The sequence below is a fragment of the Clostridiales bacterium FE2011 genome, assembly GCA_017569305.1.
In the GTDB taxonomy this organism is placed as follows: Bacteria; Bacillota; Clostridia; order Christensenellales; family Aristaeellaceae; genus Aristaeella.
Genome location: CP069418.1, coordinates 2,362,179 through 2,419,849, shown reverse-complemented (window position 1 = coordinate 2,419,849; position 57,671 = coordinate 2,362,179). Strand labels below are relative to the sequence as shown.

42 protein-coding genes, 1 pseudogene and 1 riboswitch (2 of these 44 cut by a window edge) are annotated in these 57,671 nt (G+C 47.5%); of the genes and pseudogenes, 15 read left to right on the top strand and 28 right to left on the bottom strand.

Annotated elements, in window-relative coordinates:
* From JRC49_10935 to JRC49_10895, 9 genes are all read right to left on the bottom strand, one after another.
* Nucleotides 1-1,491, bottom strand: the 5' portion of a protein-coding gene (locus JRC49_10935; GenBank protein ID QTE70313.1) for an ATP-dependent DNA helicase RecQ. Its footprint begins 1,020 nt before the window's first position; the window shows 1,491 of its 2,511 coding nt (coding positions 1-1,491); it begins with the start codon at nt 1,489-1,491; its stop codon lies off the left edge, out of view.
* Nucleotides 1,491-4,751, bottom strand: coding sequence for a DEAD/DEAH box helicase family protein (locus JRC49_10930; protein ID QTE70312.1), 3,261 nt, complete (start codon nt 4,749-4,751; stop codon nt 1,491-1,493). The genes JRC49_10935 and JRC49_10930 overlap by 1 nt, the downstream gene beginning before the upstream one ends.
* A 28-nt stretch (nt 4,752-4,779) precedes the next feature.
* Nucleotides 4,780-7,722, bottom strand: coding sequence for a hypothetical protein (locus JRC49_10925; GenBank protein QTE70311.1), 2,943 nt, complete (start codon nt 7,720-7,722; stop codon nt 4,780-4,782).
* A complete protein-coding gene (locus JRC49_10920; protein QTE70310.1) occupies nt 7,719-10,970 on the bottom strand; it encodes a UvrD-helicase domain-containing protein in 3,252 nt (1,083 codons plus the stop codon). Before JRC49_10920 ends, JRC49_10925 begins: the two co-directional genes overlap by 4 nt.
* Before the next feature lie 162 nt (nt 10,971-11,132).
* Nucleotides 11,133-12,269 carry an aminotransferase class V-fold PLP-dependent enzyme gene (locus tag JRC49_10915; protein ID QTE70309.1) on the bottom strand — a complete coding sequence of 379 codons (1,137 nt, stop codon included), beginning with the start codon at nt 12,267-12,269 and terminating at the stop codon, nt 11,133-11,135.
* A 4-nt stretch (nt 12,270-12,273) separates the two neighbouring features.
* Nucleotides 12,274-12,657 (bottom strand): DNA sulfur modification protein DndE, encoded by a 384-nt coding sequence (dndE, locus tag JRC49_10910; GenBank protein ID QTE70308.1) that lies wholly within the window; start codon nt 12,655-12,657, stop codon nt 12,274-12,276.
* Nucleotides 12,654-14,636 (bottom strand): DNA sulfur modification protein DndD, encoded by a 1,983-nt coding sequence (gene dndD / locus JRC49_10905; GenBank protein ID QTE70307.1) that lies wholly within the window; start codon nt 14,634-14,636, stop codon nt 12,654-12,656. Before dndD ends, dndE begins: the two co-directional genes overlap by 4 nt.
* Complete coding sequence (dndC, locus tag JRC49_10900) at nt 14,633-16,111, bottom strand: DNA phosphorothioation system sulfurtransferase DndC (protein QTE70306.1); 1,479 nt, start codon at nt 16,109-16,111, stop codon at nt 14,633-14,635. Before dndC ends, dndD begins: the two co-directional genes overlap by 4 nt.
* 16 nt (nt 16,112-16,127) lie before the next feature.
* The gene (locus tag JRC49_10895; GenBank protein QTE70305.1) at nt 16,128-17,141 is read right to left on the bottom strand and encodes a DNA sulfur modification protein DndB; all 1,014 of its coding nucleotides are present in this window, start codon (nt 17,139-17,141) and stop codon (nt 16,128-16,130) included.
* Nucleotides 17,142-17,276: 135 nt separating this feature from the next.
* Here JRC49_10895 and JRC49_10890 point away from each other — a divergent pair, with 135 nt between their 5' ends.
* The 3 genes from JRC49_10890 (at nt 17,277) to JRC49_10880 (ending at nt 19,721) form a co-directional block, all read left to right on the top strand.
* A complete protein-coding gene (locus tag JRC49_10890; GenBank protein ID QTE70304.1) occupies nt 17,277-17,615 on the top strand; it encodes a helix-turn-helix transcriptional regulator in 339 nt (112 codons plus the stop codon).
* Between the two features lie 151 nt (nt 17,616-17,766).
* Complete coding sequence (locus JRC49_10885) at nt 17,767-18,924, top strand: DUF262 domain-containing protein (protein QTE70303.1); 1,158 nt, start codon at nt 17,767-17,769, stop codon at nt 18,922-18,924.
* Nucleotides 18,924-19,721, top strand: coding sequence for a hypothetical protein (locus JRC49_10880; GenBank protein QTE70302.1), 798 nt, complete (start codon nt 18,924-18,926; stop codon nt 19,719-19,721). Before JRC49_10885 ends, JRC49_10880 begins: the two co-directional genes overlap by 1 nt.
* 113 nt (nt 19,722-19,834) lie before the next feature.
* Here JRC49_10880 and JRC49_10875 read toward each other — a convergent pair whose 3' ends face one another.
* From JRC49_10875 to JRC49_10855, 5 genes are all read right to left on the bottom strand, one after another.
* Nucleotides 19,835-21,382, bottom strand: a complete 1,548-nt coding sequence (locus JRC49_10875; GenBank protein ID QTE72865.1) for an HD domain-containing protein — start codon at nt 21,380-21,382, stop codon at nt 19,835-19,837.
* Between the two features lie 272 nt (nt 21,383-21,654).
* Nucleotides 21,655-21,743: riboswitch (SAM riboswitch) on the bottom strand.
* 181 nt (nt 21,744-21,924) lie between these two features.
* A complete protein-coding gene (locus tag JRC49_10870) occupies nt 21,925-23,646 on the bottom strand; it encodes a hypothetical protein (GenBank protein ID QTE70301.1) in 1,722 nt (573 codons plus the stop codon).
* A gap of 222 nt (nt 23,647-23,868) precedes the next feature.
* Entirely contained in the window at nt 23,869-24,240 is a 372-nt protein-coding gene (locus tag JRC49_10865; protein ID QTE70300.1) for a hypothetical protein, read from the bottom strand.
* Entirely contained in the window at nt 24,237-25,421 is a 1,185-nt protein-coding gene (locus JRC49_10860) for a hypothetical protein (protein ID QTE70299.1), read from the bottom strand. The genes JRC49_10865 and JRC49_10860 overlap by 4 nt, the downstream gene beginning before the upstream one ends.
* Nucleotides 25,421-26,317: a hypothetical protein gene (locus JRC49_10855; GenBank protein ID QTE70298.1), complete on the bottom strand. Its 897-nt coding sequence runs from the start codon at nt 26,315-26,317 to the stop codon at nt 25,421-25,423. The genes JRC49_10860 and JRC49_10855 overlap by 1 nt, the downstream gene beginning before the upstream one ends.
* Before the next feature lie 360 nt (nt 26,318-26,677).
* On the opposite strand from JRC49_10855, the gene JRC49_10850 reads away from it, so the two are divergent.
* From JRC49_10850 to JRC49_10835, 4 genes are all read left to right on the top strand, one after another.
* Nucleotides 26,678-27,166: a hypothetical protein gene (locus JRC49_10850; GenBank protein ID QTE70297.1), complete on the top strand. Its 489-nt coding sequence runs from the start codon at nt 26,678-26,680 to the stop codon at nt 27,164-27,166.
* A gap of 452 nt (nt 27,167-27,618) precedes the next feature.
* The gene (locus tag JRC49_10845; protein QTE70296.1) at nt 27,619-27,906 is read left to right on the top strand and encodes a hypothetical protein; all 288 of its coding nucleotides are present in this window, start codon (nt 27,619-27,621) and stop codon (nt 27,904-27,906) included.
* A gap of 518 nt (nt 27,907-28,424) precedes the next feature.
* Nucleotides 28,425-29,219, top strand: coding sequence for a hypothetical protein (locus JRC49_10840; GenBank protein ID QTE70295.1), 795 nt, complete (start codon nt 28,425-28,427; stop codon nt 29,217-29,219).
* An 8-nt stretch (nt 29,220-29,227) separates the two neighbouring features.
* Nucleotides 29,228-29,530: a hypothetical protein gene (locus JRC49_10835; GenBank protein QTE70294.1), complete on the top strand. Its 303-nt coding sequence runs from the start codon at nt 29,228-29,230 to the stop codon at nt 29,528-29,530.
* A gap of 73 nt (nt 29,531-29,603) precedes the next feature.
* Here JRC49_10835 and JRC49_10830 read toward each other — a convergent pair whose 3' ends face one another.
* Nucleotides 29,604-29,762: a hypothetical protein gene (locus JRC49_10830; protein QTE70293.1), complete on the bottom strand. Its 159-nt coding sequence runs from the start codon at nt 29,760-29,762 to the stop codon at nt 29,604-29,606.
* 85 nt (nt 29,763-29,847) lie between these two features.
* On the opposite strand from JRC49_10830, the gene JRC49_10825 reads away from it, so the two are divergent.
* From JRC49_10825 to JRC49_10805, 5 genes are all read left to right on the top strand, one after another.
* Nucleotides 29,848-31,920, top strand: a complete 2,073-nt coding sequence (locus JRC49_10825; protein ID QTE70292.1) for a PepSY domain-containing protein — start codon at nt 29,848-29,850, stop codon at nt 31,918-31,920.
* 138 nt (nt 31,921-32,058) lie between these two features.
* Nucleotides 32,059-32,535: a hypothetical protein gene (locus JRC49_10820; GenBank protein QTE70291.1), complete on the top strand. Its 477-nt coding sequence runs from the start codon at nt 32,059-32,061 to the stop codon at nt 32,533-32,535.
* A 242-nt stretch (nt 32,536-32,777) separates the two neighbouring features.
* Nucleotides 32,778-34,505, top strand: a complete 1,728-nt coding sequence (locus JRC49_10815; protein QTE70290.1) for a leucine-rich repeat domain-containing protein — start codon at nt 32,778-32,780, stop codon at nt 34,503-34,505.
* A 110-nt stretch (nt 34,506-34,615) separates the two neighbouring features.
* Entirely contained in the window at nt 34,616-35,101 is a 486-nt protein-coding gene (locus JRC49_10810) for a sigma-70 family RNA polymerase sigma factor (GenBank protein QTE70289.1), read from the top strand.
* A gap of 2 nt (nt 35,102-35,103) precedes the next feature.
* Nucleotides 35,104-36,036, top strand: coding sequence for a zf-HC2 domain-containing protein (locus JRC49_10805; GenBank protein QTE70288.1), 933 nt, complete (start codon nt 35,104-35,106; stop codon nt 36,034-36,036).
* A 151-nt stretch (nt 36,037-36,187) separates the two neighbouring features.
* Here JRC49_10805 and JRC49_10800 read toward each other — a convergent pair whose 3' ends face one another.
* The 7 genes from JRC49_10800 to JRC49_10770 form a co-directional block, all read right to left on the bottom strand.
* Nucleotides 36,188-36,442: a hypothetical protein gene (locus JRC49_10800; protein QTE70287.1), complete on the bottom strand. Its 255-nt coding sequence runs from the start codon at nt 36,440-36,442 to the stop codon at nt 36,188-36,190.
* A 226-nt stretch (nt 36,443-36,668) separates the two neighbouring features.
* The gene (locus JRC49_10795; GenBank protein ID QTE70286.1) at nt 36,669-38,591 is read right to left on the bottom strand and encodes an EAL domain-containing protein; all 1,923 of its coding nucleotides are present in this window, start codon (nt 38,589-38,591) and stop codon (nt 36,669-36,671) included.
* Between the two features lie 105 nt (nt 38,592-38,696).
* The gene (locus JRC49_10790; protein ID QTE70285.1) at nt 38,697-39,830 is read right to left on the bottom strand and encodes a hypothetical protein; all 1,134 of its coding nucleotides are present in this window, start codon (nt 39,828-39,830) and stop codon (nt 38,697-38,699) included.
* Nucleotides 39,831-40,108: 278 nt separating this feature from the next.
* A complete protein-coding gene (locus tag JRC49_10785) occupies nt 40,109-40,357 on the bottom strand; it encodes a hypothetical protein (GenBank protein ID QTE70284.1) in 249 nt (82 codons plus the stop codon).
* Between the two features lie 159 nt (nt 40,358-40,516).
* Nucleotides 40,517-41,539 (bottom strand): TlpA family protein disulfide reductase, encoded by a 1,023-nt coding sequence (locus JRC49_10780; protein QTE70283.1) that lies wholly within the window; start codon nt 41,537-41,539, stop codon nt 40,517-40,519.
* Between the two features lie 521 nt (nt 41,540-42,060).
* On the bottom strand, nt 42,061-43,383 hold the full coding sequence (locus JRC49_10775; GenBank protein ID QTE70282.1) for a redoxin family protein: 1,323 nt from the start codon (nt 43,381-43,383) through the stop codon (nt 42,061-42,063).
* A 178-nt stretch (nt 43,384-43,561) separates the two neighbouring features.
* Nucleotides 43,562-44,221 (bottom strand): zinc dependent phospholipase C family protein, encoded by a 660-nt coding sequence (locus JRC49_10770; protein QTE70281.1) that lies wholly within the window; start codon nt 44,219-44,221, stop codon nt 43,562-43,564.
* A gap of 124 nt (nt 44,222-44,345) precedes the next feature.
* Here JRC49_10770 and JRC49_10765 point away from each other — a divergent pair, with 124 nt between their 5' ends.
* Together JRC49_10765 and JRC49_10760 are read left to right on the top strand one after the other, a co-directional pair.
* Entirely contained in the window at nt 44,346-44,918 is a 573-nt protein-coding gene (locus JRC49_10765) for a helix-turn-helix domain-containing protein (GenBank protein ID QTE70280.1), read from the top strand.
* Nucleotides 44,822-45,730, top strand: a pseudogene (locus JRC49_10760) (IS3 family transposase). Before JRC49_10765 ends, JRC49_10760 begins: the two are co-directional and overlap by 97 nt.
* A gap of 610 nt (nt 45,731-46,340) precedes the next feature.
* Here JRC49_10760 and JRC49_10755 read toward each other — a convergent pair.
* The 5 genes from JRC49_10755 to JRC49_10735 form a co-directional block, all read right to left on the bottom strand.
* Nucleotides 46,341-47,711, bottom strand: a complete 1,371-nt coding sequence (locus tag JRC49_10755) for a TrpB-like pyridoxal phosphate-dependent enzyme (protein ID QTE70279.1) — start codon at nt 47,709-47,711, stop codon at nt 46,341-46,343.
* 682 nt (nt 47,712-48,393) lie between these two features.
* Nucleotides 48,394-50,499, bottom strand: a complete 2,106-nt coding sequence (locus JRC49_10750; GenBank protein ID QTE70278.1) for an extracellular solute-binding protein — start codon at nt 50,497-50,499, stop codon at nt 48,394-48,396.
* 35 nt (nt 50,500-50,534) lie between these two features.
* Complete coding sequence (locus JRC49_10745) at nt 50,535-51,422, bottom strand: NYN domain-containing protein (GenBank protein ID QTE70277.1); 888 nt, start codon at nt 51,420-51,422, stop codon at nt 50,535-50,537.
* Nucleotides 51,423-51,522: 100 nt separating this feature from the next.
* Entirely contained in the window at nt 51,523-51,888 is a 366-nt protein-coding gene (locus JRC49_10740; GenBank protein ID QTE70276.1) for a peptidoglycan-binding protein, read from the bottom strand.
* A gap of 650 nt (nt 51,889-52,538) precedes the next feature.
* Entirely contained in the window at nt 52,539-53,531 is a 993-nt protein-coding gene (locus JRC49_10735) for a Fic family protein (protein QTE70275.1), read from the bottom strand.
* Nucleotides 53,532-53,786: 255 nt separating this feature from the next.
* On the opposite strand from JRC49_10735, the gene JRC49_10730 reads away from it, so the two are divergent.
* On the top strand, nt 53,787-55,784 hold the full coding sequence (locus JRC49_10730) for a hypothetical protein (protein ID QTE70274.1): 1,998 nt from the start codon (nt 53,787-53,789) through the stop codon (nt 55,782-55,784).
* 535 nt (nt 55,785-56,319) lie between these two features.
* On the opposite strand, the gene JRC49_10725 is transcribed toward JRC49_10730, so the two are convergent.
* Nucleotides 56,320-57,671, bottom strand: the 3' portion of a protein-coding gene (locus JRC49_10725) for a GGDEF domain-containing protein (GenBank protein ID QTE70273.1). 28 nt of this gene lie beyond the right edge of the window; only the last 1,352 of its 1,380 coding nucleotides appear in the window; its start codon lies beyond the right edge, outside the window; it ends in the stop codon at nt 56,320-56,322.

Here is a 57,671-nt window from a genome sequence, read left to right as displayed (position 1 = left end):
AAGACTGATTGACGGCAAACCATCACGTCCACCACGTCCCACTTCCTGATAAAAACGGTTAATAGATTCCGGCATAGTTACATGTATAACAGTACGAACATCCGGCTTATCAATTCCCATACCAAAGGCAGACGTGGCAATTACAATATCCAAATCATCTTCATTCCAGCGCTTGATTATTTCCGTCCGCTCATCGTCATCTGTAAGGCCGGAAAAAACCACAGTATTGCATATTCCATTTTCTCTTAAATACTTCTGCCATTCCTTCGCAACCTTAGGCTGAATTGTATAAATCAGCATCGGCTTTGGCAACGTCCGAACATACCGAAGAACTTTTTTTCGCTGAGTCTCCTGAATATCTTTACCCCGGCTTATCGGATCCACCATATATCTGATCTCCGTCCGCAAGGAGTCACAACGAATAGGAATCCAGTTTTTTCTTCCTTTATCAACTTCTGAAAACAGAATTCTTAATTCATCTACAGCCTGATTAGAAAGAGTCGCGCTGAGCAGAATCGTTTTTAATTTTCCTTCACTTTTCTTCAGCAATTCACGCCTAATCATACTCAAGAACTGAAAATCCGGGCGGAAAGTTGCACCCCAATCCTGAACAATATGAGCCTCATCGATCACTAGATGTGTGAGATATGCATTTTCAGCGGCCCATGTCAACTGTTCTCTGAGCTGCGTATTCTTAACAATCGCTTCCGGTGAAGTAATCAGCAATTTAATCTCGCGCTGATCCAGTTTTTTCTTCAGATCCTGATAATGCTCTGTTTGTCCACCGCAAAAGTCATATATCTTTTCAGCCGGAACCACTTTCGCCAAATTATGAACTGCCGCACGGTACTGATCCTTCCCCAATGCAGTCGTCGGAACCACGAGCACTGTCAGACCACGATCACAAGCTACAGTCATCTGAGTTATAGTGCTTTTCCCCTCACCTGTCGATAACGTTACAAGCAACGTAAATCCTTCCGGTAGATTAACTGCCGTATGGATTGCAACCTTTTGCTCAAACGACTTATAATTTTTAAAACCTGTTGACTGATACAGTAGGCGATCTCCTGGCGTATCTGGTCTTCTCATTGTCATTATGTCATCCAGCCCATAGCACTGCCTTACATAATGATCGTTCACATACCACCCTGGTTCAGAAACGATGGCTGCAATATCTCCTGATGTTTCTACATATAGTCCGAAATCATTGCCTTTCTTCTCTACCAGATTACGAAGCAAAACCGGAGCTGGTAATTTCCCCAACCATAAAACCGTATCCCGAAGTGCCATCAACAAATCTTCATCTGAAATCTTATTTTGCCCATATAAATAATCACGCCAACGCGAAAGAAACCTCCGTCCCTGACGCCCCATTTGGAGCAAGCGATGATCAACCAATCCCTCATCAATTAATTCCTGCAAATCTTTCAAAGCGATTCCCAAACTCATTTGTTCAGACATAACCGAACGAACAACATCAACAACTTTCATTATTTCTCCGCCCTCAGATATATCATCGCATCCAGTCTTAACTGAAAACCTTCCAGTGCCTTCATGACACAATCATATTTCTTCTGCAAATCCCGTTCCCTATCTGTTTTTTGCCCATAGAAATGCTCCACAGCTTCCTGGGCATAGATAATCCGAGATGCTTCCGCACGTGCTGTCTCGATATCCATGTTGTTCCGAACTTCTTCTCTGGCTTTAGCTTCACATCCCTTATAAGCTTCTTTAAGCCAGTTCTTCCATATAATCGGCGGATAATCATCCATGAATTTTTCCAAGCGTGAGAACCCTAGTTTTGAATCAAATTTGCGTTTGCCTAAGTGCTTACAATCATCATTATCCCTGAACAGCCATTTTTGTCTAAATAATTCATCCAACATAGTTGTCGTCACATCTTCATAACCTTCATATTCGGGCCATATCGTCATAATCTGCTCAAGAGGTAAATATGCTCTGAACTTAGCCATGAGAATCGGATCAATTCCATGCTTATATAAATAATACATATTAGGTTCAACATTCCAGATCAACACCAATCCCCTATAATTGAACGGTGCAGATATTAGTTCTACCGCGCATGTTCTTCCGCGCGGGCATGTCAATGCATTCGAAACTATATGATCAAAGACCTGATCACCAGGAGCAAAAAAGAGCAGATGTTCCTGGCGTATTGCCATGCTTCGGTTAAACGTTCCTGTAATAGCATCCTGTTTAATCCTGTAAAAATCCCATTTAGGAGGTATGAAAAATGCATTTGTATTAGCCTTAGGACTAAACTTGCCCGATGTAAACTCTACTATTTCATTACTGACGCCTTCGATATCTTTCTCTCTTCTGCCTACAAAACCCGCCTGAGAAGCCCATGACATCATGGCTTCTGCAAAAATAGTATCTTCTTTATTTTGATATACATTCAGCATATTCTGAATAGTAACTTGCAACGGGTGAAACTGAATGCTTGCCATATCAAAATACTGTTCACGCATCAGTTCCATATCCAGTTCATCTTTTTCAGAGCGAATATCTTCCATTGCATCCCGCAATCCATAATGCATATCTGCTCTGATCGCTTTCATAACCATATCCAGAATTGAATCCAGAATGATTTCCAAGCCACAGAGTGAATGCGTATAAACTCCTATGGCATCATTCCAGAGTGTAAACAATTGTTCTTCAATAGTATTCTCCGAATGCACCACAATAGACAGCACATCTCGATCTGCTTTACGCCCAATACGATCCAGACGCCCTATTCGCTGTTCTATCTGCCCGATATCCCACGGAGTATCCAAATGCAACAACAAATCAGCAGATTGCAGATTTCGACCCTCTATACCTATTGGATCACAGATAATCAAACGACAAGCACTTTCCGTCTGGAATCGCGTAGCCTGCTCTTCCAACTCATCGTGCCTCATACCATTGGCTAGAACAGCTACCGCATCATTTCCTAGCCTTTTGCGGCATATCTCTGCAAATTTCGTCATGGTTTGCGAATAACTAGTAAACACCACGGCTTTGAAATCCTTAGTTGTATTAGCAAGATCCGTTTCCTGATCCAGATAATCAAAAGCCAGAACAAGTCGTCCCCGGATTTTATCTGGATCATCCAACACAACATCCAAAGAATCGATTTCAGCCTCAGCAGCCACCATCCAGCCATCTATCGCTTCATACAAATCAACCGGTAGATCTCTATATTGTTCAAGCACCCTCTTCAAAGCCCATGGCGAAGAATACGCAGCTCCTAAAAGATCCCTGAATTCAACATCAGTCAACGTATCCCTGTTATTTTCCATCCAATTTATAAGTTCATACACTGTGTTATATTCAGGATATGAAACCTGATCACCAGCCATTTCGTAGGACACAACTCTCAACTTACGCTCGGCTAACGTCAATACTCCCCTACGATTGCGGATAATATTTTTTTCCATCCTGTATTCTTCACAGATATAAGCCAAAATCCTTTGTACAGCAGCCTTACCTTTATCAAAGGTTGCAGTATTAATCGGATCCAGCATTTTTGTCAGTTCATCATCAGCTAGCAATTCATTCAGGTTTTTCAGTTCCTGAATCATTGCCTCCGCGTTTTCATCATAATCGCCCAACCAGTTATACAGATCATACAACCTGTCTCCCAGTTCCTGCTGTTTGTCAACCAGTGTTTCAAACTGATCATCAGGCATATTCAAATACCGGTTCGGATCCAGCAGACTCAATAGACGCTTATATTCTTCTCTTCTTCCAGTCACAGGAGTCGCAGAAAGCAATAGAATATTCTCATGTGAAGCCGACAACATCTGTACCCTGTTATACTGATCATTATCTCGAAGAATCTTATGTGTTTCATCGACAATGATCATATCATAATGATCACAGTCAAATAGATTCATGTTCTCCCTAAGCTCAGATAGAGGTATGATAACATCTCTGCACTTAGCCGAAATCTCATCGCCAGTAACATCTGCCTCTATTGCAAATTTACTCGATAATTCAAACCGCCATTGTCCTACCAACTGATCAGGTATGATATAAGCAGTCCGGTATTTTCTGTTCTTTTCCTTCTGGATCTTGATTATAGAACAGGCTTCTATCGTTTTGCCCATACCAACTTCATCAGCAAGCATATAACGAATATGATCTGACTGTAGACAACGTAAAACCGTAGTCACCTGATGTGTCATCAAAAAAGTACGGCAGCCAGCCAAAGCTCTGAATCCATATATAGCATTATTCAACACATGCATCGTTGAAGAAACAGTATACCTTGAAACGAACCATGTTGGGTTCTGGAACTCATAGTTCCCCATAGCTCTCAAAGGACTAAAATCAACACCTGTAAAATCAAGTAAAACCTGATTTTCCGTATAACGTTTTAGTTCCCCACCATCCAACTCAACCACATAATAACAATAATCTTCCTTATCGCTTCCGAATAGTGACATCAGGACTTTTCCTCTAACCAAATTCTCTCCAGCCCTGACCCTGCACGGAAAACCAGCGGGCGACATAGCTCTGTTGACATCCTTCAGATCAAATGTATCCCTCGCTAAAGCCCATCCATAAATGTATTTACTGTCGAACAGATCAAAAAACTTCACACGAACAGAGGCAGCCATGTCATCAACTTCTCTAACCATACCCAGCACGAACATACGAGGATACGTTTTTTCCATTTCATCCTCACCTACAGGTGCGTGAGCTGGAACGCGAACATACATGCCCGGTTTCACTTTAGCCATGATTCATACTCCCCTGTTCTTTATTCGTTTATTCTTCTAACACCCGGGTATAAGGTTTTTTACATAATTCTTTATATCGACAGATCCCACACCATTTGCCCTCATGCTCTTTATGCTCTGCATCCGTCTGCAGGTAACTAGCCATCCAGGCATTCGCAAAAGAAGGATCATCCGAATTTTCCTTATTAATTCTCATAAGTGAATAAATATGCTTCTTTTCCTCCTGAGATACGGCCTTTTTTGTACCTATATTCTGAAAATGATCATAATCAAAATCTACATATTTCCTCATTTCCTCAAACGGATGGGGCTTGTGCTCATCAACAGTTTCTGTAAATAATGCATTGATGAATCGTTCACGGACGCCAGCATAAACTGTCTGATAATCCGAGATGCGACCTGTTTTTTTATCGACTACCTTCTCTTTAATAAATGAAACAGCCGTTTCACACATATCAGGCTTATCGTTAATATTCTGGAGGAAAGGAAAGTACTTGTCCATTTCCTGCTGGACTGTTTTCACAGCACTGCGTATATTCTCATCTGACAATGCCTCTTTCTGATGACGTTTCCGCACCAGATTTGAAATCAGAGAAACATAGAACCGACGAATCATAAAAGCGCTGCTGTGAAAGATACCATCAGAGCAGACAAAGTCCAGATAATACCTATACGGGCACAGATAAAAATCCATTTTCTCATAACGTTTAGGATTATAGTCAAGCAAAGCCGTATCAGTATCCTCGTGCAGAATAGGCTGAGTATCCCTATTCTTATCAAGATCCCCGAAATCCTCTTTCTGAATATTCAGAATCTGCAGCGGATAATACAACTGTTCCTCACGACGATCTTCAAGATGACGAACAAAGCTCAGTCTGACCTTGCCGCGATTATAAAACAATCCATAGAATAATGCATACTGCATATATGACTGACGATCACATAAAGCCGCATAATACACCTGAAATACCATAGCCACAGGAGAATAAACCACATGGATAAAATGATCCGTCAGCGGCCACGGAAGAATATCATCTGCCTTTGCGCATATAGCGCCATCACTCAATCCAGCAAAATGGTAGGTAACATCCTTCTCTGTTTTTACTTGGCGATAGCTTCTCAGCACATCACCTTCAATCTGCTCAAAGTTCCGAACAACCCAGCCCGGCCTTTCTTCCCTTTTCTGACTCAGATAATAATACAGACCGCGACGCAGATCCTCCATCGTTCCTTTCAGCTCTGTCTTGACCGCGACCTCTTCAAACCGATCCAGCAACTGCTGGACCAATTTCTTTTCCTCCTCATCGGCAAGGTCCTTGACCCGATCCTTTATATATTCCTCCAGATTGGCAAAATGTTCACCGAAATTTTTATGCTCCTGGCTATTAAAAATGAACTCGGCAGCCTCTTTCAACTGCTTTAGGAATCGCAACAGAGCATCGATATCTTCCGGTGTGATCTGACTTTCATTATACAAAGATACATTTTGCAGCTGTTTCTTAAGACCATCCGTTTTTGCATCATTATAAGCATCCTTGTAATCCACGAGGCGCTTCCTTACATCCTCATAAAGAGAAACATCCTCCAACATAGGAGAAATCAGATCAAACAGCTCACTCAACCGCACACCGGAAGTCTGATTCAATATACCACTGACAGCACAAGTCTTCAGCGACATAACGTCCAACTCCAGCTGTTTTATATCCTCATTCCACATCTGATACAGACAAGTGAAGAACTGTCCAACCGGATACTGTAGAAAATGCCTATCTCCTGCATATTCAGGAAAATAAACCTTTAGCAAATCATCAGCGCCTTTGGACGCTGAATAGATCTTCTCAGGTAATTTGTACATTACCCTTTCATTAGGTGTATCTGGATCCTTATACTCTTTCAAGATTTCAGCTACATAATTAGCCATCTCAGACGTGTTTTCAAACGGAATATACCCAACCTTACCTGCTATTTCCATCCAACGTCGCCGATCTTCGCCGTTAACCGGTGCCTCTGCATTCAACACACCGGCTAAAGCGCGAGCCAGCATACTGCTCTCTTTTGTCTGCCCTTCCAGCGGTATATGTGTGATTTCAGTCAGATCGCGTTGAATCGGAACTTCAAACAGTGAGTAAATCCTTTCCCACGTTTCATACAAATGATGATATTCCGGAAGGTAATTGTAAAGGAAAACAATCTCAAATCCAGCAGAATTCAGTGCAGCAATTAAGCGCAACTGCAGCGGCTTAAACTGATGAATTCCATGAATTACAATTTTCCGTATCGGATGAACGGATATATCTTTTTCCATCTCTTCCAATACTTTTATCCGCTCATCCCGTTTCCGGAATGCATTTTCCTTTTCCTCCCCGTCTTCTTTCTCCTCAATTCTCTGAAGCTGCTTTCTTTCATCAAAAAGCGCCTTTTCTAGCAATGCGGAAAAAAACTGCCCATTATGAACCCTTTCATCTGAAAGGCGAAACGCATCCACCAGTTCCTGAGTTTTAACAGGATCGCCATCCATCTCACATATATATTTATACAACAGTACAAATACCTGCTGTTCCTTATTCGCAAAATCCAGCCGCAAGCTCCCAGGATCAATATTCAGTTCACAAAACAAACGTAATGCATCTAGCAATGAACTTCTGTTCTGTAAAAGAGCTGAGAATAATTCAGGTCTTTCCCCTCCGTCTTTACTTTTCCATTCCCTTAGCTGATCTGAAAGCGCTGCGTACTGATGAATCTGACGCTCAATATTGCCATCCCAATCCTTATAAGTTACCCTTACCAGCATATCCAGCGGAAAAAAGAATTTGCTAAAACCGCTATCTTCATTCTCTACATGATACAAATCCCACAAGCTCTGTGCCATAACGCTGGAAGCGCAGAAATGCGGAAGATCGCAGATTTCTTTCCAAAAGAATGTTTTTTCCAGATGATATGGATCCTTATACGTATAAATTTTATAGCTCATTCCTGGGACCCTCCTTCACTGAGGAGATACTGCCAGTTTATTCTTCCATTTTTCTCCGTTTCAATCCATGTGAAGCATTTCTGGGCTCTTGTCATGGCAACATACAATACACGAGTCTCTTCCTTCACCTTTTCTTCTTTCTCCTCACGTTCATCAAACCAATTATTATGCATGGATTCATCATCTTTGATTGTGAAATTATAGCCAATCCGGCCATTCTCCCGAATTATTACATCCATTCCCGTCTTCTTCAGCTCGTTAATAGCTAAATCTGTAAAAGGCAGGATCACATACCCATACTCAAGCCCTTTGGCCTTATGCACTGTGAGACATTTAACAATTGGTCGGTTTTCTTCCTTCTGATCAGGAATCCGTCTTTCCGCCTCTTTCCGTGAAAAAATACAATTACTCAGATACTCCGTCATATGATCCAGACTGGTTCCTTCACCGGTCCCACCTCTAACAAAGCGTTCAAAAAGCTCATCCACATTCAGCCTGTACGTCTGCCCTTCAGGCAGATAATCCCAAGGTTTCAACTGCATATATACCTGGTGAAGCACCTGCATTACAGGATAATAACGCAATCTGGATCTTATTTCGTCAAACGACCTACAATCATCCTTGCCTGCGCACTTTTCAAGACGTTCATTGATCAGACTATGCAAATAGACAACAGATGCAAGCCTGCCTCCAATCTTCTGTTCCTTCAGACCATATAACCGGGACTTGTTAACATGCGCTTGAATAAGATTGCATTCCGCGAAATGGCTCAAAACAGCCGGATCATCCTTCTGAAGCGCCTGGCACAATGTCAGCATATCAATCGCAGGATCGCTCTGAAACAAATCTCCACCTGTTTCCGTTTCCAGTACAAATTCTCCAGCAAAATGGCTCCTTGCATAATCCACGATATCACGAGCCTGCCAATTCTCCCGTACCAGAATCGCGATTGTCCGCTCTTCTTTAGCCCGATGATGCTCCGGGTCATTACGAATGCTTTCCATCCGAGAACATACTTCCTCAAACAATGCCGGAATCCGATCCTCTTTGTCTTTAACTGTGATCCTCCTCATATAGTAATCCGGCGGTACAGTACCTCCATTACTTTTTATCGGATTATCCAGCTTATCCTCATCCGGATTATAAACCAGATATCCTTGTTGCCCCCAACTGATAAAATACGGTTCAAAAGCCTGAAGCAGCTCATTATCCGTCCTATAATTATGAACCAAAAAAAACGGTTTTTCCCATTGATCCTTGTTTTCATCTATACGAAGCTTATCAAAAGCTTCCTCCTCTGCCCCTCTAAAGCGATAAATACACTGTTTCCGATCTCCCACACAAAATAGATGATACTTCATCGCTTCCACAATCTGTAGAATAACCTGAATCTGATAATCATCTGTATCCTGGAATTCATCCACAAACAGATACCTGTCCCTTGACACCAAACCTTCCTGCAACCTGTTATTCCTCACGCCGCTTTCAACAGCGCAAACAAGTTCCGGCATAAGACGGCCAAGAAAAATCTTTCCATTATCCTTCAATTCTTCTGCATATTCCTTTTCAGCACGGGAGATTACTTCCATAAACAGCTCATGAATCAGAGGGTATTCGGGGCACTGTCCAAATGAAACCGGCTCCATCCTGGTCAGATCGATGGACTTATTCTCCAGAGCACCTACAAATTTCAGCAGTTTTTCCCTTATCTCATAAAATGGCAATCCCAATTTCTGAATATAATGACGATCGGAACAGATTTTTTCCTGTGCCACTTCCTCCAACGCCTTATTCAAATGCTTCTTACGATTATACTGTCCAGATTCCACGGCCAGGTCATTGCTATATCCTGAAAACACACACAACTTTTTAATGAGATTCAGCGCATATGAATGAATCGTAGAAATCTGCATCTGATTGATCTGTCCGACCATGGCCAGATAACCGCCATTCCCTGTTAAAAGATACAGATTTTGAAAACGCTGTTTCAACTTCCTGCTCATATTATCAGCAGCATCATCTGTAAAGGTAATCATCAGGATACGATCTCTGAGTTCAAACGGAGACATTTGATGACAATAAACAAGATAGGCAATACGGTCTATCATGACAGATGTCTTACCAGTGCCGGCGCCGGCTTTTACCAGGATATGCTTCTGATCAGTTGCATGTTCCACCTTATACTGAGCCAGATTCATAAACCCCTGTGTGTCAATAAGATTCAGCGTTTCCCATACTGTATCGTCATCACTCTTCCCATCAACAACAAAAAGTTTACGATTCGCCAGCTCATTTTCCGGAGAAATCACATAACTGCTCCAATAAAACAAGCGGATTCCCTTTTTATATGGAATTTCAGAATCCTCAACTGACATAATCAGATCTGTTCCGTCCGCTTTTATTGAACAGGACTGATATAATGCAGTCAGTTTCTCCGCCGCATGTTTTTGCAGATCCTCACCAACCAGGATAGCCGTTATTTTTGTTCCCTGACCATAATAATCAATCAGATGATCCAGCTCACTGACGGCTCCTTCCTGCACAATCGCTATGATTGAATAGGGTGGAATCTCACGCCATACCTTGTTCTCCGATTGAGGATCCTCTTTCTTTTTTCCGGTTTCCTTCTCCGGTGTCACCGGGTTTTCCTTGCGCTGTCTTTCCAACTCTTCACGGGCAAATCCTGGATCAAAGAAATCCATAACCTTGAACATCTGATCATCCGAAAAAAAGCGTTTCTCACGCTGTGCCGGAATAAAAGCACTATACAATTTCTGATAAAACCTGTCTTTGTTTTCGATGTCATCTTTTCCAAACAGCAACCGATCTGTATGCCCCATATATGCTACAAGATCCGGTTGATGAACAAAAGCATCTTCCCATCTGGTAAAACATACCGCTCTTTCCATCAAAGGCTTAATACCAAGATGGTTTAGAATCAGATTGTCCAGAGCATATTTATGATCACGCACTTCTTTGTACGGATCTTCCTTTTTCTCATCAGAACCATCACGAATCCATAATTTACCATATTTGTATCCCAAATATGTTTCCTTATTCCACCCTTTAACCTCAACAAGTAGAATACCATACTCCGGAATCAACAGACAGAAATCAAATTCCATGCCATCAATATACCGATTATGATATACAACGATCTCATTGCCCAGATTTGCCTCGCAAGCGCGAAAAAATTCCTTTTCACCATCATTCCGGCAATCTTCGAATTTGCACATAAAGCGGGCCATGATACGCTTCACTCTTTTCGTTTAAAATTCAATTACTAAGATTTTTACCATTATACCAATTTCTATTCCCCCGCACAATATAAAAGGACGGCCCTTCAGCCGCCCGTAAAACTATTATTCCAGGTATTTTCCTTCGGTTTAAATCCGACTCCAACGAAATGATCAATTTAAAGCCGTCATGCTTTTGACATATTCAATCAGCGGTTTGATATCGATTTTCTTATCCCACCAGGAGATTCTCAAAGCCTCACTAATACGCTTTGGTTCCAGGCCCATCGCCACCAATACATAACTAGGATCATAGCTGCCGGATGTGCATGCGCTGCCGCTTGAGATCGCATAATATTCCTTGAGAGCTACAAAGACTGACTCCGAATCCACCCCATCAAAACTGATGTTCAAGATGTTCGGAAGTGTATAATCTGGATCCCCATTGATCTGATAAACTAGTCCTTCAAAGCTTTTCAAGAGACGTTCCTTTTCCGCACATAGCCCGAGAGTCATGCCCGGATATTCCTTATCCATAATCTCAGCTGCTTTTGCCAGTGCGGCCACCATAGCCACCGGCGTCGTGCCCGGACGGAATCCATATTCCTGCTGACCACCATACAGCATCGGTCTGACCGGCGGCCGCTTATAATTTTTCCGTTTCATAACAACGGCGCCGATTCCTTGTGGTCCATGGATCTTATGCGCTGTAATGCTTAACATATCATATGATAGTTTCCGTAGATCATCATTCAGTTTACCGAAAGACTGAGCAGCATCCACATGAAAATACGTTTCCGTATTCTTCAGTGCTTCCCCGATCTCCAGCACTGGCTGAATCACACCAGTCTCATTGTTTACATGCATCACACTAACGAGAAGAGTATCCTTGCGGACCTTGTTTAAAACATCTCCAGCTTTTACCCGACCACTCTCGTCAGGCGCAACAAAATCAACATCAAAACCGTGTTCAGCCAGGAACTTCATAGGTTGTAAGACAGCTTTATGCTCTATGGCCGTGGTAATCAAATGCTTCCGACCCGTCTGCTCCGCAAACTCTCTAAGCCCCAAGATGGCAGTATTGTCGCTTTCCGTTGCTCCGCTGGTAAAAATGATCTCATTGGGATCAATATTCAGAATCTCGGCCAGCGTTTTCCGGGACCGTAAGACGATCCCTTTCGCATCTGTCCCGAATATATGTGTCCGGCTATCCGCATTTCCCGGATGATTGGCATAGATATCCATCATCACTTCTAGAACGCGAGGATCTACAGGCGTTGTCGCGCAAAAATCCAGGTACTGCGTGCTCATAACGTCAATCCTCCATATGTATAAGATTCAAAACACCAAAGATATCTTTCGGCCCATTTTTGCTAGCCAGGAAATTAATACCCCTGTTCAGATGCAGACGGAAATAATGCTGGATCGCTTCCGGCGTATTTTCAATTTGATCCCTCCTACAACGTTCCAGGAACACAGCCTCATACAGATCACTATATTCCCCGCCAAAAGTCTGCCAGGACATTTCCACATTACTGTCCGAGGGAATCTCTGGACCATAGGGAACCGAACTGTCCGCAAGAGACACACACAGCGCCCAGCGACAGATCACATTCCAGTTCTTAATCCCGGTTTTACTCTTGATGCGGATCAGACGATCCCTTTCCTGGTTGGAAAGTTTCAACTGCTTCATGATCATCCTTCAATCCCTCCAAAGTAGCCTTTATGGATTGAGGTGCTCCGGGTTTCCTCGTTATATACCAGGGTGAAGACAGCGCGGATGTCTTCTTTCAACATGTCATAATAACGTCCGTTGACTTCTTCGTCTGTGGACAAAACAATAACCTGTTTGCCGGCATTGGGCAGATACCGCTCCACAAAGTTCGTCCTATGGTTCGAATCTAGCCGACCCAAGGGTGTATCAACAATGACCGGCATATCATAACCAGAAGACTGAGCCAGACCCCAGATGATGCTGATGGCAAACAACTGCTTCTCACCTGCACTCAACTGGTCCTTCCGCAGTTCCTTGTTGTTGTAATCGATCAAATGGATATCCAGCGTATTCGGATCGATCTGAATTCCCTGGATCATTCCTTGTTTCTGCATCATGAAAGTAAAGCAACGGTATACGTTTTCCTCCAGTTCCCTAGTCCGGTTGATCTGGATTTTTTTCCGGAAAGCCTCCATTACTTTAATCGTCTTCCCAGCATACTCGATCATCCGCTGGTTCTGGTCGCGTACCTGCCCTGAAGCCAGCTGTTTCTGATGCAGTCTCTCCCTGTTTTTTTCCAGGTTGGCGATCCGGCCTTCATTCCGTTCTATTTCTTCCTCAACAGACTTCCGCCGGACTTCCTTTTCAAGTTTTTCAGAGGAGAGCTTCTGCATCTTATTCCAGGTTTCACGGACATCCGTCTCGCTAGCCTCAAAGCTGAGCATCATTTCCAGGCTATCCAGCTCATTGCGGATGCTCTCGATCTCATCCTCGAGCAGGTCAATCTTTCTAACCTCCTCTTCCAGATGCAGCACCAAATTGCTCAAAAGCAGATAGGAAGAAGCTGACAGTGCATCGGTCTGTTCCGGCTGCGGATTCTGCATCATCTGATCTTTCATTTGTTGCAGAAAAATTGAGATCGTCTTGATCTCTTCAGCGCCATAACTCCCCTGTTTCAGCCTTTCAGCCAGAATATCCAGGGTCTTATCCATATAGGCAGAAGCTTTTTCCTTCTCAGCCCTAGAAGCCGAATCATACGCATCCATCAGGAGCCTGCGGCAAACCAAGAAGGGTGTCATGGACGATTCTACAAGTCCGGTTACCTGACTTTGCTTCAGGTTCAGATCATTATTCAGCGAATCACGGCGCTGTTCCATCTCTTCCTTTTTCAGGCCCAAATTGCCACCCTTAGCCCAGAATTCACTTTCCAGCGAAGCATACTGTTCTTCCGTGGTCCTGAGTTCACCCTTAAGGTCTGAAAGATCAACAGACAGCCGTTCATTCTCCCGGCGGATTTCCGACAGATCCAACTCAATCTTCTTTAATTCCTGCTCCGTCTCATTCTCCGGTGTTTTTTTATCCTGTTCATAAGCCAGAGATATGTATTTTTGCATATCTTCCGTCAGGGAATCAATGGTTGTCAGGCCCAGCAAACTCTGAATGGATTCTTTGACGCTCTCAAAGGTCTCATCGTCCGCAATCTGCGCTATCTTCTCATTGTCAAAAAAGAAAAACCGGCTAATATTCAGAGGCAGGATTTCCTCGACATAGTAATCCCAGTTCTCACTAAGCGTAGCATCCAGCACACCATGCCGGAAGACTTCAAAGATTTCCTGCACAGCGCCTTTCCTGTCCTGGCTCCAACGACGACTAATCACCAGTTCGTTGTCTTCCACACTGACATCGCCCAGTGTGATCCGGACCATGGTTTCATCATGAAGTGCGCTTTTATTGATATGATTCAGGAGATACTGACTGTATTTGATCCGTTCATCCTGCAGATACCGCAGAGCCCGGCGTCCATACAGTCCCAAGGTAATCGAGTCGAGGAAAGTTGTCTTTCCTCGGCCGTTCAGTCCGCCAATCAGGGTAACGTTTTTCTCCTGGTCGCCGACCGTAAAGTCGATTTCATGATGGCCGTAATACAGACCGAAATTCCGGAGTTCCACTTTTCTGATAATCATCCTTCAGTGTCCTCCGTATAGTCATCATTATCTTCAGCCTGTTCTTCCGCCGGCTTTATATCATTATGTTTTTCATAGAACTGGCATGCATCATCCTCATCCCGGAACATGTTCCGTTTCAGGATCTGCTCGATATCTGCGCGAATGCCGCGTCTTGTAGCTTTCATTGTATAGCTAGCTTCCAGATTCAGCCCGCTGCTGCACAAGCTCATCATGAGCTTCTCGTCCGGGAAAACTTCCCTGCAGGTTTCCTTAAGCAACTCCCATTCCTTCTCGCCAAAATAGCGATTCGGATGATTCACAGAATCCTGGAACTCTTTACCTGTGACTTCTTTATAAATTCTGGGTAGAGTATCATCAAACTCATTCTTTTCCGTCAGCCAAATCCTACGAATCTGCTGTAGTTCCTCATGTGTAATCAAGGGGTGCTCTTCCAGCTCTTTGGGCCCGTTCTCATTAACAAACTTCTCAACTTCAAGCAAACGGCGGAGAAAATGCTCCCTCGTTTCTTTTGTATATGGGCCGTGTACCAATCGGCCTTTGTGATAAGTCAACCGACCGTTCATTCTCCGGAAATCACGACGTTCTCGGTCTGTTTCGTTATCCGCAGCAATTTCATTGCGAAACTCAAGCAACGGCAACATCCAAGCTTTTTCTTCATCATTCTGAATCATCGCTGCCATGCTCTTATCTTCAGCCACCAGAGTGCAAACCCAACAACCCATTCTACTATTTCCGCAACTCGGAGTAGATGTATCCAAAACCAGCGGGCATTCACCATCTGCAGATGCTCCGCTATACATAGCTAACAATTCCTTATTGCTTTGTCCCCATGTATTCTCGTGGCTCATTAAATACTGCCATACATTGTTACTACTCCACTCCTCAATGGGACTAAATACATAACTATTCATATGACTGCCATCTGGAGAAAGGAATTCCCGAACCCGTTTCTTCTCATATTTCTCCATACGGGCCCCACGAGAAGCACTTTCAGATTTGCGCGTACCTAAAACCAATATTGCTTCTCCGGCACTATTTACCATAGCTTCAATGAAATTATTCGCTGGCTGTATCTTTAGGCGATTCGTACACCATCTCATAGTCGGTCGAGGATAAGGATATCCCCTTCCAATCAGATTCACCCAAAAAGTATCCCTAATCTGTGGCTTCAGTTGATGCACATGAATTGGAAGTCCGCTCTGCTCCGCTGTAGCTTCCATCTTCGCTAATGATCTCTTTTGCCAGGCAGCAACAACCGGACTTTCCACCAGCGTATCCGTGCTGATGATATGAACATCTTTCTTCAGTGCTTCTTTCGGAAGACCATTCAAGGCTTCCCAGACCAGTTGTACTGTCGCGGTAGAATCTTTACCACCCGAATATCCGCATACCCAAGGAATCGAATCCGACTGATAGAGGTCCTGGATTACCGTAATAACGTTTTTTATACTTTCCTGCGTTAAATTCGGCATACAGGCACCTCCTTCCTTATCTACTGATCAGGGAAATCAAGTGTTTTGTTAAGGCTTGCGTACTTGCACGTGTTCCGCTGACCTTATTATCGTTAACCAGCATACCCTGCCATTGTGGATTATCCCTCATCCAATTCACATTTGTCAAGGCGGACAGATCCTCAAAATCATGCCGTTTCGAATAGCAGAAGCACCCCGTCCGACCCAATGCAATCAACGTTACTGCTTGTGTACAAACCGTCTTTTTGCGGACCTCGCCAGCTTCTTCTGTACCATTCTGTACACAGGACCATTCCGGTATGATTTCATAAAGTTTATTCCAGAATGCTTTGGCCACATCAAAAGCATCATTGTTGCTTGACAAGGGCATACCATGCAATAATTCTGATGTAGCATTATAAATGGCACTCACAGTAAACAAGTTATCACTTCTAACCGGCACAGAAGCTTTTTCCGGCTCAACCGTTTTTCTAAAAACCGGTAATTCTCGAAACAGTTTACACACAATCCGAGCCATGGGATCTCGCTTGTCATACATAACATTCAGTGATTTTGTCGGTCTGATTACATGCCGATTCAAATCAGAAAACATTTGTTGACTTCTCTCAAGTCCGAAATCTCTAAACAAAACAACTGGGAGATGCTCATAGCGTAGTTTTTTGTTTTCTGCCATCGCATCTCTCAATGCCGATATTCTATGTTGTCCATCTATAATTGCCACTTTGCTTTCGTCAGAAATGCAGAGCACACCACATTTCGGTGTAGCGCATGAATCAAACTCATCAAATACAAGATTTCCATCCACACATAATGTTACTGCCGAAAAAACATAGCTATCTGAATTATCAAGAATATACTTTTTAATATCTGGAATGCGAGACTTATTCAGTTGCCGCTGAGCTCTTTTTTCTGCCGGTAACTTGGCATTTGTCATATCCAGAAACGCAATAAGCTGCCAGATAGAAATCATACAAGTATAATATGGGAGCCCCGCTTGTACGCCCTTAATAGCATTAATTCTATAAATCATTTATTCCTCCGTATCATACTTTGTATAATTATTATATCCATTTTATATTACTATGTCAAATTTGTGAAACTATACATTGTCTCATTCAAATGTTATACTACTCCTACAAAGTCAAATCATAGGAGGCACCTCATTTTGTTTCGCATTAAAGAGCTTAAAAAGGCGCTTGATAAGACCAACAAACAAATTGCTGTTGATTTAAATGTGTCACATCATGCCGTAAATAGCTGGACTTCTGGTTGTCGGACTCCACGTCTTGCACAGATTAAGTCGATAGAAAAAACATATGGACTAAATCCAGGTTGGCTTACTGGTGAGAATAATGATATGTATCCAAAGTGTGAATCTGATCATAAAAGGAACCAAATTATAGAAATAATGACCTGTCAATCCTCTTTTGCCATCAATACGATATACAAATTATCTGAAGCTTCTGAATCTGATTGGCAAATTTTAGAAAAATTTCTAAAATAAATTATCGCACAATACTTTATATGTTTTACCATGGAAATATAAAATAATAATGTATTGTTTTAACATAATAATTATATTATTATGGGCTTTATTTTTTTTATGAAAATATGTTATTATCAATTTAATTAATGTAAAGGCAGGACATAAACACATGGAAGATAAGATACTTACTATATCTGATGAAGAAATCGAATTCGAACAAGCCTTAGATGAGGAAATTGAAGACAACACCTTAATGGGTGATGATATCGCTGTTTTTTATAATACATATAACCTATCCACTTTAATGAAGTGGTGGAATAATAAGTTAGTAGTTCCCGATTTTCAGCGAGCTTATGTTTGGACTATAAAAAAAGCATCTGAATTTGTTGATTCTATTCTAAGAGGCTTCCCTATCCCTTCTATTTTTCTTTACGATGATAAAGAAAGCGCCCACTATTATATTGTTGACGGACACCAAAGATTACGCTCTCTATACTATTATATAGAAGAGAAAAAGTTTAATGGACGCGCTTTTAAATTAACCGGAAACATTCATCACAATTGGATTAATAAAACTTTTGATGAATTGGATTATGAAGACCAAGAACGTCTTAAAGATGTGCTGTTGAATATTACTGTTATGCGTCCTGTTGCTCCCGATCAGGATCAGTCATCTATGTATCTAGCTTTCCAACGTCTAAATACAGGTGGAGAAAAACTAAGTGCGCAAGAAATACGTATGGCAATATCCTATGGTTCATTTGCTAATTATCTACATAAAATTGCAAATGATACTCGATTTGATAAATGGAATTTTCTTAGAACAAAAGCTCAAAGAGATAATCATAATTTTTCAAGAATACAAGAACTAATTCTGAAATTTTTTGCATATTATTTTACATATCCACAAAAATTCACCGGGAATTCAACCCGTACCATGTTAGATAATTTTTTTTCACAACAAAAAGAATTTGATAATCCCAGGCGAAAAAAGCCAGGAATTGAATATCACTCAGAAGCAGAATTTGATACAGTATTCAATGCTGCTTTAGATATAGTTTTATCATTGAGTATAGAAGATTTATCTCCTAATACAAGGCCAACTCAAGCGTTTTTGGAATCTATTTGGGTAGGCTTGACATATAAAATACTACACGATCCAAAAGAGATAAATACAGATCGACTTTCAGCTTATATCAGAAATTGGAAAGCCACAATAGGAGAAGATCAATTCAACTATTTGTTTAGTCCTAGACGAGCCTCTTCTACTCAATCCGCTTATGAGCGTATAAGTGAAGGAATAAGATATTTTTCAGGTGAGTTCTAATGCATGTTATAGATAAATACATTAAGGACATTGAACCCAGAATACAAGAAATAATTGAAAAGTCTAATAATCTAGAAGGGGCAACATTGCAAACATCTTTAGCTGCATATGGATGGATCTTGCTCGATTCATGGATTGCCTGGCGTACTTTACGTTATCTGCTACGGTGTACATCAATAGATGATGCAGTTCAAAAAAGATGGGTTCAAACACCTAGTTCATATAGATCGGACAATCTAAGAGCTGCATGGAATTTTACGGATTCAGCAATAGATTATTTAGCTTCTGAAACAGACTCTGGTTCCTTTCAACACCTTATTGATTCCATCATTCAGCCTAAGCGAAACTCCAGTGCTCATTATAGCAAGATTGGCAACATCATAGGTACAGATATAAAAAAAATAAAAGATTGCTTTAAAGCTTTTTCTACTGTCTTTTTAGCTTATGAAATTGATAGTTTTATAAATAGGATCAAAACGATTCTATCAGAAAATGGTTATAAAAATTTTAACATAATATTAAATGACACGCCAATAACCAATATAAAAGATAATGTATCTGGTTTTGCTAAGCCAGGTACCTTAATCATATCTTGTACAAAAAGTGATGATGCCTACAATTATGAAATTAAATCTAATCAAGAGGGTTGCCAAGCACGAAAAGTTACAACACCAGATAGTGAATGGTACGATGTCTATAATGAAACAATACAACAATATTACTTATGGGATAATAAAGGCTTCTATTTAGACGCGAAGTTGTTTTGCGATACAGTTATGACATGCTGGAGCAAGTAAGTTATATGCAAAAAATAATATATATTTGTATATACTATTGAGAGAAACACAAAAATACTATACTGAAAAAATATTTAGTGTCTACAAGATAATGCTGATTCATTGAGTAGACGCTATTTGTTTTTTTCATCTTCCCATCCATCCGGATGCAGGATCTGTTCTATGATGTCAAATTCATTCAGATCGTCATACTCAATGCCTTCATCATTTTCTTCCGGGTTGATGGGTGATTCTTCGTTCATTTTTTCCCTGTTTTCACCGGTTGCCTCTGCGGAAATCTCACAACCAGGGATCCTGTCCTGGAGCCGGCAGATATAATCCACTGCCTGGGAACCACTGGATAATCTGCGCCAGTAATCGGTATCCAGGAGCAAATCATCCGTTTCAAATTCCCGGACTTGTGCCAGGAGCTGCAGGTCTCCCGGATTCATTGCACGATACAGGTCATGGCTTTCATCCAGGCGGTCGTCAAAAAGATTCCGTTCGTTGATTGCCTTCAGTTCTTCCTTATCCCTGCAGCGAAGAAGCGCTGATGTGCCCTGGTCTGACAGACAGTCGCTCACATATTCCTTGAGGTGCTTTGCATATTCCGGATCTTCCTTTCCGAAAGGCATATCATTCCAATATGCTGAGAAATAGGAGAACACTTCCAGTGCCGCTGTTTCACAGATCAGTTCTTCAGCCCAGGAGATCCCTTCTGTATCCTTGTTCAGGTGATCTATCAGACAGTGCATCATGAGATATCCCAGCTGATAAGCCACCTGGCACCAGTTTTTCCCGCTTTCCGCACAGAGATGAAGTGTATAGCCGTCTTCTGTCCGTCTCCAGGAAACATCATCAGAATCCGGATCATTAATAAACTGCATATGGACATCCGTAAAGCCTATATCTTCCGTGCGCAGGAAAGCATCCAGGGTTGCAGCCATCTTCTGGATTTCCTGGATGTCTTCATCCTCTGTCCGGTCAAAAATCAGAGCATCAAAATGCGTTCCTTCCGGCAATACGGAACGCAATTCATCCACAGCCTCCGAGAAAAAGAAGCGGATCGGCAGTTCACCTTCTGAATCCTCCGCCGTTTCGCCTTCTTCCGCCTCATTTTCTTCCAGCAGGTTTCCATCACCATCGTATATTTTGCTGAACAATCCGGCACACAGCTCAATATATTCCCTGTATTCCGGTGTCTCGCGCAGAGTTTCATCCTCACCAAAGGCATTGGCCAGTTCGCCATAATACATGCCCTGCATTACCGGATTTTTTTCATTGAACTTCTGCCACAGTTTCTCACCGATAACCTTATAGTCCCGGGTCATTGCTCGGATATTGGAAAGCTTGTCACCCAGAGCAAGCATCCTGATTTCCGTATCCGCCTCCCGGAGATGTTCTATGGTTTCTGTTTTCCGAATCAGCCAGGTTTCACCTTCCGGCCGTTCTTTCCGTTTGTCTTCACTTTCCACCGCCACAAGGTCAGCTACACGCTGACCGAAAGCTTCGACCAGTTCTTCTTTCGTTGTCTTTGTATCTTCCAGGGTATCGTGCAGAACAGCCGCCGCACGGAGTTCCTCGTCTTCCGTCATACGGGAAACGATCTCCATGGCTTCCATGACATGAGTGAAATAGGGAATTGAAGTTCCCTTTCTCACCTGTCCGGCGTGCTTCACCATTGCGAACTCAATTGCGCGATCAAGTAGTGTTGCCATCTGAACGATCCCTCCTTCTTTCCTTTCCGCAGCCCCAGGCCACGGTCATATCATATAACAAAGCGGGAATGATTTGGTCGCTTGCCGGGCGACATCCAACGCAGCGCATGAAACACCGAGAGATTTGGAACCATTCTGTTGTTTTCATCCATTTCCGTACTCTCCTTTCTGCCATGAAGAGCACGGAAAAGCCATCCTATCGTTCCCGACAGGATGGCTTCTATTCTTTTCCATTCACCCTATCGGTCAAGCTTTGGCACCTTACCGTTTCCGGCAGGTTGTCGTGCGGTCACAGGGCTTGTCCCTCGCGCACTCTTCATAGGCATTATTCAGTTTACGTAGATATTATTCTATGGTGGAGGTAGGAGTTCCTGCTAGGCGGGTCGAAGAAAAGGCATCGATTGATTCGTGAAAAGGAGACATATGACCATCTTCATTCTCCCTTGGACATTTTTATTCTCAGATTCCCTATCTTTTCAACATTGAACAATTTATAAATATCCATCTCATTTATTACTGTGATGATATATAACTATTTCTGCATCTTTCTTTACCCAATCACCTGGTTTATACTCTGTGCTACCATTAATCAACACTTTATCAACAATACCGTCTTTCAGAAAAAGGCCTATAACAACATCTTTCATTCCTTGTGTTTTGACATTTGTAAAACCTTTATACAAAAAACTCTTCTTAATATCCTCATAGTCCTGGCCTAGCAGGTCAGTCATCCTGTTCTCTAGCATAATATCTTGTTCCCCCGGGAAAAAAATGCTCTTACCTATCATCATCAAATCATTTTCATATGCTATTCTTTCAGTGTCCGGCTCTGCTAAAGATAATATATATTCATGTCCCTCAATGTCAAAAGAGCGCTGAACAATTCGATAAATCACATCTTTTTTCTTTCCAAGAAAAACTGAAAAATGGTCTTCATCTTGTAATTCAGAGGACACAGAAACTGTAACTGGATAATGTGTTTCATATTCTTCCCACTCGTTAGTGTATCCCGAACTGAAAACCATTAGTGTAACATCCTTATGCTGCGCATCATGAAACAACATATATTCTTCTGTTTTTTTATCTTCAACCCAATAAGAAGGGATAGAGATAACAGCATCGCCATATCGTATACTTATATTAGTCTTTTCATTAAATCCATTCCTATTTTGTCTACTAAACCGTTTATAGTTTATATCAATACGCGCATCTGCCTTGTACCAGATCCCAGATTTCATTTCATCTCCATTAATTGTTATCTTATCCAACCATCCTTCTGACGGAAACAAGCCAGTTGGATCCGCAGCAATCAATCGAATGTTTTTAAACCCCTCACGGCACAAAGCATCAACTGCATCGTAATATTGTTTATTCCGAAATTGTGATTCAGACAAAGTTGTCTTAATTTCACCAGGATGTGCTAGTTCAGAATTCAGGAAGTTTTTAATCCCAACAATCACAAACACCATCACAATCAAGGAAACTATCCCAATAATCACCCCAATTATGTGTTCAACAATAAAATCAAGAATTTTATCTTCAATTATGTCCCTCAGTGTAGGGCTATATGAAAAATTCGTTGTGTGATTCGAAGTACTATAACCACCCGAAAAACTAGAATTTCCAGAATAGCTTGAGCTATAACTTGAAGATTCTTTTTCGTCATCGTCATCGTCATCGTCATCGTCATCGTCATCGTCATCGTCATCGTCATCAGATATTGTATTTTCATGCATACATTCAGAGCAATACCAATAGGAATTATAATCAGAGAAACCTGATTGTTTATTTAACAAAGCGCCGCAATTCTTGCAATACCACATCCTGCCAGGATAGAGATCTCCTTGATATATATCCTCTTCTTTATCCTGTTCAGATAAACTTGAATAAGAACTATTCCAGGCTTCTTCCTCTTTATGCCTCTTATAGTCTTCTTCTGAATTATATATCTCACTTTCTGTAATTGGATTAACATGATAGCATTTAGTACACGTCCACGTACCGCAATAATCACTAAATCCATCTTGCTTATTCAATAAAGCTCCGCAAGAATCACAATACCACATTACCCCAGGAAACGAATCGCCTTCGTAAACATTATCGCCATATAATGTTTGGCCACATTGTTTACAAACCCAAGTATCGTCACTATCAGGATCAAAGCCATATTGATCATTTAATATCGCGTTGCAATTAGGACAAAAGTATTCATCCGATCCATGCTTCATGATCCGCTCTCCTTCATCCGTCAAATGCCCATACTTGGCCAAGAAGCAAATCTTTGGATTTCTTCGTTACATATCCCACACTGTTTATAGCCATTTGCTACCGCTTCATCCCGCGAGGCAAGCCCAACTTTATTCTTTTCACTCATTTTGTTCACAGAGTTACAGGTGTTCTTATGAAAACATGAGTGTTTTCCCTATGTATTTGTCTTTTGAACGAACCAATTATGTACCATCATTGATAATTGTCATAAAGAATTCTTTCACACTTTCATTTAGCAATTCCCACGACGGATTTTCTACGCCATGTACAAAAGTATATATTTTCGAATCATTCATAAAATATGGGTCACCATTACATGTGGCAAAAATCAATGATTTCTTATCAAGTCCATATTCTCCCAAATATGAATCTAATTCTTTATACGGAATCATATTCAAAGAATTCCCCTCGAAAGGCAATTCCACTTCCAGAGGATCATATTCTTGATACAATGATACAAAGCACTCTGGGATCCACTTGTCAATCTCTTCATTTTTCCCCCATTGGGGTTTCCCAATATTCTGTGCAAATTCATATAGAAGTTCCCAATTCATACAACAGTTCCCTCCACATAAATTGGCATGCTGTGCTCAAGACGGAAAAACTCAACTTTTCTGATAATTTCTTTACGACGATTATCTTTATTTTTTATATACCACACTTGACCAAAAGTCCAAAGCATCCCAAATATAATCAGACCAGGTTTTTTAAAGAAATAACCGACGACACTTGAAATAATCAGGCCCGCAAAAGATAATGCCATTACTGGTGCCAATTTCCGAATTGCCATCCGAGAAGACAGCCCAGATACCCTTAACCTCACATATGCAACCGTAAGGAGTATAGTTGATACTACTGCTCCTGAAATCGTCTGATTGAGCAATGCAATTTTAGCAATAGAAAGATTAAATCTATGAATAATTAAGTGTTTAACAATTGCATCAGTAAGCCTTTCTCCTGCAACTCGTCCAATTCCATATCCAACGAGAGAAAATGCCATTGAATTAACAGCCTGCTTTCCACCTCTGATGACAGCTTTTCGAATAGTTTTGAATGATACGCCTTCCAGCGCTAATGTTACCGCCGCACCCAAAGCAAAACCGGTTCCTGCGGCCATATAAACAACCATCTTTATATTTGCCAGTTCAGCTTTAATGTTATTCTTTTGGGTTGTGTTTTTTAACATCTGATCCTTATCTATAAACGGATCATCTGTCTCATTTTTCCAATCGCCATGATGGCCAATGTTCTTATGCAAATCTCGCGTCCGGAAAAACTTTATGTTATTCGGATTAGCCTGATGATTTGGATGAGCTGCTACATTTTTTTGATGATGACCTTCCGCCCCAACAACACCACCCAGTTTTTTATTTTCAACTCTATCTGGTAATTCTTTAATTTCTTCTTCAGTCCATCCGCCCTCTATAGAACCATGTCCACCCATCTTAACATCTTCAGCTTCGTACAGCCAAGCGAGCCTTACGCCAACATTTCTGGCTTTTGAACTAACTTTTGTCAAATCAAGGCCAGCCTGCATTTCCGTTGTTTTAGCATGGAGAAAATCAAGTCTTTGATTCAAGTAAGTATTATTACCTCGAACAGTCACTGTTGTTTGTGTCGAAAAATAATAACTCAAGCCTGAAGACATACCTAGAGTATTTAAGCCAGGCAATTTATAAGAGGCATTTAGTCCCTGTGATCTATTCTTCTTGAAATGAGCACTGATAGTAAGCACTACTTACTCTTCACTCCTTTCATCTGAATCATATGCAAAGTCAGATCATATTTTTGGTTTTCGTGAACAGCAGATAGAATATAATTGTACACATAAGAATAATATGCTAAGGTTTCCGGGAACAAATCACTATCTATGTATTGAGCTGCTAGATCCAATTCGCTATAAAAGCCGCTAATATCCGCTTCTTTTTTTGTATAATCAGCTTCCCTTTTATGGAATGCCACAAGTATGTTTCTATATGTTTCGACAGCCTTCTGATTAATCTTGATATTGTCTCTCATCCGCAAAGTTTGAGATCGTTCAGAAATCCTTTCAGAGATTTCTTTCATCATCTCATCATATTCTGTTTGTATTTCAGGCATATAATCGCGTTGTATTTTTTGATCATACTTTACAACTTCCTGACTAAGCTTCTCTAAATCTTCAAAGCAATTACAGCTATTCACTTTCTCAGAGCAATCTTTGATATTATTGAGAAGCATCTTATTATGGCTGATTATCTTATCTATGCTTGTATTCTCCGCAGCAGCTTGGGCTTCAAGTCTATTTTGCTCAACCTCTTTCAGTTTTTCTCTGCATTTTGTTACAAGTTCTATACTATCCTGATTTAAATGCATTAATAAAGCAAAAGAGGAACAAACATCACTCGCAAGCCCATAATAACCTTCTTTTGTCAGGATATCGTCTGCTTTCATCGCTGAATCACAAAGCCAATTGAAAAAGCGATTGAAAAACTCCTCGTTCTTCGGATCCTGATTCAGCAAATTAGATCCAATAACAACAGCATCGTCATTTCTCCTGGAAATAACGGCGTCCTCAAAAAGTTTATAATCTGGCTTGCTTTCTTCAATCATTGTTCCATTAATAACATCTTTTCTTTTTCCCCAAAGCATGCCTTTTCCTCCTCAGTATTCAGAATCTACTAAATGTACTACCATTAATCAGCACTTTATCAACAATAACATCTTTCAGAAAAAGACCTATAATGTTTTTGATTTTCACTCATTTGTATACACACAGCTTTTGCATAATAAGAAACCTTACCAACTTTATATAGAATTATATCATTTGAGATAATCGTATCACAACACAAAAACAACCTAAAAACCACACCAATTCAATATTCATCCTCTTTTATGCCCCTCCCCTCCGCAAGAAACCACCTCTGCAAATCGTTGTATTACCGAAAGCACATCCGGGACGTTGCTGCCCGGACGTGCCTGATCCAATACCCGGTTAAGGAGGTTTTTTACGTGATTAAAAAAGCTACTGCGTTTGTTCTTGCCCTTTTCCTAATACTCTCTGCCCTGCCTGCGGGCATGGCCGGTGAAGTTGGTGTAGTATCCGGTGAGGTTGATACAGTGGCCGGAGGGGTATCCGCCGCGGCGAATATTGTTCCGGCGAAGGGGATTGAGGACTTTTTCGGTGAATGGGTGTTATACAGTCTCATCATGGAGGATGGTACGGTATGTGCCCGGGAGGATATCCTGAAAGCCATGGAGGCGGATGAAGTATCCATCGTCATCACCGAAGAGGATCTCTTATTCCATGCCCACGGCATAGATGACATCGGGCCCCTGAAGTATGAATTCATTGCGGAAAACGGATCGCTGAAAACGGACATCAAGGAGCAGGACGGGACTGTCACCCTTTATCTGACGGATGACGGCATGCTGTATTATACCGAAACCCGGAAAGGGATTAAGCAGGGGCAGACCGCGTACTTTATGCGGAAGGAATAAGTGGATTTATCATTCATGACAAAAAACGGACACTGGGGACTGTCCCCAGTGTCTGTTGGTTCGATAAAAATTCAGTCCCCGTTCGTTATAAAAAAGAATGAAGAAATCAAAGAAGCAGAAAAAGCAAACGATGATGATTAAGAGATCCACATAATAAGAGTTCAGACAGAACTATTCAAAAAGCAACCACATGGTTGCTTTTTTTGCATTCAATTCTACCAATATTGCAGGTTTCATACTCAATCTATATCGCACACATTATACTTTTCATATCAACTTCTTCCAAACCACAAGGAGGTTATGATACCCACTTATTTTGATATTTTAGGTTTTCAATGGAGCATCTATGATCCAATCCAGCGCGGAATACTTCACTAAGCAGGAAAGGAGATGAAAAGAAGATTCGAAGTCATTCCGCAATGAAATATATTATATGAAAAGGAGTTCAAAAAATGAAAAAGAGTATCGCATTACTTCTGGTAGCTATTATTTTGGTTTCCACAATTACAACAGCCTTTGCAGCTGAAGTCTGCCCTGTTTGTGACCATGGTTACAAAATAGTGAAAATAACTTATAGTCATTGGTATGATGGACAGATGAGAGTAGACAAAGACATCTTTGGTCTTATAACAGGAATACTGTGGGCAAAATGCCGGACAGTTACTATAAAATGCTCTCATGGAAAGACACATACTTCTGTTGAAGTACAGCCGGGTTCTTATTGGTACGCACATTACTAATAACACGATTAGAACCAGGCAATTAATAGTATTGAACAATCCGGTTAATTGATCATGCTAAGAGCCGACCACCGACTGTTATCAACAGCCGGTGGTCTTTCTTTTTCTGATTTTTGTTTTAAGACTTATACCAACTCTCGTTATCCAGCACAACACAAATATAGCCTAAAACCGTTTCCGAAAAAAGTCTCCGGCATCAACGGAGCCCGTGCTCATTTCTGTAACGGAAATGGAGAACTGTCTCCACTCGCAAAAGAGACAGAGAACCGTCCTCTGTCTCCTATAAAAAACCCGGCAGATTGATATCTGTCGAGTCGCTTTGCGCAGTATAATTATTGCACAGGAAAGTGCTATACGCAACTATACGTTACTATACGGAACTATACGATTTTGAAAAAAACAAGCTGCTTGAATATAAATACATATTTCAGCCCATGCTCCCTTTGACGAACTTGTTAATCCTATGTCATACTATACATAACACAGGCACATCACTTTTCAGACAGGAGCACCATCGAATGAAAAAGATTCTTTCACTCTTTCTTGCTCTTCTGATGATTTCCCTTCCTATTATCTCCAATGCAGAACAAGGAAAAAAAAGTGACTTTGATACCGCCCGAGCTATCGCTGACTTTATGGAAACGCATTACAACATTACCGTCCTACTCGGCTCCGAATGCAATGACTTTTCCGGCGAAACCTTCACAATCGGTGACAAACCTGCCGGGCGTTCCCCTTTCCGGACAATGTTAGGTGGGTCTAGCTATACAACAGAAATCCAGATGATAGATAACACGCTTTCCATCTATCCGCCAGGGTTCTTTGATAAGTTCAAATGTGAAGAAGCCCCCAAAGGATTACGGATCCTTCTTCCGAATCAAATCCTACATGAAGATGAATCCATGGCCGGTACCATCACAATAGAAGATGGATACTATAATCTCTTCCTCGCCGTGGGAATGTTCAAGGATCTGAATATCCACCATGAGTTATGGCATGCTATGGAATACCGCATATTGCAGGATTACCCCAACGCCTTTGAACACTGGACAGAACTCAACCCGGAAGGCTTCCAGTATTCAGAAGACTATTTCGAAATGGACATATGGGAACAAGCCGAGCCGCAGGATGATTGGTTCGCCCGAGCATACGGCACCATTGATGAGATGGAAGATCGTGCGACGGTCATTGAAGCTATATTCCAGCATGATCCTGACTGGTGGGCACAACGTCCTCACCTGCAGAAGAAACTGGACTTCCTTCTGGAAATAGCTGAACCCGTATTCGGAAATGTATATTCTATGAATAAATAGGAGGCATTATGGACGCGAAACACTACAACGAGCTTATCGAGCTTTCTCAAAAAATCTATGACCAATCAACAGACACCCTGTCTAATTACCTCTCCGCCCATTACTGCGGTGTGGACAGCAAATCCAATGAAAACCAGCTGGAAGACTTCCTCTTCGTCGCTGAAGAAACTTCCGTCTATCTTCTTGGCAACGCCTTAGCCCTCCTGGACAAAGACACCCAGGAAGCAGAAATCAAAACTTTCGCGGAAAACCTGAGAAGAGTTATCAAATACGTCCAGCAGAAGGCCGGCGGAGATATCCCGCCAAGCTGACAGACAGTTAAAAGGACGTTGCCGAAAACAATCCGGCAACGTCCCTTTTATTTTAACAAACAACCTTATACTTTTAAGGAATCTCAACAACGATTGTACTGACTACCGGACTGGGCGCACCCAGGGCAGTGCAGGTAACAGTGATTTTCGTTCCGGAGGGCGCTTCCTTGCTGATCGTCAGCTGACCCTTGTCGTCAATCTTTGCGATGTCCTCTCTCTCCCCCCTCCGCAAGGATTTCCCTCCTCGGTTCGTTATATAACCGGAATGAATCCCATCTTTTGTCCTGTCCCGGGTTGGGAGTGAAGGAGGAAATTGGATGAGTAAACGGTTTATATGCATGCTTATGGCCCTGGTGGTTATGCTGGGGGCTGTTCCTGTGTCGGCTTCGGGGAGTATGACGGTGCAGGAGATTGTGGATCAGGTGGTTATTCCCCTGGCACTGGAAAATGATCGAGGGGGTGCGGGGTACAGCCGGTACTTCAGTTATGAGGATCTGGCGGAAATTGTGCGGGTGTTTGAGGAAAACGGGTTTGTTCTTCCGGAGAATGATGTTGTCATGCAGTTTGTGACAAGCGGCTACGGAGTCCCTGAAGGCCTTGTGGCTGAAAGGTACTGCCAGCAGTTCTTCGGGCCGTTCGGCACCTGGACGGATGAACAGCAGGGCTGGTATGACGACCTGGAAGTCAGGCTGGGGCATGCTGAAACCTTCGGCTCCCATGTACCGGGGAAAGACAATATGACCCGGGAGGAAGCGATTGCCTGGGCGCTGAAGAAGATCCGGGAGGAGTACGGGGAAGATCTGCCCCTGGAGGATCCGGACATCTGGCAGATAACAGCGATGTTCATCAAAGACGCCCCATTTGGTTCTGATTCCCACCATGAGGATGAATGGTCTGTCTTCCTGGAGCCGAAGGATCTTGAGCACGCGCGATACGGTGCCTCGTTCGTCGACAGGGATCCTGAGAACAGTACCGAACTGTATTACGCCTTCCTCGACCCGGAGGAACCCTTCACCCTTAATCAGCTGCGGAATATTTTCGACATCGTTTACGGGGTGAATAAGAACTGGCCCCAGTCTGCCTGGCAGGCATACAGTGATATGCTGCAGAAGGTGGAGCTGAATCCGTCAGACTACGACTATACCGATAATCTGGCATTCCGGATGACCGGTTATCCCGAACCCAAAGCGGATGAGATCTCCCGGGAGGAGGCCATCCGGATCGCAAAGGAAGCCCTGGCAAACGAGAGGGCGTCCTATAACAGCGCCGTGCTGACAGAATATGAAGGCGAGCGCACCTGGCAGGTATCCTTTCTGATCGAGTTTCCTTTTTTCTCTTCTGTTGATGAAGATGAGGAAAGCGGAGACTATGTGGTCAGCATTGACAGCGTAACCGGTGAAGTCCGCAGCCTGCGGATGGAGCGCTCTTACAATCCTTCCTTCTGCTATGCCCCGGAAAAGGTATACACGGAAATCCAGGAGATGCTGCCGAAGGAGGAGGACCTGCTCCCGCTGGCTGTGGAAGCCGTGCGGAAAAAATATCCCGAGGCGGGAGACCCGCTGGATGAAGAGAACTACAGCTGGTTTTCCGGCCTGAGCGGCTATGGGTTTATCAAATTCACCGCCCGGAACCTGCAGCACAGCAATATCGAAGTGCGGTTTAAACAGGACGGAAAGGTGGATAAAGTGACCATGGATTCGCCCGTGGACGGAGACAACCTGTTCAGCCGGTTCTATGATCTTTACGGACCCATGGGCAAATGGGACCAGTCCGTATGGGTACAGCTGGAAAAGGATATGAAGGAGCTGGAGCCGACAACAATCGAAGGGAAAGTCCTGAAGGCTACCCACTATCCGGAAGAATCCTCCGTGAGCATCAAGCAGGAGCAGGCACGGAAACTGGGACGGGAAACCACCGGCAAAAATATGACTGAAGTGAACAGCTGCGTGCTGGTGGACGCGCAGCCTCATCCCGTATGGATCGTCCAGCTCCTGACAGAATATACCCTGTCCATCGTCGGGATTGACGCGGAAACCGGTGAAGCCGTTCTTTCCATGCCAGACAGGGCTGACTTTTCATCTCGGTATATGGTCTACTCCCTGCCGGAAACCTGGCGGAAGATTGAAATCAAAGAAAATGGCCCGGCCTATCTGGCCCAGGCAGCGATCATTGACAGGGTATTCCCGGCGGATGTCGATTGGCGGGGGTACGATCTGGGCGACGTGGATGTCACCTGGATGGATTATTGCTATATGAATGAGGGCACCGCGTGGAGGATGGAAGTGGACGGGCTGACCGTACGCTGCATCAGCCACAGGGAAGGTGTAAAGAGCTATGAGGTGGAGTTTGATCCAGAGGGAAACGTGATCCGGTTTGAGGAGAAAGACTGACAGAGCCTGACACCGTTACGGTTTTGCTGTCAACTTTCTTTCGCAAGAAAACACCTCCGCGGATCGTTATATAACTGAAGGCGCTGACGATTATCGCCGGTGCCTTCGTTTATACATACCCGGTAAGGAGGTTTTGAAATGAAAAGAACGATTGCGTTTATCCTTTCCCTGATGATGGTGCTTTCCGTCCTGGCCACGGGGCTGGCGGGTGAGGTCAGCGCTGCGGAGGACCTGGCGTTTACCCTTCCGGAGATTATCCCGGCGAAGGGAATCGAGGACTTTATCGGCGAATGGGTGTTTTATCTGATTGCAGCGAAGGATGGCAGAACAATGACCCGGGAGGAAATGCTGGCAACCGAACAAGTGGATGATAAGGCGAATGTGACCATCTCCGAAGACGCATTGATTATATATGCCCCTTCCACAGGGGAACTTGAGCCCGTGAAGGTTGAATTCAATGCGGAAAACGGATCGCTGAAAGTGATCAACGAAGAGGATGACAGCACTGTTGTCCTTTACCTGACTGATAACGGTATGCTGGTGTTCTTTGAGCCGGATGATGAGACCCGGGAAGGCGCAGTATACCTTGTACGGATAGAGGAAGAAAACGGTTGACAGAGGGACGTTGACAGAGGGACGTATCTGTTGACAACTTTTCCCTTCAAATGAAAACAGAGCCTGCCGGGTGGCAGGCTCTGTTTTTTTGGTGTTCCGATTGGTTGAAGGTTATAAGTGAAAAGTGTAGAGTGATAAGTGAAGAGTTGCGGCTGCAGCCGCAAGGAAGAGAAAGAATACTTATTTCGTTTTATGGGCAAAGAGGCGTTTCCCCACATCACAATAAGCGGGAGGAACTGTATATGAAAAGCATGAAAGCAATCCGCAGGCTGGTTCTGGCTGTTCTGGCGGTATGTATTCTTTTCCTGGTTCAGGCTGGATGCGCTGAGGAGACCAAACACTCCGTGACCCTCTCGAAGGATGACATCTGGCTGGGGTTTCAAAAATACGAGGACCTGCTCAGCGACAAAAGCGTTACCGATATTTTTGTTGAGGAAGGCAATGAGTATTATTGCTCCATTGACGGCGTGCTTTTCTCCAAAGACAGGAAATGGCTGGTGACGTATCCCAGCGGCCGGACGGAAGAGGAATATACCGTTCCGGAAGGCACAGAAGGGATTAATTTTGACGATCCGGAAAACCTGAAAGTCCTGAAGCTCCCCGCCTCCTTCCGTCCTCGTTATTACAAGGAGGGTGATGAACCAGGCCAGGCATACATGGGAGAAGTTTTTGTGGAATTTGTTTGCTGTCCCGCCCTGGAAAGAATTGAAGTAGACCCGGACAACCCGTTCTTTTGTGACATAGACGGCGTGCTGTTTTCCAAAGACAGGAAGAAACTGGTCGTGTGTCCCCGGAGCAAACAGGGGGGATACGTAATCCCGGACGGTACGGAAGAGATCTGCATGTACGCTTTTAGCGAAAACGAAAAACTGACCGGCGTATTTGTGCCGGACAGCGTGCAGGTAATCGGTGAGGCTGCTTTTTCAGAAACCAAAGAGATCAGACGGATACGCCTTCCGAAAAAGATGAAGTATATCGATGAATGCGCATTCCTGGACAACGAAGCATTGGCGGAACTGGAAATACCTGAGGGGCTGACAGAAATCACGCCCTGGATGCTGACGGGAAATACACAGCTTCAGGGAACGCTGCGCATTCCGGAAAGCGTGACCAAAATCGGCGAGGAGGCATTGTGCTTTCTTTACAAAGTATCAGATATATACTGGCCGGATCATGACATCCGTTTTACCTGGTTCTGCGAAGGTGAGGAGGAAGACCTTGAAGACAAAAGCGACCTGGCTTTCGGCTGGAACGACTGGGGAATTGCCGACTTTACCGTTGTAATGCACGCCCATGAGGGAACACCGGCGGCAGAGTGGGTGAAAAATTATCCGCATGTGATCTCTCCCCAGGGTGTGGAAAGCATGGATGCGGAAGGATACGCGGAAGTGTGCACGCGGGTGATGCGGGAAAGCGGATACCCGGAGGCGGAGATCTGTTACAATCCGGGCCTGAAATGGATGGCGGTCAAGCCGCTGGTGGCATACAACCTGGATCATGCGGTGGCCGTGTTCCGGAGCAGCGGAAAAACCCTGCTGTGCGGCTTTGAGGCCCTGAACGGGGAATGGGAGCTGCAGTGGGTGAACGAACAGTTCCTGGAAGTGAGCAGCCTGCCGGTGATGCTGGCATACTTCGGGGAGGATTATCTGCGGATCATCCTGCCGGATCCAAGCGATCCGGATGTGGACAACGCCGTGGATTACTGGTTTGACGCCCGGACCCTCACGCTGAAAGAGGCTACCTATGTGACAGAATGCCTGTGGGAGAACGCCAGAGACGTGTGGAAGTGCCGTGCAGAGGGCGAGAAACTTGTATACTCCTATGCGGAGCATTGGAAAAAAAATGAGGCGGGAGACTGGGTCGAGGTGGAGGAAGAAGAGTTTTCCACCGTGGACGCAAACGAGGAGGATCTTGTCCTGAGTACCGGGAAAAGGCTGCCGGTTTATCCGAAGGGGTTTGTCATCGAATGATTTTGGACACTGGGGACTGTCCCCGGTGTCCGTTTTTGATTTATTTCTTTTTTTTTTGTAAGATTTTCTGAGATTGTGCGTCTAACAAAGTGAAAGGAGGGAGAAAGCAGATGCAGAACGGTTCTTTTGACCGGATCTACCGGGATTATTTTGATCCGGTATACCGGTATGTGCTTTCCCTCTCCGGGAACCAGGCCATCGCCGAGGAAATAACCCAGGAAACCTTCTTCAGGGCACTGCGGAACCTGGACCAGTTCCAGGGAAAAAGCAGCCTGAAGACCTGGCTGTGCTCCATCGCAAGGAACCTCTGGATATCAGAACAGCGGAAAAGGAAAGAGCAGCCGCTCAGCGACGCAGAGACCTTTTCCGATGATTCGCCCGGGCCGGAGGAATCCATTATGCGGCAGGATCAGAGCATGCACGTTCACCGGTTGCTGCACCGCCTGGAGGAGCCGTACAGGGAGGTTTTCACCCTGCGGACCCTGGGCCAGCTCAGCTTCCGGGATATCGGCGAGCTATTCGGTAAAACAGACAACTGGGCCTGCGTGGTCTACCACCGGGCCCGTGCGATGATCAGAAAGGAAATGGGGGAATAAGCATGAAAATCCCATGCGCTGTGGTCCGGGATTTGCTGCCGCTGTACGCGGAAGACATGATTGAGGAAGAAACGCACGCCCTGGTGGACGAGCACCTGGAAGAATGCCCGGAATGCAGCAAAAAGCTGGAAAAGATCAAAGCGGAAGCCGCCGCGCCGGCCGCACCGGCCGTCGATACGGCAAAACCGCTGCTGAGCCTGAAAAAAATGATTAACAAGCGGCGGTGGATCACCGCGGCAATCGCGGCGCTGTGCGTCTTTATCCTCCTTGGTTCGGCTTTCCACCGATTTAACGACATGCATCAGGTAACCTGGGAAGAGGGGCTGGTAAAGGTAACGGGGGTCACCACAAGAGGAGACGCTGAAACGCGGACCAGCAGTCCCGTCCCGCTCGATGCGGACGAGCAGAAAGAAAAGGTGCTGGCCATTCAGTTTGACAACAAGATCAACGGGATCAATACAGAGCAGGAAATAGACGAAAACGGAACAGTCACCGCAATCATGCAGGGCTGGGGCAGGAATCCCGGCAAAAAGCTGACCGGGGACTACTCAACCTTCACCTTCTATCCGGTTCCGGACCGGCTGGTTTACGATTCCGGCTCCGGGCAGGAACTGCTGTGGGGCGAACCGATGAGCGGCGGCGTAACCATCATGCCCAGACTGGCTTTGGGAAGCTACGCGATCCTCGCCTGCTGTTTGGCATCTCTTTCCTCACTGCTCTGGTTCCTGTTCCGGAACCAGGATGTTGCGCCGGTATTCCGCCAGATCTTCTTCGCGCCCGTGTCCTATCTGGCCGCCCATGTGCTGACCAAAGGCTTCCACGCAAGAAGCTTCTTCTTTGAGGATGACCTGAGCTTCATCATTCTGATCGGCGCCGCCTGCTACGCCCTGCTGACGCTGGGCTGGGTGGCCTGGAAGCAGAGGAAGGGGATTTGAAAAGCGGCCACTGGAGAACAGTCTCCAGTGGCCGCTTTTCAATTAACAATTAACAATTGTAGTTACTGCATTCCAGACTTTTTGAGTCCAGATGTTCCGACCAGGTTCCCGATAGGGTGGACACTGGGGACAGTCCCCAGTGTCCACTTTTTCAGGCGTCGAGCAGTGCGACGTATTCCTCGATGGTGATGGCATCGATGTAGTCCCGGAGGGATTTGCCATCGATCTTGTACCGGCTTACCAGGTCATAGGTGTCGGAGTAGTGCTTTTCTGTATCCTGGTGTTTATTTTCCGAAATGGTGAGCCAGTCCTCCTCATCCCGGACAATCTGAAACTTTCTTCCGCTGATGGCGATGACCATTTTCCAGGCATCTTCAATTTTCCTGATGAATTCTCCCTTTGTCACGGTTCATCTTCCTTTCTTTTGCACCTGAGGGTACAGATGAACCATAATCCTTTATGGTGAAAAGAACGTGAACACGCAGTGAAAGGTTCGTCATCGCTTTTCGCGATGACAATGAACAATGGTGGAAAAACCACTTCCAACGGCGGAATGTGACAAAGGGACAGACCAACTGTCACATTCGTGGAATGTGACAGTTGGTCTGTCCCTTTGTCACATGAATTATGAATTATTGTTTCGTATTGTGTTCCCGGATAAAGCGGATGAAGTTCTCCTCCGCCAGGGGGCGGGAGAAGAGGAAGCCCTGCATGCAGTCGCAGTCGTTTTCCCGGAGCATCTGCTCCATTTCCTTGGTTTCCACGCCTTCCACCACGGCCTTTTTGCCGATGCCGCGGACCGCGCTGAGGGAGGTTTTGAGGAGGGTCATGGCGGAAGGCTCCGTCATGGCCTTCCAGAGGATATCCCGGTCAAACTTCACGGTGTTCACCGGATAGGTCAGGAGGGTACCGATGGTGGCAAAGCCGGAGCCGTAATCATCCAGGCTGAAGGCGACGCCTTCCGCCCGCATGCGCTCCATGAAGGAAACCACCTGTTCCTTTTCCGGGCGGGTGATCTCGGCGGTTTCCGTGATTTCCAGGTTGATGGCGTCCGTGGAAAGGCCGTACTTGCGCAGCAGATCCAGCAGGTCGTCCGCGAGGGACGGCTCCCGCAGCTGGCGGGGCGACAGGTTGACCTGGACGCAGCTGATGCCCAGGTGCTTCGTATCCCGGTCCCGGATCATGCGGCAGACTTCCTCAAACACAAACAAGCCCACGGCGTTGATGCGCCCGTTTTTCTCCGCTACACGGATCAGCTCCTCCGGGTTGACGAAGGATCCGTTGCCGTCCCGCAGGCGGATCAGGGCTTCCGCGCTGCAGTAGGTGCCGGAGGCCACGTCCAGGATGGGCTGGTAAAAGACTTTGAAGGACCTGTTTTCCAGGGCCTTGTCGATCACATGCAGGATCTGCTGCTCATGGCGCATGGACTCCAGGGCGGTATCCACCGCCTCGTCCGTGAGGGCGGCGGAAGAGGTGTTCTCCGTGCCGGTGAGGTAATCCAGGAGGGCGTAGCCGTCCGGGAAACGCTCCGTGACGTGGATCGTGCGGATGAGGGGCGAGATCCGGGTGGTTTCCGTTTTATCCTGCTGCGTAAAGACAAAGGGAACGGAGAAATACTCCTGCACCTTCTCCCGGGCGGACTGGTCCCACTCCGGGGAATCGTCCTCCGCGACGATGGCGAAGCACTCATTGGACAGGACGTAGACCTTGCCGGGGAAGGCACTGTCCACCCGCTCCGCGAGGATGATGGTCAGCTGGTCGATGGTGGAGGGCCGGGAGGCCACGGCGGATGTGCGGATATAATCCATGTTCAGGGCCATAATCCGGTACGGCGTCCGGCGCTTCTGCAGGCGGCGGATGGTGGTGATAAAGGCGTAGCGGTTATAGCACATGGTGGTCTGGAAAAGGTAATAGGCCTGGTTTTCAAAGGCGATGAAGAGGAAAAACAGGCTCAGGGTGGCGATGAAATTGCCGATGACATAGCGGGGGAAAATCAGCTGGAAGGCATGCGCGCCGAAATTGACCACGGCATACCAGAAAACGGAGATCTTCTGGTAATGGTTGAAGCGCTTGCGGCAGACGAAGTAGAAAATGAGGCCGGCCAGGATCTCCGAATAGGCGATGGCGTAAAGAACGGGATGAAGGATGCCCCGGTGATAGACCAGGCTCTCGTCAAAGTAGGCGATCCACCTTGTGACGGGTGAAGTGAAGATGAGGAATGTTTCCAGCAGATGAATGGAAAAGAAGAAGATCCGCACCGGGATTTTGAGCTGCGGGATCTTCGTCAGGTTGTCGGCATAGAGCAGGAAAACGCCGGCCAGCAGGTTGTAGAACCACAGATAGGTCAGGTTCACCGCGTCGCGCATAAAGGCGGAGAACTGCTCCGGATGCGCGATGGAGTGGATGGACACGATATTCAGCGAGGAGCAGACCAGGTTGATCACGACCATGCAGAAAAAGAGCCGGTTATGCGGCGTGTCGTAATTCCGCTTCAGGAAATACAGCGCGAAAAGCACCACGGTGCCCACCACCGCGGCGATACAGAATTCGCTCATGTACTGCATGAAACTCCCTTGCCCCCTGACAAACAAAAAAATAAAAACCCATGTTTATTATTCATTCGAAGGGTTGGGTTGTCAAGAGAAAGTGGCTGTGGAGGTTTATTCCTTAAAGCTGTGCTCCCCGGCGAAGAGGAGGGTGCCGTCTTCCTTCACGCCGACAACATAGTCCCCTCCGCTGCCAATATCCGTGAGGCCGGACCATCCTGAAACATCCGGCGCTTGCGTGCCGTCCGGTGCGAGAATCACTGCCGTGCCGTCGTTTTTCAGGCCGAGGATCCAGTGGGAATCGAGGCTGACCTTCCGGATATCCCGCCAGGAGCTGAGCAGCAGCGACAGTTCCTCCGGAGCCGCCATCACGGTGCCGTCCTGCCGGACAGCCGCAAAGGTATACTGATACGCCCCGCCCGGGGCAAGGACGGTGGATCCTGCGCCAATGCTGATTACATCCGTCCAGTTTTCCCATGCCGGTTCGGGATAAGCGTCCTCATCCGCCGCGGAACGGGCGGCGTATACCCGGCCGTCCCCTGACAGGCACAGGAGCCTGTACTCAGAATTCGTCATGGCGGTTATACCGGACAGCCGGCTGCCGCCTTCCTCCGGGGCATAAACCCATGCCAGGTTTCCGAATCCGCCGGTGAGCAGCCGGTTATCCTTTGTGAGCAGGACGGGATAGCCGAAATCATTCATCAGGCGGATATCCTTCCCGACAGTGCCGTTTGAGTCTCGGAAGGTACCGCTGGCGTCGAGAGTATAAAAGCCCCAGCCGAGCCAGGCCAGGCTGACCTGCCGGATATCCCGAAGGCCGGCAGCCCAGGAACGGAGCTCCCGGTTGTCCGCGTTGCACACGCATTCCACCGTACCGTCTTTCCGCAAGGCCAGCATACCATAGGTGCCTGCCTTGACGGAGCTGATATCATGCCAGAGGGTCTCCCCCGCGTCGATGAATTCCGCCTTCATCCAGCCGGAGCGGCTCCGGCAGGTCCCGTCATCAGAATAGCCCAGGTTAACCTCATACCAGAGACTGCCCCGGTCATCCGTCTTCGCGTCCCGAACCCAGACGCAGGTATCCTGCGGCAGGCGGATCATCTTCTGCCCACCCGGAGCTTTGCGGAGCGCCACATCCGTATTGTTCACGACGCCGAAGCCCAGCGGATCCGCGAAGGCAGATGACAAAGCGGAGAAAAGCACCAGGAAAACCAGCAGCCATGGAATCATCTTTTTCATGTTGATCATCTGTACTCCTTTGAAGGTTCCACAGAATAAACGAACGGATCAACGGTTTTGATGCATGGCGTCAAAAAAAGGAAAAAGGGAACGGTAAGAACCGTCCCCTTCGTTCATTATTCATTCGAAGGGTTGGGTTGTCAAGGGTTGGATCAATGTACAAAAAAGCGGACACTGGGGGAACGAACTGAGAGGTGCCCCAGTGGGGCATTCGCCAAAAAGTGGACACTGGGGACTGTCCCCAGTGTCCACATTTCGGGAACACCAAGATGTATTTCAAACATTGTTTACTCCTCGAATTCAGACAGATCCAATGCTGGTGAAACAACTCCTTTTTTCATGTTCTCCACAGCGCTGTCCATCATCTTCAGGGTATTTGCTGACACTTCAAAGGGAGCGGTCAATACTCTTGGTTCAAGCACGATTCTCTGATCCGGAAGAACGGAAACATGATAATACTCATACTCAGCCTCACGCAGGGTAAGCCTGTTCTTTGAATCCAGTTTGGCATCATATTCCCTGACAGTTGCTTTCATATTGATCTCTCCTTTCCCACAAAAGCAATGGTGGGATATCCCACTTCCATGATACAATGTCTTGCAATCATTGTCAAGCGCTGGACAGACACAGAAAAAGGACTGCCCCAAAGCAGTCCTTTTCAAATTTCGGACAAGGAACCGTCCACTGTCCGGAGCTTATTCTCCCTTGCTCATCCTGGCCAGGATTTTGTTGATTATGACCGTGTAGGCGGCCGAGTTTTTGTAGCCGGTTTCAGCCTCCCCCACCGTTTGTCCGTTGGAATCGATGAAAAAAGTGGTGGGGAGCCCGTAAACCGGGAGCATATCGACGAAGCCGTCCCAGGGAACCAGGTTCAGGTAATGGGCGTCCTTCCAGGCGAGGACTTCTTTCGCGTCGGCGATCGTCCGGCTGTCCTCCGGGTCCTGGATATTCAGCACAACGCCGACCACGGCGACGTTCTTTTCCTCCATCTTCCGGGAAAGGTAATCCAGCTCCCACAGTTCCTCGAGGCAGGGGCCGCACCCGGTGCCCCAGACGTTCAGCATCGTCAGGGTATGGCTGCCGAACAGATCCTCAGACCGAACCGGTTGTCCATCCAGGTCTACGGTTTCGAAAGTCAGCAGCACGCTGTCCGCATCCTTCGGCTGGAAGAGGCGGAGCCGGTCCGGCTGTTTGCAAAATTCAACCAGGGCTTCCGCCTCCGCCCGGGCCTCCGCGGAAAGCCTGGACGCAAATTCAAATCCCTCGGGCAGGTACCGGACGTAGAAGGTGCAGTCCCCGGCGGTGCCCAGCACCTGGAAGTGTTCTGTTTCATAGGCTTCCTGCAGTTCGGGATGGATATCGTCAATCGTCTTTCCGTTTTCAACGCAGAACAGCTGCAGCAGGGAAACGGATTTCCCGTCGATCAGGGCATTATCCTCTTTCTTGAAGGAGGCCAGCGGTTTGGAAAAGATGCCGCGTTCCTCCTGCGGGACGGAAAAATACCACAGCTCCGCTCCGCGGGCGAAGGTGTCCATCTTCAGGTCACGAGTAATGTAAAGGAGGCCGTCGATATCCGCGGGGAGATCAATTTCAACGCCTGTGGCCGGGAAGCTGACGGTCTGCAGGGCGGCATCGGAAGACGCGCAGGCGGGAGAAACGCACAGTGCCGACACCAGGGAAAGGATCAGCAGAAGGGAAAAGAGTCTGCTTCGCTTCATGGGGTATTCCTCGCTTTCTGTTCCGGAATGTATATTGTCTCTTTGCGCAAAGAAGTTCCTGTTAGCAGAAGATTCAGGTCCCCGGAGGAGATTTCTCCGCAACCTCAATCGTCGCTTCTTACCGCAATCTCAATGGTCGTGACTCCACACTGTGGAGCTCACTCCCTTTCGATTGACCTCTCGGGGCTGATACCCGCAACTTCAATCGTCGCGACTGTCCCCCGGACAGATCGCTCGTTTCAGTTGACCTCAGAACCGATGAGATTCCCTCCACTGGAGGTCATCGGTTCTTCGCCCCGTTCTCCACTGAAAACTGTCCACTGGACAGTTTTCCGGGCGTTCCGAACCCCGCGCACCGCGCACGACAGGACTCCGTTTCATTTCGGCTACGCCGACAGCGCACTGCGCTGACATTCAGCTTGCTCCCCATGCGAACGCTTCGCGTTCTTATTCGAAATGACATAATGGAGACAACGTAGTTCCTGATAACCTTCGGAAGACTTCTTCCTGGCATCAAAGCGTCAGTCCTTGCGGATCACAAGGTTCCACTCACCGAAAGCGGTGCCGGTCCGCAGTTCAAAGTCCGGGTCGAAGCTGTAGCCCTTCGGCACTCTCAGCACCTGGACATGGTAATCCGCCGGCTCCCCGGTGAAGGTGACCACGCCGTTTTCATCAGAGGTTTCCGCCTGGCAGGCTGCGTCCGTGCAGAAGCTGACCATGACGCCGGGCACTGGCCGGTTGTACTGGTCAATCACATCCAGGGTATAGGCACCCGTGTCCGGCTGCTCCGCTGTCGGCGGATCTTCCTCCTCCGCGTATTCCCAGGTGACAACTATCTTATCCTCACGCAGTTCCTCAACCATTTCCCGGATAGCATCTTCATCCGGGAACAGGTATTTCTCGAGGAATTGCGGATTACTGTCGATATAACTTTTTGTTTTTGCCTCCAGAAACGCAGTGAACCAGCCGCTCTTGTCCGGAACCCGCTTCAGCGGCATCTCATAATAGTAATTGCCCTGCTCCGGATCCAGCAAGGTATACACATCCAGATCCCACGCATCGTTGATAAAGTCTGTGAAAACCATATCCCGCAGGTCATCCCCTGCCGCCAGTTCCATTCTCAGCCGGGCGGTATCCCCGTCGATCACCCAGCCTTCCTCCACTTCTTCAAGCCAGCATTTCGTCAGCTCCTCGTCGTCATAATAACGGAGCGTGAGGAGAACCCGGCGGGCATCCTCGTTTTCCACCCAGATCCTGCGGGCTGAGGAAACCGGAAGCGCCTGGGTTTTTGACGGCAAAGGAATACTGGAGAGGGGAACCGAGGCGGTATAATCCTCCGCCAGGAACACATCCAGCAGCCTGAACAGCTGGTCGCTGTCCACGAAGGCGCCCGCCTGGATATAAACGATGTTGCCGAAGCGGTCCACAATGATTGTGGTGGGCGTCCCCAGGCTGCCGCCGAGATAATTCAGGATGCCGGTGACCGATTCCCGCGCCACGGGATAGGCCATGGCATATTCTTCCTTCATTTCCCGGAGGATATCCCAGGTGTCCTCCGAATCGATGGTCATGCCGATGAACGCAACCCGTTCCCCGTATTTTTCATACGTCTCATTCAGGTACGGATATTCCATCTTGCAGGGATGGCACCAGGAGGTCCACAGGTTGATCAGCACCGCGTCGTGGTCCTGCAGGGCTTCCGAAAGGCAAAACACATTCCGCTCCGTATCCATGGTGCGGAAATCCGGAAGCGGCTTGCCCAGGAAAGGATTTTCATCCGCCGCAGCCGTGCCGAGGACACAGAGCGCCAGAATAGCAAACAGGACAGCCAGCTTTTTCTTCATCTGTTTTTCCTCCTGAAAAGAGACGGGTAATTGCAATTGTTGTACCTACATTTTACATGTTTTATTATATATGAATTGAAGAAAGGGCGCAAGAGAATGGAACGAAGGGGACGGTTCTTATCGTTCCTCCCGTTCTTGTATTTCGGAAAAAGGGAACGATAAGAACCGTCCCCTTCGTTCACGCTAATCTCCGGCAGACGTCCTCTGTCACATCGACCAGGAAATGTTCCAGCTTTTCCCGGGTGTAATAACGGAAGGCGGAAATATCCACCGCGGGAACGTCGTACTGGACATGCAGCAGATGATGCTTCATCTTTGCGATGTCCTCCGCCGTGAAATAGTCCGCGAGGCCTTCTTCCTTCGCCGCGGCCAGCAGGGACCGGATCTCCTCCGTGTGAGAGCTGTGCTGGTAAAGCCATTTATCAATGGCGCTTGCTTCCGCATAGAAGGCTTCCTTGAATTGTGTTGGATCCATGGGCGGGACATATTCCCGCCGGGTACCGTTCCAGATTGTCACATCATTCCAATAGTCCGTCATACAATGAACGAATATGCCGGCGGCAAGCATCCGCCTGGAAACATCTTTTTCGTCTTTTTCGTATATGTTCCGGAACCGGTCCATGTTCCGCAGCCATCTTTCGTTATCCCGCACGTCGCCCCAGGGACCGCAGCCCTCAAACAGATGGGAGTGGATCTTGCTTTCCACGGTATAATCCGGACGCATGTGCACCGCGTCCGGCGCAACGGAACCCAGCAGGAAGGCTTCCCGGCCTTCGGTAAGGCCGAGCCGTTCCATGACCCTGCAGGCTATTTCCATGTGTATCATCTGAAAGGACATTGATTGTTGCTCCCACATATCATTCTTCCTGACGGACGTTATCAGGATTATAGCATAAAAAGCGGACACCGGGGACAGTTGATGTGTACCCTCTTTACTGGACACCAGTAAGGAGGGTATTTTTATGCATTACAGTTATGAGTACAAGAGGAAATGCGTTGAGATGTACAGAGAAGGAAGGTGGCCAGAGACCCCAACAGGTATTAAAGATCCCAAAAACTTTCACAGGATGATCCTGCGATGGTTCCATGCAGAAGAAGCAAATGGGCCGGAGGTTCTCAAGCGCCGGGGGACTAATAAGGAATGGACTCCAGAAGAGAAATATGAGCTGGTTGCCAAGGTTATTGCAGGTTCATCAATCCTGTCAGTAGCTAATGAGGCAGGTATACACAACGGCTTACTTTCTCGCTGGGTTCGCAAATATAAGCTCGAGGGGTATAATGGTCTGGTAAACATGAGAAAAGGCCGACCATCAAAGGAGCCCCATATGAAGAAAATCAATTACAACAACCCTAGGAAACTCAATGAATCCGAGTATGAAGAGCTTGTGAGACTAAGGGCCGAAAACGCATACATTAAAGCAGAAATCGAAGTCATAAAAAAAGAGATCGCCTTGAGAGAAGAAAAAGAGGCTGCGCGACTCAAGGCGAAAAAGCAGCGATCATCAAAGAACTTAGAGAAGAAGGATACCAACTGAAGTATCTTCTTAAAGCGATGTGCCTTTCCAGATCTACGTACTATTACGAAGTTTCAAAAGAAGACATTGTAGCGAAAAGAAGCGAAGCAGTCGCATGTGTGATCAGGGAAATCTTTGAACACAACAAAGGTCGATATGGTGTTCGGAGAGTACACCACGAACTGATCAATAGAGGCTATAAGGTAAACCACAAAAAGGTCCAGCGATTAATGCATTGCATGGACCTTAAAGGTAAACGTCCGAAAGAAAAGTACCATTCTTATCAGGGAGAAGTTGGAAAGGTGGCAGATAACCTCATTAACCGAGACTTCAGTACAACAAAGCCTTTGCAAAAATGGACAACAGATGTTTCTCAATTCAATTTATCTTGGGGAAAATGCTACCTCTCTCCAATTCTGGATATGCACACAAACGAGGTCATCTCATACGATCTTTCGTTAAGTCCAAACATGGAACAGATCCGACGGATGCTGGAAAAAGGGCTGAGCAAGTTTTCCTCGCTTAATGGTCTGATTTTTCATTCAGACCAAGGCTGGCAGTACCAACATGCTTATTTCAGAAAGGCTATTGAGAAGCGTGGCATTATTCAGTCCATGTCCCGAAAAGGAAACTGTTATGACAACAGTATCATGGAGACGTTCTTCGGACGACTGAAGAATGAAATGTTTTATGGATGCGAGAAAGAATACAAATCATATGAGGAGTTCTCCTCAGCCATGGCGAAGTACATTGACTACTACAACAATGAGCGCATCCAGGCAAAAACAAAATGGATGCCACCCGTAAAATACAGGATGGCATCCATGGGTTGAGCCTCGATCATAAATCAATGTGTCCAGGAAACTGGGTACATATCAAGTCCCAGTGTCCGCTTTACGAATGCAGAATGCAGAATGAATGATGTTTCTTTACAAAAGCAGTTCCGAAAAAGGTAAAGGTTTAGGTCTCCGGAGGAGACAGTGGGCGAAGCCCAAATGCTGTGATCGCTGTAACCCAAATGCCTTCGACATTTGGACAGCTGTAGCATGGCAACTGTTACCCAAATCATAGATTTGGACAGTTGCTCAACAATTAAGAATGCAGAATGCAGAATGATATAGTGTTTCCGCCTGTCGCTTTGAAAACGGTGTAGTTCCGATTAGGTTCCCGAACGTATGCGAGCTGGGAGATCTCCCCACGCGGACACTTCGTGTCCTTGGTCGAGATGACAATGTGGGCTGATGGGTGTTCCGATTACGTTCCAGGTTGCATACAGGCGAGGAGATTCTTCGACGCGGGCATAAATGCCCTTGCTCAGAATGACAACGTGGGCGTGTCAGGCAACTCTTATCTATGCAAGAGTCCATATAATTCTGAATTATGAATTATGAATTGTGAATTAAGAAAAGGACGCCCGGGATTATCCCGGGCGTCCTTTTCTTCTCAGATCTTCGGCAGGCGGGCACGGAAGGCGGCCAGCTCGTCATCGGTGGGAATGTAGTCATCCATCTGGCCGTTGTGGAACTTCTCATAGGCCACCAGGTCGAAGTAGCCGGTGCCTGTGAGGCCGAAGAGGATGGTCTTCTCTTCGCCGGTTTCCTTGCACTTGAGGGCTTCGTCGATGGCCGCGCAGATGGCGTGGCTGCTTTCCGGGGCAGGCAGGATGCCTTCGGTGCGGGCGAAGGTTTCGGCCGCTTCAAACACCCGGGTCTGGGGCACGGAGACCGCGCGCATCATCTTGTCATCATACAGCTGGGACAGGATGGGGCTCATGCCGTGATACCGCAGGCCGCCGGCGTGGTTCGGGGCAGGAATGAAGTCGGAACCCAGGGTGTACATTTTCGCCAGCGGGCACACCATGCCGGTGTCGCAGAAGTCGTAGGCGTAGACGCCGCGGGTCAGGCTGGGGCAGGAGGCAGGCTCCACGGCGATGAAGTCGTAATCCGCTTCACCCCGCAGCTTCTCGCCCATGAAGGGGGCGATCAGGCCGCCCAGGTTGCTGCCGCCGCCGGCGCAGCCGATGATGGTATCCGGCTTGATGCCGTATTTGTCCATGGCGATCTTGGTTTCCATACCGATGACGGACTGGTGCAGGAGCACCTGGTTCAGCACGCTGCCCAGGACGTAGCGGTAGCCGGGATTGCCCACGGCCACCTCAACGGCTTCGGAAATCGCGCAGCCCAGGGAGCCGGTGGTGCCGGGATGCTCCGCCAGGATCTTCTGGCCCACCTGGGTGGTCATGGAGGGAGAAGGCGTCACGGAAGCGCCGTAGACCCGCATTACTTCCCGGCGGAAGGGCTTCTGCTCATAGGAGACCTTGACCATGTATACCTTGCAGTCCAGTTCGAAATACGCGCAGGCCATGGACAGGGCCGTGCCCCACTGGCCGGCGCCGGTCTCGGTGGTGACGCCCTTCAGGCCCTGCTTCTTGGCGTAGTAGGCCTGGGCGATGGCGGAATTCAGCTTGTGGCTGCCGCTGGTGTTGTTGCCTTCGAATTTATAGTAGATCTTCGCGGGGGTGCCCAGCTTCTTCTCCAGGCAGTAGGCCCGGACCAGGGGAGAGGGGCGGTACATCTTGTAGAAGTCCAGGATCTCCCGGGGCACGGGATATTCGCGGGTATCGTTGTCCAGTTCCTGCTGCACCAGCTCGTCGCAGAAAACGCCGGAAAGCTCCGCCGCGGTCATGGGCTGATGGGTGCCGGGATTCAGCAGGGGCGCGGGCTTGTTCTTCATATCGGCCCGCAGGTTGTACCAGTAAGTGGGCATCTCGGATTCGTTCAGGTAGATTTTGTAGGGAATTTCATTGTGCGCCATGGTTGCAGTCTCCTTTCTGTCTGTCGGAATGTTAATGAGGCTTTGGGACTGCGGTCCGGGTGCGATAAATAAATAAGACCTGTCCCAGTTTTTTGCTGGGACAGGTCTGAAAAATTCATTCCTGCGGTGCCACCCGGCTTGGCGCGTTTCCGCGCCCTCCTCACTGCGTACATTCATACGCGGACCTTTGATCACGGAGGGTCAGCTCCGTCTCACATACTCGGTTGCCCTTTCAGTTCGCCCTCGGAAGTCCATTCCTTTCCGGCTTCCCTGCCGCGCTTCCACCGCCGGCGGCTCTCTGTAAGGAAAGATTATGGAAAGTACTCACTCTTCTTCAACGGTTTATCAAAGCATAGCACAAGGAGAAAGCGGAGCGCAAGAGGATGGGTTGTACTTCTGGTGTATTGAGACAATTCACAATTCATAATTCATAATTCATAATTAATTGTTTTTACATAATGTTGTTCCTTATATGTTGAAGGTTTACATCTCCGGAGGAGATCTTTCGACGCGTTCGCTGCGCTCACTTGCTCAAGATGACAGCGTGGAGGCTGCGGTTTATTCTTAAGGTTAAGGTGACTGAACCTCCTACCTCCTACTTCCTACTTCCTACCTGCCGCGAAGCGGCCTACCTCCTACCTCCTACTTCCTACCTGCCGCGAAGCGGCCTACCTCCTACCTGTTATTCTCTCTCAAGCCTGCTCATCTTCACCTTGCTGTCCATGGCCTGGAGGAAACCCTGAAGGTTTTCTTCAGTGATGTTTTCGAAAAACTCGGGATCGTTGGTATAGATTTCCTTGACCGGGTTGAAATCGCTGAAGTAGACGTGATTCACGATTTCCCGGAAGGGTCCCATGTCCTCCTCGGTGAACCAGTAGCGGTTGTTTTCCGCATAAGACTGCATTTCCTTGGTCAGGGCGTCGATCTTTTCGTTCACCTCCAGGAGGATATCCGGATCGTCATCCGCGCCGGCCTTCCGCGCCTCCAGCTGCTCCAGCTGTTCCCGGTACATTTCCAGGCCCTCCTCATAGAAGACGTTTTCCAGAGGCAGGTCCGGGATCTCCGTATAAACATACGGATCGGAGTTCCGGCTCGCGTCCCGCGCCGCGGCGACGCATTCGATGGCCTCCTGCACATGGGCTCCGTAAGGATTGACAACGAAATACCAGACATCCCCTTCAAGGGGCGTATAGATCGGCTCGGCATCCTTCCGGAAAGTCAGGGGCAACGCTCCGAATTCAAAGGAATCGTCCTGCGCCAGGTTCAGGTCATAATCATAGAAAAGCTGTGTGCCGGAATAATCCTCCTCCGGGTACAGTTCCTTCACCCGCAGGTACTTCCGCAGCACGTTTCCCAGCATTTCACTCTGGTAGTCTGCCGGGATTCCGTCCCGGGTCATTTCATCGTCAAAATGCTCCAGGAGCGTCACCAGAGAAAGCTCGTGCATAAAGGGATTGACGCTGATATCCCGATTGGCGTCCTCGTAGTTTTCCTTCCAGTCGATACAGAAATCAAAATACTCCTCCCAGGTGGTCGGCACGGTCAGCTGCAGCCGGTCAAAGAGGGTCCTGTTATAGTTGAGGGCGGCGTACATCACATAATAGGGATGCGGGAACGCCGCGATCTTATCCCCGTCCATGAGCGTCTTCACAAAAGGCGCATACATCCGACCGGCCTTTTCCCTGATGACCTCCGACGCGGACAGGTCCGCGTAGTATCCCTTGGCCTTGATGTCGCTCAAAAGGTTCAGGTCATGCATGATATAGATATCCACATCCGGGGTCTGCGTCAGCACATCCCGGATAAACCGCGCCTCCGTCTCCTCGCCGTCCGTATCCACCGGGCGGATTTCCCACGTGGGATGGGCTTCATAAAAGGCGGTGAAATATTCATCATCTGCGTAAAGTCCGCAGATCGACAGGGACAGCTTTTCCTCCGCGGTTTCATTGAAGGAAGAGATCTTCAGCATGCCGCCGGTTGTGGCCGCCAGGCCCTGCGGAAGCAGGCAGAAATCGACAGCATCCTGGGTAAACACAAGGCTTGTATCCGTCACGGTCCCGTCTTTCTGCGCCTTCTTAATCCCCCGCTGGGTCATCAGGTAAACCGTATCGGGAGCGGCGTATACCATTTTATAGGCATAGCCGTCTTTGCCGATATCCGCCCAGGTCTCCGCCGTACCGGTATCCGGCGAGATTATCTGCAGGAGAACCGTGTCCTCAGGCCAGCCCGACTCCCGGGTCAGGGCGAGGATATTCCCGTCCTCCGTTACATCAAAGCAGACCATGCCCGGGATTGTCGTGAAGGTTTCCTCTCCGGCCTGAAGGGCCAGCCGGACCACCGTCGCGTCCTCCGACATTTCCTCCCGGAGCGTAAAAAACAGGCAGCCGTTGCGTAAAACGCACTGATCCGCAAGCAGCTCCGGCCCGTGATTCAGCGTCAGCATGGGATCGCCGCTGTAGTCCCCGCTCGGAGCGACCAGGCGGAAAAGATCCGCATGGCTGTCTTCGCAGCTTATGGCGTATACCGAATGATCATCGGCCAGGAGGGCGGAGATGCCGTTCGGGAATTCAGAAGAAGCCGCCAGCAGCATCTTTTCTCCCGAAGGTTCCACCCTGTACAGTCCGCTGGCAAGCAGGCCGTAGAGTATCCCGTTGCAGCTTTCCAGGGCATAGACATTGTCATCATTGCAGGAAATATTCTTTGAAGTATATTCCCCGGTCTCCGCGCCCGCGGCGCAGGCGCTGAAGAGCATGGCAACCAGCAGGGTAACCAACAAAATGCGTCTCATTCATTTAGCTCCTCTCTTTTTCTGATCCTTCCTGATTATTTCCACAGCACGATCCCGGTATAACCGATGCCGCATACCGGCGGAGTCTCCAGGAAAGTTTCCCCTACCTGCTCCCCGGTATAGGCGTCAATCCGGATACTGATGTGAATCGGAAGATTCTGACTGCCTCCAAAGACAGCTTTTTCTTCTTCCATCATCTGTTTGTTTTTTGCGCTCATTTCATTCGTATACTCTTCCTCACTAAGGACGGCTTTGGAATAGAAAACATCACTGGCAAGCGCATAAATAAACTGCCAGACAGGGTGGTCCATCCCGTCCGGGATATATATCAGCTCGACCATGACATCGATGTGTTCCGTCATTTCCGGTTTCCATCCATCCATGGCTTCAATGACGTCGATTGATTTCTGCTTTGCTTCTTCATATGGAATACATTGTTCATCCGGCAGCACAATATCCAGCCGTAGAAAATCAAGAATCGGATTAAAGGATTGAATGCTGTCAAAAAACTCCATGTCCTTTTCAGGTATACTGTCCAGCTTCGGTTCCCATTGCTGCTTCAGTTCATATATATCCTGATAACTGAACATGCATTTCCCAACCTGCTCATTCAGCCATTCCACCGTTGAAACAGGCGCCGGTCCTTTGATCTCAACCAGTTTTCCATTGGAATCCAATGAACCGATCACCAGGCCGTTCGTCATCGGTTCAGCGTCTTTCACATAAAAGCTGAAATCCCAGCAGCCGTCTTCATTCTGCACAAGGTTATATGGCGTCAGGTTGTCCCGGGTATACCCCAGCTCCGATTCACAGTACTGATAAAGGATCTCCCTGATGTCATCCGCCTTTTCCGCACGGGATCCACTGCATAAAGGCTGAAAGGAAAGAACACATAAGAGAAGTAAACAAATTATTTTTTTCATTGAAGTCATTGTTCTGTACATTACTCCTTTCAATGCTTCAGACTTACAGGCTCCATATGTACGCAGCAGCGTACATATGGAGCCCAAATACAACTAAGTTTTATTCAAATGACCAATGAGGCCGGTTTTTTCCGGCGTCATACAGTTTATTCTTTGTGTCAAAGCCAGTCTGGCCGTCAGAAGCCAGTCCCATTGCTGTCTGATAGTGTGAAACACCGTCTACAGTAACATTTCCATAAATACCGTCACGTTTGCCGCATTTGCCAAGATTGCTGACGTTGACATCTCCCTGGACATTGCATACGTACTGTTTAAGATGAGGACTATTTTTCCCTCCATGTCCTTTTTTCAGGGTGCTGCCGGAGTATCTCCATCTGTATTCGTCAATTGTATATTCCGCCAAAGCAACACTGGTAAAAATCATCAAGGCAGCCATCAAAAGAGCTATTATTCCAAGTTTCTTCATTTATTGTTTCTTCCTTTCGGTAAATATGATTGGGGTTAACCGTTACATCTACTTGAAAAAACGCTGAATGTGGTATAAGCTCTTTGTGTTCCCACAGAACGGGCACCGTTTAACGGTGGATGCTTCGCTGGCATTGTTTTGCGGGAACTTTTTCTTTATGTTGGGACCACGAATAAATATCCGCATTTTCTTTCTCCTTTCTGTACAGATTTATAATGATGACTGATCCGGATCTTATGTATGCAGCGATTCTTATCTCCACATAAAACAAACCCTTTTCAATCATTATTATCCTGGGCTCTTTTCACGTCCGGGATATATCATTCGTGATACTCCCCCCGTCGAAATGCAAGTGCCGGATATGGCTATAGCGAATACACCAGGTAACACAATCTGCGCTACAGGTTCTTACACCTCTATGTTTTTATATAGATATGACTTTATGTAACAGCATTAAACCAATTGCAATATTGTTTCTGAAAGAACAACCGCAGCAAATCTATTATTGGAACATAGGGGTGTCTTTGCTGGATTTTTTTACCAGCTCCATTTATATGAACGACAGAACAGCCTGTTTTGTTCCCACAGTGTCCACTTTCTGAACATTAACTTGCATGTTATCTTGTATGGTATCTTGTATTGTTTCTCGTTTATTTCCTGATATAGCGCTGGTTCCGGCTGGTGGGTTTGTCCGGAACACTCATGGTAATCAGTGATCTTTCCAGGGCAGGAAGCAGGTACATTTTCCGGAAGTTGTCCCGGGATTTCAATTCCAGCTTCTGCATGAGCTGGGCGCCTGTATAAGGCACATCATACTCCATGATATCCAGGAGGCGTTTCACGGCTTCAGGCAGATAGGCGTCTTCCCCGGAAACCTGCTCCAGGGCCCAGTCCAGGGTTCGGTTGATCTTATCCAGCATGAATTCAATAAACGCATCCGAACTGCCGGAGGAATGACAGACAGCGATCGCGTCATAGTATTCCTGCTGGAATTTATGGATATGGTTCTCAATCGGCAGATACTGGAAAACGGGATGCCACTGCATCAGCAGCGCTGTCTGCCACAGGCGGGCCATCCGTCCGTTCCCGTCCTCAAAAGGATGGATAAAAACAAACTCATAATGAAAAACAGAAGAGAGGATCAGGGGATGCAGCGTTTTCCTTGCGTCCTTCATCCAGGCGAACAGTGATTCCATATGGTCAGGCACCAGTTCCGGAGGCGGCGCCATAAAGATGCACTTGTTTCCCCTGAAGACACCCTCATTATGATCCCGAAATACGCCGGACTGCTGCACAGTCAGATATGTCATGATCCCATGAAGTCTTTTCAATTCCTTCAGCGAGAAAGGATCAAAATGGCCCAGCTGTTCATAGGCCTGGTATGCGTTCTTGACTTCCTGGATATCTTTGGCTGGGCCGATTACCGTCTTGCCGTTAATGACGCTCCTGACCTCATCCAGCGAGAGGGAATTTGCCTCAATGGCCACAGAGGACCAGACAGAACGAATGCGGTTGTTCCTGCGCAGATGGGGCTTCGTTTCAAAAGAACGATAACCGCTGATCCTGCCAATCTTTTCAGCAATCTCCGCAACCTGCCCCAGCATCTGGACAGTGACCGTAAAAGGCGGTGCATAGCCTTCCATATCATCCCCTCGCTTTCGTATTTTATTATATGTGATTTGAAAGAGCAGATCAATAACTTGCATGTTATCTTGTATGGTTTCTTGTATGGCAGACGTGAGAAGTGGACACTGGGGACAGTCCCCAGTGTCCACTTTACCAGATTTCCCATCTTGCTTTTTGTCCAAAAGCACAATATAATTGTGCTTGCAAAAGATAATTGTGTTGTCAGCACATATTTATTGTGCTTTTCTATCCGATGAAAGGAGTCTTGGATCATGAATCAGGCGCTGAAGGAATATGCCGACTGGGCAGAGGAAGAAGCCGCCGCTCCCGCGGAAGATCCGGTGGCGGAGCTGATGCGCGCGCGGAAGGACGAGGCGCAGTGCGCCCTGCGGACCTGGCTGGTGCCCATGGCGGATGATATTGACCGCTGCATCCGGGAGAAGTATCTTTCCCGGATCCTGCAGGAGATGAACCTGCGGCTGGTCAACGGGGACCTGAGCCAGCTGCTGGGCATTCCCGTCGTGTCAGAGCGGATTGAGCCCCGGGAGATGGAAATGGGTTCCGTCACCTGCTGGCGCCTGAACCGGACGGACTTCCTGGCGGACGTTGACCTGAGCGTCACCCTCACCGTGGAAAAGGAAAACCGGGACCTTCCCGTCTGTTTCCGCTTCTGCCTCTCCCTCTGGTTTACCACCGAGGACGGGTTCGCCTTTGAGGTACAGGAGCTGCACCTGGCGGAGAACAAGCCGGACCGCAGCTTCTGGAAGCTGGACCGGTTCCTGGTGCCCGTCCTGCGGGAGGATGAGATCGAAGCCGGCGCCGACCGGCTGTGGGAAAACTGCCTGCCGGACAAGAAGGAGCCCCAGGAGCGGGAGGCCCGGGCCCTGGCGGAAAAGCTGGGGCTGAACATACTGGAAATGCGCCTGCACTGCCAGAACCGGGTGCGCAGCATCCTCTTCTTCCGGGAGGGTTCTGTCCTGACCCAGGAGGAGAAAGCTCCCGGAGAGGAGGACTTCCCTTTCCCGGTTTCCCGCCCGATCCCGGCCAATACCATCCTCATCAACACCGCCGCCCGGTCTGAATGCCGGGACCTGGATATCCTGCATGAGTGCATCCACTATGAATGGCACCTGCTCTTTTACCGGCTGCAGAAGCTGATGAGCACCAACCCGGCGGAGATCCGCTATCGTACCGTGCGCAACTCCATCGGCCGGCCCTCCTGCGATCCCCTCCGCTTTATGGAGCACCAGGCGAGGACCGGGAGCATCGCCCTGCTGCTGCCCCAGGGGCTGATCCGCCCCCGGGCCTGGCGCCTGTTCCAGCAGGCCAGCGCCTATCCCTCCGTCAACAATTACCAGAACCATCCCGGCTTCCGGTGGGACCGGGTCATCCGCAGCCTGGCAGAGGAATACCGGGTGCCCCGCACCACCCTGCGCCGCCGCCTGATCCAGCTGGGTCACCAGGCTGCCCGCGGCGCCGTCAACTATGTGGACGGGAAATACATCACGCCCTTCGCCTTCTCGGAGGATCACTCCGCGGACGGACAGGCCACGCTGGTCATCGGGCGGAAAGCGTTGGGAGACCTGTACCACCGCAGCGGGGAATTCCGCCAGCTCATGAGCCGGGGAGACTTCGTCTACGCGGACGGGCACGTCTGCGTCAACGATCCCCAGTTCATCCGGCCCACGGAGGAGGGCGCCTGCCTTACGCCCTGGGCCAACGCCCACGCCGACGCCTGCTGCCTGCGGTTTGAGAAGGTCTGGCTGCAGGAGAATGAGGAATCCGTCTGGCTCTTCGGCACGCTGAACAGCAGCGAGGATTACATCCGGGAATATGACCGCTTCCTGGACAGGCGGCTGAGCCTCTCCGCCCGGGAGCGGCTTGCCCGGCGCAACCGGCTGATGGCCTCCATGCCTGCCGCCTTCCCGGAGGCGCTGGTGTACCTGATGGAAAACCGGGATGAGGGCCGGGTGACCGTGGAGAAGCTGGCGGAGCTGGCCCATGTTTCCGACCGGACCGTTCACCGGTACCGGAGCAGCCGGAACAGCGCCTACCATCCGGACGTGGTGGTGGCGCTGTGCATCGCCATGCACCTGCCGCCCTGGCTTTCCCGCCTGATGCTGGACAAGGCCGGATTCTCCGTGAAGAGCTATGGGCCCCGGGGTTACTACGGAGAGATCCTGGACTGTTGCTTCATGGATACGATCAGCGAAGTGCAGGAGTATCTGAGAAGCGCAGGGTATCCGGAACTGCGGCTGCAGGAAGAGTAAAACCAATTCGGAATTCACAATTCATAATTCATAATTGTTTTTCTTCACCGCAACACAGCGGATAATGTGACAGTGTGAAGAGTGTAGAGTGTAAAGTTGCGGCTACGGCCGCGGAGGAGATCTTTCGACTCCGGCTTCGCCACCCCGGGGCTGATACCCGCAACTTCAATCGTCGCGACTGTCCCCCGGACAGATCGCTCGTTTCAGTTGACCTCAGAACCGATGAGATTCCCTCCACTGGAGGTCATCGGTTCTTCGCCCCGTTCTCCACTGAAATAGAGCCACTGGCTCTATTTCCGGGCGTTCCGAACCCCAAGATGACAAACTAAACTTAATGATGAACTCAAAACGTATAGGATGTCATTCTGAGCAAGTGAGTGAAACGAACGCGTCGAAGAATCTCCCCTCCCGTTCACATTCGGGAACGCAAGTGGTATGCCCAAACGCCTATTATCCGTCTGAGTCTATATAATTATGAATTATGAATTGTGAATTATGAATTAAGCGGACACTGCATTCACAGTGTCCGCTTCTTTTATCTTTCGTTTTCCTTGATCTTCATGCCCTTTTCGTAGAAGCAGCAGCCCATGCGGCCGTTCTCCTTCACGTGATAGAGGGCAGTGTCCGCGCGGCGGAACAGCTCCTGGGAATCCGCTTCCCCGTCCCCGATGGCAATACCCACGCTCATGCTGACCGACGGGGAGCCGTCGGAGTCGTCCATCAGGGCGGCGTTGATCTGGTCCACCTTGCGCCGGATCAGTTCCTCCGGTTCATCCTTCAGGTTCACCATGAAGACCGTGAACTCGTCACCGCCGATGCGGCAGATATAGTCCACAGAGCGGAAGTTTTCCGTCAGCACCCGGCCGACCTTCTTCAGGGCTTCGTCGCCGGTCTCATGGCCGGAGGTATCATTGATCTCCTTAAAGAAGTTCACGTCCAGGATCATCAGGGCGGTGGAGGAAAGATCCAGGCTTTCCCGGATCAGGTCATAGCCTGCCCGGTTATACACACCCGTCAGTTCGTCATGGGAGGCCTTGAAGCTCAGGCTCTCAATATTCTTCTTATAGGTGTGGTACATCTTGTTGTAGGTGTCCGCCAGGTACCGGAATTCCTGGGCGCCGGTGACCGGCAGCTGTTCATCCTTGCGGATGTGGTTCACAGCCTTCAGCAAGGGCCGCACGCCCAGCCGGGTGGTCAGCCACAGGATCTTGAACACGCAGATGCTCTGGAGCAGGATCAGGGCGATCATCCACTTCAGGGAGGTGCCCGTTTTGGCTTCCATTTCCTCCCGGGTCTTCTGGGTGCTTCCGGTCAGGGTGTCCACGCACTCCTGCATATCCTCCCGGATCCGGCTCTTCTGCGCGTAATAATCCGCGTCATGGGTCAGCAGCTGTGCCTTGTTCGTTTTTTCCTCTCCGGACAGCGCCTTGTCCTCTTCGGTCAGTTCCACCTTCTGCAGGGCGGCCGGGATATCCGTATCCCCGGAGGCGTCCAGCATCAGGCGCATGGCATAGTGTTCCCGGTTCATCAGGTCCATGGATTCATTCATGGCCGATTGCAGCTGGGCCAGGGCCGGGGAATTGGGAGCGTTCTTGAACATGACCGCCAGGGCATGCTCCCGCCTGCGCTCTCCCTCCGCCTCCCGGAAATAGTTTTCCAGGTGCGTCCGGTCGCCGATAACGGTATAGCGCTGGACCTCCTCCGTCAGGTAATCGGAGGCGTCCATCAGGTCATCCGCGGCGGCAGCCAGCTCGATATAGTCTCCCGTCGCGTCGGACAGGGCGTCAAAAGCCCGCACCGTGCTGATGGTGGTATACAGCAGGATGGCCATGATGATCGCGGACAAAAAGAGCATAAGCCAGGAAAAGCGTCTCAGTGAAACGCCCC

Excerpts from the sequence above, each read along its gene's own strand:
- JRC49_10770 (QTE70281.1), bottom strand. The coding sequence starts at position 44,221 with ATGTCCTTTCAGATGATACACATGGAAATAGCCTGCAGGGTCATGGAA.
- JRC49_10870 (QTE70301.1), bottom strand. The coding sequence starts at position 23,646 with ATGAAGCATGGATCGGATGAATACTTTTGTCCTAATTGCAACGCGATA.
- JRC49_10730 (QTE70274.1), top strand. The coding sequence starts at position 53,787 with ATGAATCAGGCGCTGAAGGAATATGCCGACTGGGCAGAGGAAGAAGCC.
- JRC49_10925 (QTE70311.1), bottom strand. The coding sequence starts at position 7,722 with ATGAGCTATAAAATTTATACGTATAAGGATCCATATCATCTGGAAAAA.
- JRC49_10835 (QTE70294.1), top strand. The coding sequence starts at position 29,228 with ATGGACGCGAAACACTACAACGAGCTTATCGAGCTTTCTCAAAAAATC.
- JRC49_10840 (QTE70295.1), top strand. The coding sequence starts at position 28,425 with ATGAAAAAGATTCTTTCACTCTTTCTTGCTCTTCTGATGATTTCCCTT.
- JRC49_10740 (QTE70276.1), bottom strand. The coding sequence starts at position 51,888 with ATGAAGAAACTTGGAATAATAGCTCTTTTGATGGCTGCCTTGATGATT.
- JRC49_10915 (QTE70309.1), bottom strand. The coding sequence starts at position 12,269 with ATGAGCACGCAGTACCTGGATTTTTGCGCGACAACGCCTGTAGATCCT.
- JRC49_10810 (QTE70289.1), top strand. The coding sequence starts at position 34,616 with ATGCAGAACGGTTCTTTTGACCGGATCTACCGGGATTATTTTGATCCG.
- JRC49_10885 (QTE70303.1), top strand. The coding sequence starts at position 17,767 with ATGGAAGATAAGATACTTACTATATCTGATGAAGAAATCGAATTCGAA.
- JRC49_10875 (QTE72865.1), bottom strand. The coding sequence starts at position 21,382 with ATGGTGAAGCACGCCGGACAGGTGAGAAAGGGAACTTCAATTCCCTAT.
- JRC49_10765 (QTE70280.1), top strand. The coding sequence starts at position 44,346 with ATGCATTACAGTTATGAGTACAAGAGGAAATGCGTTGAGATGTACAGA.
- JRC49_10750 (QTE70278.1), bottom strand. The coding sequence starts at position 50,499 with ATGAGACGCATTTTGTTGGTTACCCTGCTGGTTGCCATGCTCTTCAGC.
- JRC49_10920 (QTE70310.1), bottom strand. The coding sequence starts at position 10,970 with ATGGCCCGCTTTATGTGCAAATTCGAAGATTGCCGGAATGATGGTGAA.
- JRC49_10820 (QTE70291.1), top strand. The coding sequence starts at position 32,059 with ATGAAAAGAACGATTGCGTTTATCCTTTCCCTGATGATGGTGCTTTCC.
- JRC49_10790 (QTE70285.1), bottom strand. The coding sequence starts at position 39,830 with ATGATCAACATGAAAAAGATGATTCCATGGCTGCTGGTTTTCCTGGTG.
- JRC49_10880 (QTE70302.1), top strand. The coding sequence starts at position 18,924 with ATGCATGTTATAGATAAATACATTAAGGACATTGAACCCAGAATACAA.
- JRC49_10780 (QTE70283.1), bottom strand. The coding sequence starts at position 41,539 with ATGAAGCGAAGCAGACTCTTTTCCCTTCTGCTGATCCTTTCCCTGGTG.
- JRC49_10865 (QTE70300.1), bottom strand. The coding sequence starts at position 24,240 with ATGAATTGGGAACTTCTATATGAATTTGCACAGAATATTGGGAAACCC.
- JRC49_10795 (QTE70286.1), bottom strand. The coding sequence starts at position 38,591 with ATGAGCGAATTCTGTATCGCCGCGGTGGTGGGCACCGTGGTGCTTTTC.
- JRC49_10745 (QTE70277.1), bottom strand. The coding sequence starts at position 51,422 with ATGAAAAAAATAATTTGTTTACTTCTCTTATGTGTTCTTTCCTTTCAG.
- JRC49_10845 (QTE70296.1), top strand. The coding sequence starts at position 27,619 with ATGAAAAAGAGTATCGCATTACTTCTGGTAGCTATTATTTTGGTTTCC.
- JRC49_10895 (QTE70305.1), bottom strand. The coding sequence starts at position 17,141 with ATGATTTATAGAATTAATGCTATTAAGGGCGTACAAGCGGGGCTCCCA.
- JRC49_10785 (QTE70284.1), bottom strand. The coding sequence starts at position 40,357 with ATGAAAGCAACTGTCAGGGAATATGATGCCAAACTGGATTCAAAGAAC.
- JRC49_10825 (QTE70292.1), top strand. The coding sequence starts at position 29,848 with ATGAGTAAACGGTTTATATGCATGCTTATGGCCCTGGTGGTTATGCTG.
- JRC49_10755 (QTE70279.1), bottom strand. The coding sequence starts at position 47,711 with ATGGCGCACAATGAAATTCCCTACAAAATCTACCTGAACGAATCCGAG.
- JRC49_10855 (QTE70298.1), bottom strand. The coding sequence starts at position 26,317 with ATGCTTTGGGGAAAAAGAAAAGATGTTATTAATGGAACAATGATTGAA.
- dndE (QTE70308.1), bottom strand. The coding sequence starts at position 12,657 with ATGATCATGAAGCAGTTGAAACTTTCCAACCAGGAAAGGGATCGTCTG.
- JRC49_10775 (QTE70282.1), bottom strand. The coding sequence starts at position 43,383 with ATGAAGAAAAAGCTGGCTGTCCTGTTTGCTATTCTGGCGCTCTGTGTC.
- JRC49_10930 (QTE70312.1), bottom strand. The coding sequence starts at position 4,751 with ATGGCTAAAGTGAAACCGGGCATGTATGTTCGCGTTCCAGCTCACGCA.
- dndC (QTE70306.1), bottom strand. The coding sequence starts at position 16,111 with ATGCCGAATTTAACGCAGGAAAGTATAAAAAACGTTATTACGGTAATC.
- JRC49_10735 (QTE70275.1), bottom strand. The coding sequence starts at position 53,531 with ATGGAAGGCTATGCACCGCCTTTTACGGTCACTGTCCAGATGCTGGGG.
- dndD (QTE70307.1), bottom strand. The coding sequence starts at position 14,636 with ATGATTATCAGAAAAGTGGAACTCCGGAATTTCGGTCTGTATTACGGC.
- JRC49_10805 (QTE70288.1), top strand. The coding sequence starts at position 35,104 with ATGAAAATCCCATGCGCTGTGGTCCGGGATTTGCTGCCGCTGTACGCG.
- JRC49_10815 (QTE70290.1), top strand. The coding sequence starts at position 32,778 with ATGAAAAGCATGAAAGCAATCCGCAGGCTGGTTCTGGCTGTTCTGGCG.